General features: G+C 50.3%; 46 protein-coding genes, 2 tRNA genes and 2 pseudogenes (1 of these 50 only partly in view). 23 read left to right on the forward strand and 27 right to left on the reverse strand.

Annotated features, from left to right (window positions below; genetic code table 11):
- The first annotated feature begins 20 nt into the window (after nt 1-20).
- From FW767_RS04920 to murI, 4 genes are all read left to right on the forward strand, one after another.
- The gene (locus tag FW767_RS04920) at nt 21-2651 is read left to right on the forward strand and encodes a BamA/OMP85 family outer membrane protein (RefSeq protein ID WP_121698567.1); all 2631 of its coding nucleotides are present in this window, start codon (nt 21-23) and stop codon (nt 2649-2651) included.
- Between the two features lie 73 nt (nt 2652-2724).
- The gene (locus FW767_RS04925; protein ID WP_121698566.1) at nt 2725-3240 is read left to right on the forward strand and encodes an OmpH family outer membrane protein; all 516 of its coding nucleotides are present in this window, start codon (nt 2725-2727) and stop codon (nt 3238-3240) included.
- Nucleotides 3241-3353: 113 nt separating this feature from the next.
- On the forward strand, nt 3354-3854 hold the full coding sequence (locus tag FW767_RS04930) for an OmpH family outer membrane protein (protein WP_121698565.1): 501 nt from the start codon (nt 3354-3356) through the stop codon (nt 3852-3854).
- A 96-nt stretch (nt 3855-3950) separates the two neighbouring features.
- The gene (gene murI / locus FW767_RS04935; RefSeq protein WP_121698564.1) at nt 3951-4790 is read left to right on the forward strand and encodes a glutamate racemase; all 840 of its coding nucleotides are present in this window, start codon (nt 3951-3953) and stop codon (nt 4788-4790) included.
- Nucleotides 4791-4883: 93 nt separating this feature from the next.
- Here the strand turns inward: murI and FW767_RS04940 are convergent, their stop codons facing one another.
- From FW767_RS04940 to ilvA, 6 genes are all read right to left on the reverse strand, one after another.
- Nucleotides 4884-6245: a TrpB-like pyridoxal phosphate-dependent enzyme gene (locus FW767_RS04940; protein WP_121698563.1), complete on the reverse strand. Its 1362-nt coding sequence runs from the start codon at nt 6243-6245 to the stop codon at nt 4884-4886.
- Between the two features lie 14 nt (nt 6246-6259).
- On the reverse strand, nt 6260-6553 hold the full coding sequence (locus tag FW767_RS04945) for a PG0541 family transporter-associated protein (protein ID WP_121698562.1): 294 nt from the start codon (nt 6551-6553) through the stop codon (nt 6260-6262).
- Between the two features lie 24 nt (nt 6554-6577).
- Nucleotides 6578-9709 carry an efflux RND transporter permease subunit gene (locus tag FW767_RS04950; RefSeq protein WP_121698561.1) on the reverse strand — a complete coding sequence of 1044 codons (3132 nt, stop codon included), beginning with the start codon at nt 9707-9709 and terminating at the stop codon, nt 6578-6580.
- Nucleotides 9710-9740: 31 nt separating this feature from the next.
- Complete coding sequence (locus FW767_RS04955) at nt 9741-10775, reverse strand: efflux RND transporter periplasmic adaptor subunit (protein WP_148464343.1); 1035 nt, start codon at nt 10773-10775, stop codon at nt 9741-9743.
- Between the two features lie 23 nt (nt 10776-10798).
- Entirely contained in the window at nt 10799-12238 is a 1440-nt protein-coding gene (locus tag FW767_RS04960; protein ID WP_205523817.1) for a TolC family protein, read from the reverse strand.
- Nucleotides 12239-12398: 160 nt separating this feature from the next.
- The gene (ilvA, locus tag FW767_RS04965; RefSeq protein WP_121698617.1) at nt 12399-13598 is read right to left on the reverse strand and encodes a threonine ammonia-lyase; all 1200 of its coding nucleotides are present in this window, start codon (nt 13596-13598) and stop codon (nt 12399-12401) included.
- A 148-nt stretch (nt 13599-13746) separates the two neighbouring features.
- Here ilvA and pyrE point away from each other — a divergent pair, with 148 nt between their 5' ends.
- The 5 genes from pyrE (at nt 13747) to FW767_RS04990 (ending at nt 16878) form a co-directional block, all read left to right on the forward strand.
- Nucleotides 13747-14394 carry an orotate phosphoribosyltransferase gene (gene pyrE / locus FW767_RS04970; protein WP_121698616.1) on the forward strand — a complete coding sequence of 216 codons (648 nt, stop codon included), beginning with the start codon at nt 13747-13749 and terminating at the stop codon, nt 14392-14394.
- A gap of 30 nt (nt 14395-14424) precedes the next feature.
- Nucleotides 14425-14850 (forward strand): SRPBCC family protein, encoded by a 426-nt coding sequence (locus tag FW767_RS04975; protein ID WP_121698558.1) that lies wholly within the window; start codon nt 14425-14427, stop codon nt 14848-14850.
- Nucleotides 14851-14863: 13 nt separating this feature from the next.
- Complete coding sequence (gene argH / locus FW767_RS04980; RefSeq protein WP_121698557.1) at nt 14864-16216, forward strand: argininosuccinate lyase; 1353 nt, start codon at nt 14864-14866, stop codon at nt 16214-16216.
- Nucleotides 16200-16691 carry a hypothetical protein gene (locus tag FW767_RS04985; protein ID WP_147438717.1) on the forward strand — a complete coding sequence of 164 codons (492 nt, stop codon included), beginning with the start codon at nt 16200-16202 and terminating at the stop codon, nt 16689-16691. Before argH ends, FW767_RS04985 begins: the two co-directional genes overlap by 17 nt.
- A gap of 102 nt (nt 16692-16793) precedes the next feature.
- A tRNA-Leu gene (locus tag FW767_RS04990) sits at nt 16794-16878 on the forward strand.
- A gap of 115 nt (nt 16879-16993) precedes the next feature.
- Here FW767_RS04990 and gltA read toward each other — a convergent pair.
- The 3 genes from gltA to FW767_RS05005 form a co-directional block, all read right to left on the reverse strand.
- On the reverse strand, nt 16994-18469 hold the full coding sequence (gltA, locus tag FW767_RS04995) for an NADPH-dependent glutamate synthase (protein ID WP_121698555.1): 1476 nt from the start codon (nt 18467-18469) through the stop codon (nt 16994-16996).
- Between the two features lie 22 nt (nt 18470-18491).
- Nucleotides 18492-19274, reverse strand: a complete 783-nt coding sequence (locus FW767_RS05000; protein ID WP_121698554.1) for a sulfide/dihydroorotate dehydrogenase-like FAD/NAD-binding protein — start codon at nt 19272-19274, stop codon at nt 18492-18494.
- A gap of 85 nt (nt 19275-19359) precedes the next feature.
- Nucleotides 19360-20514 (reverse strand): DNA methyltransferase, encoded by a 1155-nt coding sequence (locus FW767_RS05005; RefSeq protein WP_121698553.1) that lies wholly within the window; start codon nt 20512-20514, stop codon nt 19360-19362.
- Between the two features lie 35 nt (nt 20515-20549).
- Between FW767_RS05005 and FW767_RS05010 the strand changes: the two genes are divergently transcribed.
- Nucleotides 20550-21209 (forward strand): MvaI/BcnI family restriction endonuclease, encoded by a 660-nt coding sequence (locus FW767_RS05010; RefSeq protein ID WP_205523818.1) that lies wholly within the window; start codon nt 20550-20552, stop codon nt 21207-21209.
- Between the two features lie 180 nt (nt 21210-21389).
- On the opposite strand, the gene FW767_RS05015 is transcribed toward FW767_RS05010, so the two are convergent.
- The 3 genes from FW767_RS05015 to FW767_RS05025 are packed head-to-tail and all read right to left on the reverse strand — an operon-like array spanning nt 21390 to nt 24543.
- Nucleotides 21390-21914, reverse strand: a complete 525-nt coding sequence (locus tag FW767_RS05015; RefSeq protein WP_121698551.1) for an SPOR domain-containing protein — start codon at nt 21912-21914, stop codon at nt 21390-21392.
- Nucleotides 21898-22425 (reverse strand): metallophosphoesterase family protein, encoded by a 528-nt coding sequence (locus FW767_RS05020; protein WP_121698550.1) that lies wholly within the window; start codon nt 22423-22425, stop codon nt 21898-21900. The genes FW767_RS05015 and FW767_RS05020 overlap by 17 nt, the downstream gene beginning before the upstream one ends.
- Before the next feature lie 12 nt (nt 22426-22437).
- Nucleotides 22438-24543: a glucosidase family protein gene (locus FW767_RS05025; protein WP_150980381.1), complete on the reverse strand. Its 2106-nt coding sequence runs from the start codon at nt 24541-24543 to the stop codon at nt 22438-22440.
- 214 nt (nt 24544-24757) lie between these two features.
- On the opposite strand from FW767_RS05025, the gene FW767_RS05030 reads away from it, so the two are divergent.
- From FW767_RS05030 to FW767_RS05065, 8 genes and pseudogenes are all read left to right on the forward strand, one after another.
- Entirely contained in the window at nt 24758-27376 is a 2619-nt protein-coding gene (locus FW767_RS05030) for a ligand-binding sensor domain-containing protein (RefSeq protein ID WP_262714004.1), read from the forward strand.
- A gap of 190 nt (nt 27377-27566) precedes the next feature.
- A pseudogene (locus tag FW767_RS05035) lies at nt 27567-28541 on the forward strand (glycoside hydrolase family 43 protein); the annotation flags it as partial.
- A 13-nt stretch (nt 28542-28554) separates the two neighbouring features.
- Nucleotides 28555-30264, forward strand: coding sequence for a glycoside hydrolase family 43 protein (locus tag FW767_RS05040; protein ID WP_121698547.1), 1710 nt, complete (start codon nt 28555-28557; stop codon nt 30262-30264).
- A 2-nt stretch (nt 30265-30266) separates the two neighbouring features.
- Nucleotides 30267-32186, forward strand: a complete 1920-nt coding sequence (locus tag FW767_RS05045; protein WP_121698546.1) for an alpha-L-arabinofuranosidase C-terminal domain-containing protein — start codon at nt 30267-30269, stop codon at nt 32184-32186.
- Between the two features lie 143 nt (nt 32187-32329).
- The gene (obgE, locus tag FW767_RS05050) at nt 32330-33517 is read left to right on the forward strand and encodes a GTPase ObgE (RefSeq protein WP_121698545.1); all 1188 of its coding nucleotides are present in this window, start codon (nt 32330-32332) and stop codon (nt 33515-33517) included.
- A complete protein-coding gene (locus FW767_RS05055) occupies nt 33492-34253 on the forward strand; it encodes a polyphenol oxidase family protein (RefSeq protein ID WP_205523819.1) in 762 nt (253 codons plus the stop codon). Before obgE ends, FW767_RS05055 begins: the two co-directional genes overlap by 26 nt.
- Nucleotides 34254-34333: 80 nt before the next feature.
- On the forward strand, nt 34334-34825 hold the full coding sequence (locus tag FW767_RS05060; RefSeq protein ID WP_121698543.1) for an RNA polymerase sigma factor: 492 nt from the start codon (nt 34334-34336) through the stop codon (nt 34823-34825).
- Between the two features lie 4 nt (nt 34826-34829).
- Complete coding sequence (locus FW767_RS05065) at nt 34830-35378, forward strand: hypothetical protein (RefSeq protein WP_121698542.1); 549 nt, start codon at nt 34830-34832, stop codon at nt 35376-35378.
- Here FW767_RS05065 and ispG read toward each other — a convergent pair.
- The 6 genes from ispG to FW767_RS05095 all read right to left on the reverse strand — a co-directional run bounded on the left by ispG (nt 35375) and on the right by FW767_RS05095 (nt 41586).
- The gene (gene ispG, locus FW767_RS05070) at nt 35375-37036 is read right to left on the reverse strand and encodes a (E)-4-hydroxy-3-methylbut-2-enyl-diphosphate synthase (protein WP_121698541.1); all 1662 of its coding nucleotides are present in this window, start codon (nt 37034-37036) and stop codon (nt 35375-35377) included. The genes FW767_RS05065 and ispG overlap by 4 nt on opposite strands.
- Nucleotides 37037-37061: 25 nt before the next feature.
- Nucleotides 37062-37568, reverse strand: a complete 507-nt coding sequence (purE, locus tag FW767_RS05075; protein WP_121698540.1) for a 5-(carboxyamino)imidazole ribonucleotide mutase — start codon at nt 37566-37568, stop codon at nt 37062-37064.
- Between the two features lie 29 nt (nt 37569-37597).
- On the reverse strand, nt 37598-38200 hold the full coding sequence (locus FW767_RS05080; RefSeq protein ID WP_121698539.1) for a hypothetical protein: 603 nt from the start codon (nt 38198-38200) through the stop codon (nt 37598-37600).
- A 30-nt stretch (nt 38201-38230) separates the two neighbouring features.
- Nucleotides 38231-39670 carry an RNA polymerase factor sigma-54 gene (gene rpoN, locus FW767_RS05085; RefSeq protein WP_121698538.1) on the reverse strand — a complete coding sequence of 480 codons (1440 nt, stop codon included), beginning with the start codon at nt 39668-39670 and terminating at the stop codon, nt 38231-38233.
- 97 nt (nt 39671-39767) lie between these two features.
- Nucleotides 39768-40712: a GNAT family N-acetyltransferase gene (locus FW767_RS05090; protein ID WP_121698615.1), complete on the reverse strand. Its 945-nt coding sequence runs from the start codon at nt 40710-40712 to the stop codon at nt 39768-39770.
- A gap of 25 nt (nt 40713-40737) precedes the next feature.
- The gene (locus FW767_RS05095; protein ID WP_121698537.1) at nt 40738-41586 is read right to left on the reverse strand and encodes a 1-acyl-sn-glycerol-3-phosphate acyltransferase; all 849 of its coding nucleotides are present in this window, start codon (nt 41584-41586) and stop codon (nt 40738-40740) included.
- Between the two features lie 202 nt (nt 41587-41788).
- Here FW767_RS05095 and FW767_RS05100 point away from each other — a divergent pair, with 202 nt between their 5' ends.
- Both FW767_RS05100 and FW767_RS05105 read left to right on the forward strand, forming a co-directional pair.
- Nucleotides 41789-43507, forward strand: coding sequence for a SulP family inorganic anion transporter (locus FW767_RS05100; RefSeq protein ID WP_121698536.1), 1719 nt, complete (start codon nt 41789-41791; stop codon nt 43505-43507).
- Nucleotides 43508-43750: 243 nt separating this feature from the next.
- On the forward strand, nt 43751-43993 hold the full coding sequence (locus FW767_RS05105; RefSeq protein WP_205523820.1) for a hypothetical protein: 243 nt from the start codon (nt 43751-43753) through the stop codon (nt 43991-43993).
- Between the two features lie 176 nt (nt 43994-44169).
- Here the strand turns inward: FW767_RS05105 and FW767_RS05110 are convergent, their stop codons facing one another.
- From FW767_RS05110 to FW767_RS05125, 4 genes are all read right to left on the reverse strand, one after another.
- Complete coding sequence (locus tag FW767_RS05110) at nt 44170-46068, reverse strand: RecQ family ATP-dependent DNA helicase (protein ID WP_121698535.1); 1899 nt, start codon at nt 46066-46068, stop codon at nt 44170-44172.
- A gap of 35 nt (nt 46069-46103) precedes the next feature.
- Nucleotides 46104-47831 (reverse strand): single-stranded-DNA-specific exonuclease RecJ, encoded by a 1728-nt coding sequence (gene recJ, locus FW767_RS05115; protein WP_121698534.1) that lies wholly within the window; start codon nt 47829-47831, stop codon nt 46104-46106.
- A gap of 290 nt (nt 47832-48121) precedes the next feature.
- Nucleotides 48122-49267 (reverse strand): mechanosensitive ion channel family protein, encoded by a 1146-nt coding sequence (locus FW767_RS05120; RefSeq protein ID WP_121698533.1) that lies wholly within the window; start codon nt 49265-49267, stop codon nt 48122-48124.
- 28 nt (nt 49268-49295) lie between these two features.
- The gene (locus FW767_RS05125; RefSeq protein WP_121698532.1) at nt 49296-50468 is read right to left on the reverse strand and encodes a clostripain-related cysteine peptidase; all 1173 of its coding nucleotides are present in this window, start codon (nt 50466-50468) and stop codon (nt 49296-49298) included.
- A 134-nt stretch (nt 50469-50602) separates the two neighbouring features.
- Between FW767_RS05125 and FW767_RS05130 the strand changes: the two genes are divergently transcribed.
- The gene (locus FW767_RS05130; RefSeq protein WP_121698531.1) at nt 50603-51424 is read left to right on the forward strand and encodes a tetratricopeptide repeat protein; all 822 of its coding nucleotides are present in this window, start codon (nt 50603-50605) and stop codon (nt 51422-51424) included.
- Between the two features lie 26 nt (nt 51425-51450).
- Here the strand turns inward: FW767_RS05130 and FW767_RS05135 are convergent, their stop codons facing one another.
- From FW767_RS05135 to serC, 5 genes are all read right to left on the reverse strand, one after another.
- Nucleotides 51451-52104: a DUF6291 domain-containing protein gene (locus tag FW767_RS05135; protein ID WP_150980386.1), complete on the reverse strand. Its 654-nt coding sequence runs from the start codon at nt 52102-52104 to the stop codon at nt 51451-51453.
- Nucleotides 52105-52327: 223 nt separating this feature from the next.
- A complete protein-coding gene (locus tag FW767_RS05140; protein ID WP_235898060.1) occupies nt 52328-52546 on the reverse strand; it encodes a hypothetical protein in 219 nt (72 codons plus the stop codon).
- A 383-nt stretch (nt 52547-52929) separates the two neighbouring features.
- A tRNA-Met gene (locus tag FW767_RS05145) sits at nt 52930-53001 on the reverse strand.
- Nucleotides 53002-53294: 293 nt separating this feature from the next.
- Nucleotides 53295-54215 (reverse strand): NAD(P)-dependent oxidoreductase, encoded by a 921-nt coding sequence (locus tag FW767_RS05150; protein WP_121698528.1) that lies wholly within the window; start codon nt 54213-54215, stop codon nt 53295-53297.
- A gap of 13 nt (nt 54216-54228) precedes the next feature.
- Nucleotides 54229-55296 (reverse strand): 3-phosphoserine/phosphohydroxythreonine transaminase, encoded by a 1068-nt coding sequence (gene serC / locus FW767_RS05155; protein WP_121698527.1) that lies wholly within the window; start codon nt 55294-55296, stop codon nt 54229-54231.
- Nucleotides 55297-55590: 294 nt separating this feature from the next.
- Between serC and bioA the strand changes: the two are divergent.
- Together bioA and FW767_RS05165 are read left to right on the forward strand one after the other, a co-directional pair.
- Nucleotides 55591-56844, forward strand: a pseudogene (gene bioA, locus FW767_RS05160) (adenosylmethionine--8-amino-7-oxononanoate transaminase); the annotation flags it as partial.
- A 73-nt stretch (nt 56845-56917) separates the two neighbouring features.
- Nucleotides 56918-57671, forward strand: the 5' end (the start) of a protein-coding gene (locus FW767_RS05165; RefSeq protein WP_121698525.1) for a bifunctional UDP-N-acetylmuramoyl-tripeptide:D-alanyl-D-alanine ligase/alanine racemase. Its footprint extends 1718 nt past the window's final position; only the first 754 of its 2472 coding nucleotides appear in the window; its start codon is at nt 56918-56920; its stop codon lies off the right edge, out of view.

Genomic DNA, 57671 nt, shown 5'->3' on the forward strand with positions numbered 1-57671 from the left:
ATATCACATTACTTCAGATTATGCGTAGTAAGTTGCTAATCATATTGATGACAGTTTTGGGCCTTAACATTTCGGCTCAGGTCAAGCCGGCAGAACCCGTTGATACGGTATATAACCCCAACATTATATATACCGGTATACCCAACAAATACGAGATTGCCGGTATAAAAGTGACAGGAGTACCCAATTACGAAGACTATATCATCATCGGATATTCCGGTATAAACATAGGCGACCGTATCGAGATACCGGGACCCGAACTGACAGCTGCGGCAAAACGATTCGCACGTCAGGGCCTGTTCTCGTCGATACAGATAAAGGTCGAAAAAACGGCCGGTGATCTGGCTTGGCTCGAATTTGCGCTCAAACCGCAACCGCGCATCTCCAAAATCAACTACATCGGTCCGTCCAACGGCGAACGCAAGGATATCGAAGAACGCCTTCAGCTGATGAAAGGCAATCAGATAACGCCCAATATCGTCAACCGGGCCACGGCGATAATAAAGAATTACTACGCACAGAAAGGCTTCGGAAACGCATTGGTGAAAATCGAGCAGGAAGAAGACCTGTCGGCGCCCAACGAAAATATCGTAAACATCAGAATCAACAAAAACAACAAGGTCAAAGTACATAAGATATACATCGACGGCAACGAGGTGATGAGCGACAACGCCATCCAGCGCACGATGAAAAAGACCAACGAAAAAGGCAAACTAATCAATCTTTTCCGTCAGAAAAAGTTTGTAGAGAGTGACTTCAAGGATGACTTGGACCGAATAATCGAAAAATACAACGAGAAAGGTTATCGCGACGCCAAAATACTCAAAGACAGCGTAGTGGCTTACGATGACAAGACTGTAGACGTATACATCGATCTTGAAGAGGGCAAGAAATATTATATCAGCGACATAGACTGGGTGGGCAACACAATATTCCCCACCGAAGTGCTTGATCAGATACTCGACATACGTCCCGGCGACGTCTACAACCAGAAGCTGCTCAACAAACGCGTGCTTGAGGATGACGACGCAGTGGCAAACCTGTATATGAACCGCGGTTATCTGTTCTATCAGCTCGTGCCTATAGAAAAAAACATCGACGGCGACTCCATAGCCCTCGAACTGCGTATGTTCGAAGGACCTCAGGCCACAGTCAACAACGTCATCATCAACGGCAACGACCGCCTTTATGAAAAGGTAATACGCCGCGAACTCCGTGTAAAACCCGGTCAACTTTTCAACAAAGACGACCTGATGCGTTCGGCACGTGAAATAGCACAGACCGGACACTTCGATCCGGAAAACATGGACATACGCCCAGAGCCCAACGAAGACAACGGTACTGTCGACATCGTATTTAACCTCGAGTCAAAAGCCAATGACCAAGTGGAGGTGTCATTCGGCTGGGGTCAGACCGGTCTTATAGGAAAACTCGCGCTCAAGTTCACCAACTTCTCAATAAAAAATCTGTTCCGTCCGGGCACTTACAAAGGTCTCATACCACAGGGTGAAGGACAGACATTCACCATAAGCGCACAGACCAACGCCAAGTACTACCAGAGCTACTCGATATCGTTCCTCGACCCGTGGTTCGGAGGCAAACGCCCCAACTCACTCTCGGTATCGGCCTACTACGCCCGCCAGACAGGTATCAACTCCTCATATTACAACAACAACTGGTACAATCCGTACATGTACGGAGGCTATGGCTACGGTTACGGCTACGGCAGCAATTACAACGACTATTACCAGAATTCATATGAGAACGCCTACGACCCCAACAAGATGCTCCAGATGGTTGGCGTCACAGTGGGCTTCGGAAAGCGTCTCAACTGGCCTGACGACTACTTCACATTCCAAGCCGAGCTGAGCTATCAGTGGTATTACCTGAAGAACTGGGACTACCTGTACTACATGAACAACGGTACTTCCAACTCGATAGTACTCGGACTGACACTCGCCCGCACCTCCATCGACAACCCGCTTTACACCCGTAAAGGCTCGATGTTCTCTGTCAATCTCCAGCTCACACCGCCGGCCTCATGGCTCAACGGCAACAAAAACTGGGAGAAACTGTACAAAGAGAATACCACCGAGTCCAAGAAACAGCTTTACCGCTGGATCGAGTACTGGAAACTCCGTATCAAGTCACGTACTTACACTCCGCTTACCGATCCTGACGGCAAATGGACACTCGTGCTGATGACACGCGCCGACATGGGACTTCTCGGCAGCTACAACAAGTGGCTCAAGTCACCGTTTGAAACATTCTACGTGGGCGGTGACGGCATGTCAGGCTCGTACACCTATGCTACCGAAACAATCGGTCTCCGCGGTTACGAAAACGGACAGTTCACCCCGTGGACAAAAGAAGGCTACGGCTATGCCCGCGTAGGTATGGAACTCCACTTCCCGTTCATGCTGTCGGCATCGACAACAATCTACGGTCTGACATTTGTTGAAGCCGGTAACGCATGGACCGATGTCAAGAGCTTCTCACCATTTGACCTCAAGCGCAGCGCCGGTGCCGGTGTACGTATCTACCTTCCTATGGTGGGTATGATGGGTATCGACTGGGCCTACGGTTTCGACAAGGTGTACGGCAAAAAAGGCGGCAGCCAGTTCCACTTCATTCTCGGCCAAGAATTTTAAAAATGCCTAATATGACTAAACTTAATTATCTGCCAAGCGTCATATTAGCATAACCGTTTAATTGATTTTCAACATGAAGAAACTTACTTTAGCTATCATCGCCATCGTTGCATGCACGTTCGGAGCATACGCACAAAAGTTTGCGCTCATAGATATGGAATACATTCTCAACAATATTCCCGCCTACGAAATAGCCAACGAACAGCTCAACCAGATATCGCAGCGCTGGCAGAAAGAGGTAGAAGCCAAAGCCAGCGAAGCCCAGACCCTCTACAAGAACTTCCAGAACGACATGGTGTTTCTTACCGACGAGCAGAAGTCCAAGAAAGAGGCAGAGATAGTAGCCAAGGAGAAAGAGGCTACCGAACTCCGTTACAAATACTTCGGCCCGGAAGGGGAACTTAACAAAAAACGCCTCGCTCTCATACAGCCCATACAGGACGAAATCTACAACGCCGTCAAGAAAGTAAGCGAGGAGAGAGGCTATCAATGTATATTTGACCGTGCGTCATCGGCCAACATAATATTTGCATCGCCGCGCATTGATGTAAGCAACGAAGTACTTGCCAAACTCGGATATTCGCGCTGACGGCCCGGATATTCAGTTTTTTTGAGAGCTCATTTTAGCATATATGAATAGAGTTTCTTATCTTTGCATAGTTATTAACCTAAACCGACAATTTTAACATTACACTACTTAATATGATTAAGAAATTTTTGCTCGCTATATTTGTAGCGCTTCCCATGCTTGCAGTAGCTCAGGCACCCAAGTTCGGAGTTGTAAACACTCAGGTTATCATCGAGGCCATGCCTGAAGTCAAGGCCGCCCAAGAAAAGATCACCGAGTCTTCAAAGAAGTATGAAGACGAGTTCAAGAAGCTGCAGGAAGAGATGGAGAAAAAATTCGGCGAATACCAAGCTCTCGCCGCTGACACCCCCGAGTCCATAAAGGAGCGTCGCATGCAGGAAATACAGGAACTAGACCAGAAGATGCAGCAATTCCGCGCAACCGTTTCTCAGGACCTCAGCCGTCAGCAGGAAACCCTTATGGCCCCCATTCAGGAAAAAGTACGTCAGGCCATCAACACCGTGGGCAAAGAAAACAGCATGACATTCATCTTTGAAAACATTCTTCCGGTCTACACCGGCACCGATGTTCAGGATGTCACCGCCAAAGTAAAGGCTAAACTCGGCCTCCAATAAGAGACATCAATAATCCATATAACTGAAAAAGGTCGCGTCTTAACAAAGTAGCGACCTTTTGATTTAATAAGGCTCAGATACAAAATACCGTCTGATATGATAACAAAACCGACTGCCAAAGGCCCCATCGGCATTTTCGACTCCGGATACGGAGGTCTCACAATATTGAGCGACATCATGAAAACGCTGCCCGAGTATGACTACATATACCTTGGCGACAATGCACGAGCGCCATATGGAGGCAGGTCATTCGACATAGTATATCGCTTCACACTTCAGGCGGTCCGATACCTTTTCGAACGCGGATGCCATCTCGTGATACTGGCCTGCAACACGGCATCGGCAAAAGCATTGAGGACCATACAGCAAAACGATCTGCCTGCAATAGACCCCTCACGCAGAGTGCTCGGGGTGATACGCCCCACGGTAGAAAAAATCGGCGACATAACCCGCAACGGCAACATAGGCATTGTGGGCACCGCCGGCACCGTACGCAGCCGAAGCTATGACATGGAGATAAACAAACTGTATCCCGGATTCAACATATTCTCCCAAGCATGCCCTATGTGGGCGCCGCTCGTAGAGAACGGAGAAGCCGACAAGCCCGGAGCCGACTACTTTGTCAAGCGCGACATAGATCTGCTAATCCGGCAGGAGCCTTCGATCGACTCCATAATTCTCGGGTGCACACATTACCCTCTTCTCCTTGACAAGATCGAGCGCTATGTACCAGAAGGCACAAAAGTACTGCCACAAGGCAAAATAGTGGCCGACAGCCTTGCCGACTACCTTGTGCGTCATCCGGAGATGGCCGCAAAATGCAGCCGAGGCTCTACATGCACCTATCTGACCACGGAGAATCCGGATAAGTTCTCTGAATCCGCCACGGTGTTCCTCTCCACCCCTGTCACCGCACAGTCGGTCACCCTAAACTGACCGCATTAACGATACTTCCATATAGCATATAATGACAGAGGGCCGCGGTCTTATACTCGCGGCCCTCTGATGTTATGTCAAATAAACGTTCTATCAGATGATTTTATCAAGAGAGGCTATATTGGCCTGCACCATCTCGTCGGTAACCTCATAGTTCTGCAAGTCACCGGCTATGTACGAGTCATAGGAAGCCATGTCGATAAGACCGTGACCAGAGAGATTGAATAATATGACCTTGGAAGTACCCTCTTCTTTGGCCTTCTGTGCCTCGCGTATAGCTGTGGCTATGGCATGGGAGCTTTCCGGAGCCGGTATGATGCCCTCGGAACGGGCAAACAGAGTGGCTGCGGCAAAGGTCTCCAGTTGAGGAATGTCCACCGCCTCGATAAATCCGTCCTCACGCAACTGGCTCACTACAGCACCGGCACCGTGATAGCGCAATCCGCCGGCATGTATGTTGGCCGGAGCAAAGTTATGACCGAGCGTATACATCGGTATCAACGGCGTGTATCCGGCCTCGTCGCCGAAATCGTATTGAAGTACTCCGCGGGTGAGTTTTGGGCATGAAGCCGGCTCGGCGGCAATAAAACGTGTAGAGCGTTCACCGGCAAGATTATGACGCATGAAAGGGAAAGTCACACCCGAGAAGTTGCTGCCGCCGCCGAAACATCCGATAACGACATCAGGATACTCGCCTGCCATCTCCATCTGCTTCTCCGCCTCAAGGCCAATGACAGTCTGATGCAGTGCCACGTGATTGAGAACAGAGCCGAGAGTATACTTGCAGTTGGGAGTCGCCATGGCGAGTTCCACGGCTTCGGATATGGCCGTACCGAGTGAACCCTGATAGTGCGGATTCTCGGTAATAATCTTTCGTCCGGCCTTGGTCGACATACTCGGCGAGGCAATGACTTCGGCTCCATAAGTCTGCATGATGGAACGACGATACGGTTTCTGATGATATGACACCTTGACCATATACACAGCCAGCTCAAGACCGAAATGACGGGCGGCAAGCGACAGAGCGGCACCCCATTGCCCGGCACCGGTCTCGGTAGTTATATTGGTCACACCCTGCTTCTTGCAGTAGTAAGCCTGCGGTATGGCCGAATTGAGTTTATGCGACCCCACCGGGCTCACACTCTCGTTTTTGAAATATATATGGGCCGGAGTATCAAGCGCTTTTTCAAGACCGCGAGCACGCACCAACGGAGTCGGACGCCATATGCGGTACATATCGCGCACCTCATCGGGGATTTCTATCCAGCGGTCGGTATCGTTAAATTCCTGACGCGACACCTCCTCGGAAAAGAGCGGAAACAGGTCTTCGGCCTTCATCGGTTCCTTGGTGACAGGGTTGAGCAGCGGCCGCGGCTTACGCGGCATATCGGCCACCACATTGTACCATGCGGTAGGAATATCTTTTTCCTGCAATAAAAATTTCTTTGATTCCATGTTAAATGATTGTATTAAATATTCTGTTCGATACGCCATGTAAATGCACGCAGGCCGAGACGCGGCGTAGCCACATCCATCTCGTGCAGTTTATCGAGCACGTTTTCCACTCTTTCGTCGGCCACCATAGTTATAATCGCGGAAGCGAGCGATGGCCACGCGTGGGAACCGTAGTGAGGCTCTCCGGTCGAGGAGCCCCGGCCCTGAACCTCGCGCCAAGCGGTAAAACCGCGGCAGTTGTTGCGCTCAAGCATATCGACGATGCGTTCGTAGTAGGCTTGGTCAAATGTTATAAGTATAGCTTGCATATGGTCGATGATTATAGCAAAGGACTATTGTTTCTCTATTTTGTTATCACTAATCACGTTCTTTCGTAACTTCCTACGGTTGCGTCTCACTCCGTTATATGCAAAGATACAATAAAGTACCGGCACAAACAACAGCGTAAGTATGGTCGAGAATGTAAGACCGCCGATAACGGCTGTACCCATAGGTCGCCACATCTCGGCACCCTGACCCGTACCGCAAGCCATAGGCACCATACCGAGTATTGTTGTAAGGGTCGTCATGACCACCGGGCGCAGACGCGACTTGCCGCCGAGTATCACGGCCTTGCTTATAGACATGCCGCGCTCGCGGTTGAGCGATATGTAGTCGATGAGCACGATACCGTTTTTCACCACAATACCGATAAGCATTATGGCTCCGATCATCGACATGATATTGAGAGTATGGCCCGACAGCCACAGTATTATGAACACACCGGAGAAAGCAAACAGCAATGATGTCATGATGATGCCCGGATAGGTATAGCTTTCAAACTGTGCCGCCATGACAATATACACAAGTATGACAATCAGCACTGCGAGCAGCAACAGGTCACGGAATGAATCCTGCTGGTCCTCGTAGCTTCCCGCAAGACCGATGTTTACACCCGAAGGCAAATCCATTTTGTCAATCTCCACCTGCGCCTTTTCTACTATCTCACTCATAGGCGCTCCGGCCACCACGGCACTCACCGTGATTATACGCTGACGGTCTTTGCGCTCAATTGTAGGCGGAGTGAAACGCTCTACCACAGTGCCTACATCCTTTATGCGTACCGCATTGCCGGTGCCGGAGTATATAAGTATATTTTCGATATCCTCAAGCGATGTGCGCTTCTCGGGAGCATACATAACCTTTATGTCGTACTCCTCGCCGTCCTCGCGATAGAGCGATGCTATGGAACCGTTTATGCGGTTGCGCAGATAACCGGCAGCCGTCTGCAGATTAAGTCCGTACAGAGCCAGCTTCTCTCGGTCAAAGTCGACCTGATACTCAGGCTGGTAATCGGCACGCGACACACGTATGTCAGCCGTACCCTTAATGCCTGACAGTATTTTGACAAGCCTCTGCGCCACAGAATCGGTCTCTGTAAAGTCATAGCCGTATATCTCATAATCAAGCTGTGACTGACCGCCCATGCCCATTCCGCCGCCGACAATGACCTGAGCCTTTTTAAACTCCGGATACCGCTTCAAATCGGCACGCATAGCAGCCGCAATCTCGGTTATGCCCCTTTCTCGGTCGCCGGGATCAAGCAGACGCACATTAGCCGATATGATGTGGGTGCCGTTGTCGCTCAACGAGCCAAACACATTGTCGCTCGAAGCCGTACCGGTGGTGTAATTCATAACCCTGATTTCGGGATATTTATCGCGCCACTCGGCATAAAGACGCTCCATAACCTCCTTTGAAATCTCAACACGGGTGCCTATTGGAAGTTCAAGTTTCACCGACAGGCGCGCATCGTCAGCCACGGGGAAAAACTCGGTGCCCACGCTCTTCATAAGCACAAGCGAGCCGAAAAATGTGGCCATACACACCATAACCGTCAGCAGTTTATGGCCCACTACCCAGCCAAGCAGCCAAGCATAGCCGTTGTCAAACGCATCAAGGCCCTTACGTACAGGAGTATACAGCACCTTGTAAATCCGTCCATGCTTGACATCCTTGCGCAGCAACTGCGAGCATAACATCGGAGTAAGCGACAGTGCGCACACCGTCGATATGATCATCATGATAGTCACCATCCATCCGAGCTGGCGGAAAAGGACTCCGGTCATACCGGTGACGAGAGTGAGCGGGAAGAACACCGCTATAAGCGTAAGCGTCGATGCTATAACCGATACGGCCACCTCGTTGGTGCCGTGTACGGCGGCCTGTTTCGGGTCGGAGCCACGCTCAATGTGGGTAGTGACATTTTCAAGTACAACAATAGCGTCATCGACCACCATACCTATCGATATGGATAGAGCCGACAGCGACACGATGTTGAGCGAATTGCCCGTAATGGCAAGATATATGAACGAGGCTATAAGCGATATCGGTATTGTGATCGTGATAATCAATGTGGCGCGCCAGCGTCCCAAGAACGCAAACACCACAATTATCACAAACAGCAGAGCGTAAAGCACAGTCTCGACCAATGAGGCTATTGTATTGCGGATGTTGTCAGACGTATCCACAATCACCCCGAGCTTCACGTCGGAAGGGAGTCGCTTCTGCAGCGAAGGAAGCATCTTCATGACCTCTTCCGATATTTTTACCGAATTGGCTCCCGACTGCTTCTGCACCACAATCATGGCTCCCTGCTCACCGTTGTTGAATGTTTCCTGCGCACGCTCCTCAAGAGTATCTTCAATGCGGGCCACGTCGCGCAGATACACGTTGCGGCCACCCTGCGAGCCCACCACAAGGTCCTTGAGGTGATCGGTAGACGTGAACTCGCCTTGCACACGAAGCGAGTATGTATCACTGCCTATGTCAAATGCTCCGCCGGGTATATTGCGGTTTTCTGCGGCAATCAGGGCCGAAATGGTCTCCACCGACAGATTATAGGCCTCAAGACGCTGCGGGTCGACATAAATATGTATCTCACGCTTGGGAGCGCCGGATATGGATACCGAACCGACTCCGCTGATTCGGGCAAGCGGATTGGCCACATTCTCATCAAGAATCTTGTATAGTCCCGGCATGCTCTCTTTGGCCTGTACCGACAGCAGCACTATCGGTATCATGTCGGAACTGAACTTGAATATTATGGGATTTTCAGCCGCGTCGGGCAGCTGGCTCTTCACCATGTCGAGTTTGTCGCGCACATCATTGGTAAGCACGTCTATATCTTCGCCATACTCAAATTCGAGAGTTATAACCGATATGTTCTCACGCGACTTCGAGGTTATGTGTTTAAGATCGTTTACCGCATTAAGACTGTTTTCAAGCGGACGCGTCACATTCTGCTCGATATCGGGCGCGCTTGCCCCGGAGTAAGTGGTCATGACCATTATGGTATTGGTCTCGACATCGGGGTAAAGGTCGATAGGCAGAGTCGTGAGCGAGAATAGACCGAGTATCATCACGGCCACAAAACAGAGAGTGGTCATGATCGGACGCTTCACCGCACTTGCATATAAGCTCATCCTGTGTACTTTTTATTGTTATGACGTATAACTACTTTTTTATGACATTAACCTCTATGCCGTCGGCAAGGCGGCTCTGTCCGGATATGACTACTTCGTCACCGTTTTCAACTCCCGAGAGCAATTCATAAGCGTCGCCGAGGCGCTGGCCTATCTCGACACGGCTGAAGTCGACTTTACCGTCTTTATAAATGTATACAAACTTCTCGCCCGAACCGGTCTGCTTCACGATGGCCCTGTCAGGCACAACCACACGCTCCTCGGTGCCGAAATTCATCACCACACGCGCAAACATGCCGGGACGCACACGCTCGTCGGCATTGGCTATCACGACCTCGACGGTAAACGTACGTGTGGCAGGATCGATCACCGGATATATCAGGTCGACCTCTCCGACAAACTTCTCGTCGCCATATACATCAAGATACACATCGACTTTCATGCCCTTGCTCACCTTGGTGAATTCATTCTCGCTGACATTAATAAGAACCTTCACCGGCCGTAGCTGCTCGATGGTGAGTATAGGCTGCTGGCCGGTCATGTCGCCGGGATCATAGTTGCGGGCGGTCACCACTCCGTTTATAGGCGACAGGAGTATGGTGTTTTCAACCATATTGTCATATTGGCGCCGTGCGGCGTCAAGTTCAGTCTTCATCTGGTCCACGGCCTGCTTTGTGCCGCCGCCTATGTTAAACAGCTCAAGTGCGCGGTTATATTCACGCTCGGTATTGTCGAGGCGTACCTTCAGCTGATCTATGTTAACATCGTCGAGCACCACGAGTTTCTGACCTTTGGCCACCTTATAGCCTACATCGACAAGTATCGACTTTATACGGTTGGGTGTGGAGGTAGTTATATTGTTGGTCTTGAAAGCCTCTACCGTAGCGGTGTATGACATAAGTTGGTCAACACTCTGACGGTGTACTTTGCGTATCTCCACGTTAGGACGTTCGTCCACTTCCGCTACAATGGCCTTATCGGCTCCGTCGCCTTTGCAGGAATGAAAAGGCACCGCGGCCATCAACGCCAAGCCTAACAATGCGGCGGCGTATCTGTTGCAATTCATTGACATTATACTCGTGATTGTTTTTATTTGTTATCGACCGGTTTATATTTTTCAAGATCTGCATTGCCCAACAGAAGTTCCAGCTCGCTGTTGGCCACCAGATAATTGTATATCGACTGATAATACGACAGGCGGGCCTGCGTAAGCGCAAGTTCTGCATCGCGCAGGTCAAGATAGCTTGCCGCACCTATCTCAAACGACTTCTCCATTATGGCATAGGCCTTGACTGCCTGCGTCACACTCTCGGAACTGCTCGATATCTGCTTCACATTTTTATTGATATTGTCCACTGCAAGGTCAACCTGCATCCTTACCGAGCGCTCAAGATTATCACGCTGCCACTTCATCTCGTCGACCTGTATGCGCGACTGCTTGATGCGGCTGTAGCGCTGACCGCCCTCAAATATCGGTATCGACAATGTAAGCCCCACTACGGAATAAGGGTTCCAACGGAAGTTTTTAAGCGCGTTGCCGTTTGATGACGAAGTCCAGTTGTAGTTGGCCGTAAATGCAAGCGTAGGAAACCATGCTGCTTTCTGCACCTTAAGAGCCTGCTCAAGAGTACGTGTCTGCAACGACAATTTGCGCAGGTCGCTGTTGCCGTCTATCGTCTTGTCGATCGATAAAGCGTTTTCGTACATGTCTTTCTCGTAGTCGGCCAGTTTAACCGTAGGTTTCACCGGATATCCGGTGTCTATGCCCATGAGTATGGCAAGCTGCATACGGGCCTGCTTGATCGCGATTTCGGCCTGAAGCAATTCCGGCTCCACATTCTTTACCTGAACCGATGAGCGCAACACATCATACTCCGACGCCGTACCCACCTGAAACTTTTTCTCAAACACCCCGTGGTTGAACACCGCGTTGTCATAATTCTCCCTTATCACCAAATAACTGTCCTCGGCAAGCAGGAGCGAGTAGTAAGCGCTCTTTATCTGGTTGACAAGCGACAAGCGCGAAGAACGCGCATCCTCGATATTCTGTAATATCTGACTGTCACTCAACTTAAGCGAGGCCCATAACTGGGGGGCTATAAGTGGCAGAGTAGCGTTGAATCCTACCTGATAGCTGTTGTCGAGACCCATTTTTATACCGTCGCGGCCGGCCGATGACTTGGCTCCCGAAAGTCGGTTTTCCGGCTCTTCACCGTCGCCCTGACCGGCATCGCCGCCACCGCCCAGACTGCCGAAATCCATATTCATATAAGCCACCTGCTTGGCTACCATGCGGTTATAGTTGGCTCCGAAGTTTATTGTAGGGAGTAGCTGGCCGAGAGTCTCTTTCTTGGAGTAGTCCATTCGTTCTATCTCCATATCGGCTACTTTTATTGTAGGATTTTCACTTAAAGCTATAGTGATGCATTGGTCAAGCGACAGAGCAAGTGTATCGGCCGGAAGTTGCCGGGCCGGCAAAGACAGAACGAGACCGAAAGCAACCCCTGACACAGCATATCGTAATTTCATACCCATGTGATGATTATTGACATTTGTTATTAAATATCCTCTAATTCAATACAAAGTTAATAGCACGGCTACCGAAATACAAATATCACATATAAAAAATGCCAAAAAAGATAATAATTTATCCTTTTCGGCATTTTTTATATTTTACGACCAAATATAGCTATGAGGCGAGGACCTGATAACCGGCTTCGGCAAGACCTTTCTTTATGATCTCGATATGCTCATGATTTCGGGTTTCCATCACAAGACGGAGCGAGCAGCTTGTTATAGGAGTATCAACACTTATGCGCTCGTGAGTCACTGATATGATGTTGCCTCCGAGACGTCCTATGACCTCGCTGACATCGGCAAGGACACCGGGCTTGTCGAAGAGGTCTATGGTTACGGCATAGTTGCGGCCGCTCTTTATAAGACCTCGGTTTATCACACGGCTGAGTATGGTGACATCTATATTGCCACCCGACACAAGACACACAGTATTGCGGCCCTTGACGGGCACCTTGTTAAACATCGCGGCTGCCACGGCCACGGCACCGGCGCCTTCAGCCACCAGCTTCTCCTGCTCCATCATGGCAAGAATGGCGGCCGATATTTCGTCGTCGCTTACAGTGACTATATCATCGACGTACTCCTTGCACAACGCAAATGTATTATCGCCCGGTTCTTTTACCGATATGCCGTCGGCCACGGTCGACACACTCGGCAGGCACTCTATCTTACCGTGCTTCAGCGACTCTACCATGCTCGGCGCTCCGGCGGCCTGAACACCGTATACTTTCACATCAGGGCGCACCGACTTTATGGCATAGGCCACTCCCGATATGAGACCGCCGCCGCCCACAGGCACTATGACTGCTTCGACTTCAGGCATCTCGTCAAGTATCTCAAGGCCTATAGTACCCTGTCCAGCTATGACAAGAGGGTCATTGAACGGATGCACAAACGTGTAGCCGTGTTCGTCCCGCATTTCGAGAGCACGCTTGTAGGCGTCATCGTACACTCCCGGCACAAGACACACCTCGGCACCGTACTTTTTGGTAGCCTCCACCTTCGATATAGGAGCCCCCTCGGGAAGACATATTATGGCTTTTATGCCGTTGGCTTTAGCTCCCAGAGCCACACCTTGGGCATGATTGCCGGCAGAACAGGCGATTACCCCATGTGACTTTTCCTCGTCGGAGAGTTGCGATATTTTATAGTAGGCGCCGCGCAACTTGAACGAACCCGTGTGCTGCAGACACTCCGGCTTAAGGTATACGTTACTTTCCGGATTTATCTTCGGCGCGGCTATTAGTTCCGTATGCCGCACTACACCTTTAAGCACGTGAGCGGCACGATATATGTCGCTCAACGATAGCATTTCATTTGACATTTTGACACTGTATTTTTTCTATGCCGCAAATGTAGCAATTATTCCTTTTACAAGGATACTTTTTACCGGGTTTTATTTGATTTTAGCCTCCAAATACATTATCTTTGCACCTGACAAAAACCAAATTATATTCAAGATGAAAAAGTTAGAAAGTCTCGTTGCCGAAAAGTTATTGAAAATCAGTGCGATTAAATTGCAACCCGAAATTCCTTTTGTTTGGGCTTCAGGCTGGAACTCACCTATATATACCGACAACCGCAAAACCCTCTCATATCCGGAATTGCGCACCTTTATCAAAACCGAGCTGTGCCGCATCATCATGGAGAACTTCGATCAGCCCGATGCCATAGCCGGTGTCGCCACCGGAGCCATAGCCCAAGGCGCGCTGGTAGCCGATACTCTCGCATTGCCTTACGTATACGTACGGTCGACGCCGAAAGACCACGGACTTGAAAACCTCATCGAGGGCAACCTCAAACCCGGCCAGAAAGTTGTAGTGATCGAGGACCTCATCTCTACGGGCGGCAGCAGCCTGAAAGCCGTCGAAGCCATACGCAATGCAGGTTGTGAGGTGGTAGGCATGGCGGCAATATTCACCTACGGCTTCCCGGTAGCTGTAAAACGCTTCAACGAAGCCGGTGTAAAGCTCATCACGTTGAGCAACTACAACTCCATGCTCGAAGCGGCGCTTGAAACCAACTACATCAAGCAGGAAGACCTTAAAACACTCAAAGAATGGCGCAAGGACCCCGCAAACTGGTCGCCCGCATCAAAAGCAGAATAAAGTTACAACCATCATTTAATCTCCCATAAAGTGACTACTTACTCCAGCAAACCGGCAACTCTCGACATGCCGGTAGAAACCGTATACAAACACATCAGCGACATAGCCGCGTATCAGGAAAAAATCAACGGACTGCCCGACGAAATAAAGCAAAAGATAGGAAACGTAACTTTTGCCGACGACAAAATAACGATCAAGGGCGCCCCGATGGGCGACATAGAACTTGTCGTTTCGGAACGCGTCGAAAACAAGCGCATGGCCCTGAATGCCATGAATTCGCCGGTGCCTATCATAATGTCTATAAATCTTGACGAGCAAGGAACCGGAAAGACGCAGGTGGTCACCTCGATTGACGTCGAGATGCCGGCCATACTCAAACCTATGGTAGGTCCGAAACTTCAGGAAGCAGCCGAAAAATTCGGCGACATGATCAAAAACCTCGCTTTCGTAAAATAAACGCATACACGGCATGGCATCCAAACTTTGGGAGAAATCGGTAACCGTCGACCATGACGTCGAGTCCTACACGGTAGGGCGCGACAGAGAGATGGATTTATATCTGGCCCCGTACGACGTACTCGGCTCCATGGCCCATATAACCATGCTTGAATCGATAGGGCTACTTACCGCCGACGAGTTGCACACGCTTCTCGATGCGCTGCGCGACATATACCGCGGCATAGAACAGGGCGAGTTTATAATCGAGGACGACGTCGAGGATGTACACTCTCAAGTGGAGCTGATGCTCACCCGACGCCTCGGCGACATAGGCAAGAAAATACACTCGGGACGCTCTCGCAACGATCAGGTACTTGTAGACCTGAAACTGTTCATACGCTCACGTATCGAGGATGTCGTGAAGGCGGCGACCCGGCTTTTTGACACACTCATAGCACAAAGCGACCGCTACAAGGATGTGCTGATGCCCGGCTACACTCATCTTCAGGTAGCCATGCCATCGTCGTTCGGCCTGTGGTTTGGAGCCTATGCGGAGTCGCTTGTCGACGACCTTACGGTACTTCGCGGAGCCTATGACGTGACCAACCGCAATCCGCTCGGATCGGCTGCCGGTTACGGCTCGTCGTTCCCGCTCGACCGCATGATGACTACCGACCTGCTCGGTTTTGACTCCATGGACTACAACGTAGTATATGCGCAGATGGGGCGCGGAAAGACCGAACGGATAGTATCGCAGGCTCTTGCCGGAATAGCGTCGACCATAGGAAAACTGGCTTACGACGCCTGTATGTTCAACTCACAGAATTTCGGCTTTATCAAACTGCCCGACGAATACACTACCGGCTCATCGATAATGCCTCATAAGAAAAATCCCGACGTATTCGAACTTACCCGTGCGAAGTGCAACAAACTTCAGGCACTCCCTTATGAGATAACGCTCATCACCAACAATCTGCCGTCGGGTTATTTCCGCGACCTTCAGCTCATAAAGGAGAATTTCCTGCCGGCATTTGACTCGATGATCGCCATAATAGACATGGTGGAGGCAATGGTGTCCAGCATAAAAGTAAATACTGACATACTGTCTGACGAACGCTACCGGCTTATGTTTTCCGTCGAGGAAGTCAACAGACTTGCCCGTGAAGGCATGCCGTTCCGCGACGCATACAAAAAAGTGGGCCTCGATATCGAGAACGGCTGTTTTATAGCACCCGACAAAGTCAGCCATACCCATGCAGGCTCCATAGGCAATCTGTGCAACGACCGCATAAAGGCTCTGTACGGCAAGGTCTTGTCTGAATTTAAATTCGACACCTATCACGAGGCTTTTGCCCGGTTGCTTGGACGTGAAAACGCTGATTGAAATATTGGCGGCCATACTGTCGGCCACAGCAGTGCTATCGTGCTCACACGTCGATGATGACCGCATACCAGCCGTAGGCGTCAACATAGCGCTTGACAACCCCGGATATTGGAACACCTTCGGAGTACACGCCCTCGGACAGTACCGCTACTTCATAAAAAACGAGGGTATACCGTCTGAATTTCACTACACGGCGCTTACATTTACAGGATTCGGCGGCGTGCTGCTTGTAACGGACATATACAATCAACCGCTCGCCTACGATCTTGCATGTCCCGTGGAGATGAAGCCGACTGTCAGAATCAGTTACAATCCCGACAATCTGCGCGCACGATGCAGTTCGTGCGGTTCGGAGTATGATGTAAGCGAATTTAACGGCAGTCCGGTGTCAGGAGCGGCCTACGAAAAAAAATACGGATTGCGGCGTTACCGCGTCATCCCCTCCTCCAGCGGCGGCTACAATATAGTATTCTGACCCCGACGCCCGACTAAAACGAAGTTAAAACAAGTCAACATTTGCACATTACGAAATAACTTGCTAACTTTGCCGAGCATAAGCATTATTACATGCCGGGCTGCCTGAATGGTGGAATGGTAGACACGAGGGACTTAAAATCCCTTGGCCATTATCGGCTGTGTGGGTTCGAGTCCCACTTCAGGTACAATATGACAGACGCCACATCACTTGATGTGGCGTCTGTCATTATTATCGGACCGCTCTTTCTGACGAGTCAAAACCGTTTTTCAGATGGACTAATTGCTCCATATAAAACTCTACTAATCGGCAGGCATCAGTTGTTCGTGCATGGAAGCGGCTGCATGTCGTCCGTCACCCATGGCGAGGATTACAGTAGCTCCACCCCTTACTATGTCGCCACCGGCATATATATCGTCAACCGATGACTTCAATGTAGCATCATCGACTACAATCGTGCCGCGACGCGACACTTCAAGAGCCTTAATCGAATTAGGTATCAGCGGATTAGGCGACACTCCCACACTCACGACCACCAAGTCGACCGAGATATCGACAACATCACCCTCTACCGGCACAGGCGAACGTCGTCCCGAAGCGTCAGCCTCTCCAAGTTGCATACGCTGGACTCTCATGGTCTTCACCCGGCCTTTTTCGTCAGCAAGATACTCCACCGGATTGTGCAGCGTCATAAATTCCACACCCTCCTCCTTGGCATGCTTTACCTCTTCGGCGCGGGCAGGCATCTCGGCCTCACTGCGCCGATATACTATCATGGCACGCTCGGCTCCCATGCGACGCGCAGTGCGCACTGAATCCATAGCCGTATTGCCGCCTCCTATCACCGCTATATTGCGGCCTTTAAGAACAGGAGTGTCATATCCGTCACGCCCGGCTCCCATAAGATTTATACGGGTAAGATATTCATTGCTCGACATGACCCCGACAAAATTTTCACCGGGAATACCCATAAAACGGGGCAAGCCAGCTCCTGAAGCGACAAACACGCCGCGAAAACCCATCTCATGGAGGTCATCGTAACTAATCGTCTTGCCCACCACACAATCCTTTACAAACTTAACGCCAAGTGCGGCAAGAGCGTTTATCTCCACATCTACCACATCATTGGGCAAACGAAACTCCGGTATGCCGTACTTCAGCACGCCTCCTATCTCATGGAGCGCCTCAAACACAGTCACTTCGTAGCCGCGCTTTATCATGTCGCCGGCAAATGATAGCCCGGCCGGACCGGAACCGACAACCGCCACCTTTATGCCGTTGAACTTCAACGGCTCGACATCGGCGGAGGCTGCGCCGTTAATCCGCTCGTAGTCCGCGGCGAAACGTTCAAGATAACCTATCGCCACAGGGTCCTTTTTCATTTTATGATATAGACACCGCGATTCGCACTGTTTCTCCTGCGGGCACACTCTGCCGCACACAGCCGGCAATGCGCTCGTCTCCTTAAGCACCACAGCGGCCTTGCCAAACTCACCGCGCTCTATATTTTTGATAAAGCCGGGAATGTTGATATTGACCGGACATCCGGTAACACACTGCGGGTCGGGACAGTCCATACAGCGACGGGCCTCAAGCACTGCCGCCTCGGCCGAAAGGCCCTGATTGACCTCCTCGTTGCACGTAACACGATAATCGGCCGGAAGCTCCGGCATCTTGACACGGGGTATGGATGTGCGCTCTTTCACAGGCGTGGCTTTACGCAGCTCTTCACGCCATTGTGCATCGCGTGGCGATGATGTATTCTGATTTATAGACATTTGTTTATCGATATTATAAATTTCAATTATATGAACGCAGACGCATCATCATTTCGTCAAAATCCACTTTATGAGCGTCAAACTCCGGTCCGTCAATGCACACAAAACGCATCTTTCCATCGACCGTTATTCGACAGGCACCGCACATGCCTGTGCCGTCGACCATAATGGTATTGAGCGAGCACATAGTAGGCACTTCGTATTTCGCGGTAAGCTGAGCGACAAACTTCATCATTATCGCCGGGCCTATCGTAACAACCTGATCGACCTTCTCCCGTGCTATCACACTTTCTACTCCGGCTGTGACAAGCCCTTTCGTACCGTAACTTCCGTCATCGGTCATTATAATAACCTCATCGGAGTAAGGCCTCACCTGATCCTCAAGTATTATAAGGTCCTTCGTTCGAGCCGCAAGCACGGTAACCACTTTATTGCCGGCCTCTTTCATAGCCTTTATTATCGGAAGCAGCGGAGCCACACCTACGCCCCCACCGCAGCACACTACGGTGCCGACTTTGGCTATATGGGTAGCCTGCCCCAAAGGACCTACCACATCGGCAAGGCATTCTCCCGGCTCGAGAGCGCATATCTTTTCGGTCGATACCCCCACATTCTGTATAACAAGGGTTATCGTACCGCGAGCTGTATCGGCGTCGGCTATCGTGAGCGGAATCCGTTCACCACGCTCACAAGCCCTTACTATAACAAAGTGCCCGGGCTTACGCGATGTCGCTATGGACGGAGCCTCAACCACTAATTTTACAACTTTTTCCGAGAAGTATTCCTTCTCAAGAATTTTATTCATAATGTTTAAGGTTAATATTATAATTCGTAACTATTGTTTCCGGCAAAGTTAACGAAAATAATCTTTCTCCGACACCTTTGCCAAATTAATTTAATTTCCTCATCACGACAATATACTCGTTATTCATAGTATCCACTTTTTTACCCGCTATATTGGTCGGGCTCGTTTTGGACGGCATACGCTTATTGGGAATACTCCGCACCACAGTCGTAACATGCTCGAAACCGCACTGTTCAAACATTTCCGCCGTGAAATAATCAAGCGGTATCTGAACTCCTTTCACGTTGCGGTTGCCAACCACATAGCACACCATGCCGCCTGTACGCACTGTATCGGCGACATTTATTATCGATGCCTTGTAATCGTTTAGAAACGATACAACCTCACAATAACGCCGGCAGTCGATATCTTTTATCTGCTGAAGCTCGGAACTGATAGTCTTGGTATCAAGCTCACTGACGTTTTTCCCTCCGCCCATGAGCAATGTATCCAGATTTCTGGCATGCTCGAAAGAAAACCATTCATTGGACCATCTTGAAAACTGGCCGTAGGCAACCGTAGTGCGGCTATCGCCATAGGGCGGAGATGTAAGCACTATATCCACGCTCTCTTTGGCCACGGCATCATCCGGGATTGGAAGAGTGCTGTCAAAGCCATATATTCTAACATCATCGTTGATTACGGCTTTTTTGTATTCGACAAGACCGATGATATTACGCCTTACTTTCTCCTCAAACATTTTGAATACGTCAGGATTATAAGTCGCAATACGTTTTTTATCCATACGGAAGCGCTTGAACTCGCCGTTGCGTGTATATGACGCCTCTCGCACTACTTCCGATAAAGCCAGATTAAAAAAATCAATATTATCCGTGCTGTTATCACTAATCAACTGCGACAGATATGAAAGCCGCAGCAGCACATCATAGGAATACCAGAACTCTCGATTGGATATCCGGCCAAAATCACGCTCTCTAACCGCTTCATCTGAATAAAACAACAAACCGTTTTGTATATTCCGAAACTCACGCTCTATTGCCATTGCATCATATCTCGTCGTTTTCACCTTTGATATGAATCGGGCAAGCGGATTAAGATCGGTCCCTACTGAACTCATTCCGCATAACGAGGCCTCCACAAGAGAGGTGCCGCTGCCCATATAAGGGTCAAGTAGCATCTCGCATCTGCCTTCTGGTCTGAATTCTCTTAATATCCGGCGCGCCACCTGAGGAATCATCATTGCCGGATAATTATGATAGCAATGAGTATATTCTTTTGTGTCAGCGTCTTGAGGATTACATAGGAGTAGTCGAAAACAATATCGACGAACCGGATTTATTCGGATACGAAATTAAAGCTCACCGCAATTCGGTAGGGTCTTATATAACCCTGTTTACTAAAAGCCCTGACTTTCCGAAAGGAGCCAACAGTATACTTAAGGACCGCTACGGAGTGCCGTATGATGACATTCCGGAATTAAAGAAGCTTCACACATCGATGTTTGCCGACAGGGGCAACACATTCAACAACCGCCTTTCCTTCCGGCTGATAAATGACCGGGAAAACAAAGTCCTGAAGATTGGCATATTTGACCTTGGCACCGGCCGGCTGATTGATAGCTCCACAGGATATACTTACAATTGCCTCAACAAAATATTACATAAAAAACTCATTGATCTTTTTTACGTAAGCGCGGAACGTAAATATGTTGACGATAAAGAGTTTTTTCATTTCAACCAAGCTACCATTTATTCTAAACCGTCGCTTGAACGCTTTCTCTCTCTTGTAGACAAAGGACTCATCATGTATGACATACGCATCGGCAGCTATAAGTCAGGGAAAAGCATGGGAAAAGCCCATGACCATGGTAGCGGGTTCCGTATACTGGAAGGAAACCTTCGGTTGCTGTTTGACGAGAAAGAAAATGTGCAATAAATTGATCAGCACGGAGCGTGTAAACGATTTTCCATATAAAAAGGGTGTTGTCTCACGACGACACCCCCTATAATCTACAATCTATATTTGAATACTTCCTCATGACGGGAGTATTCAAATATAGATAATCATAATCTTATTTAAAAGCAAACATGTTGAAGAACATGCTTTACCCGACGTTCACCTTACAGGAAAACGCGCCGGACGCAGAATCCAAGGATAAGGAGCTTTAACAACCACATTCCTGTCCTTTACAATATCATTATATGCCGCAGCGGCCTCCTCTGCCGTCGTATAGCTACCTGCCACAACATAATACAAGGCATCGGCATTCTCAAGAAGAAACGCTCCCGTATATCCGGCGGCCTTAAGACGTGTCATCTGCGACTTGGCATTAAACACCTGCTTGAAACCGTTGACTACAATATTATATTGCTTAACCTCAGCCGGATCTATGCTTTGAGCCGCCACTTTGACATTTACCGTATTCATTGGCAAGGAGTCTCCGTCAACGATTAGGCGCGTGTCTATCGCCTCCTTTTTCATTTTATCATATACATCGCTTCCTACACCTGAGGCCTCTTCCTTTTTCTGCCGGGCTATCTCATAAGCGGCTTTATAATTTTCTTCACTGGTCTTACATCCCGATATCGCGAACGATGCAATGACCACAAACGCCATAGCGGCTTTAAACATTAGTTTCATTCTGTATTCTATTAGATAGTTTGTTCAGTTCTATTACCTCAAGATCTTTTATAGTCCCCGCATCGACAACAAGTCTTACCAAAGTACGCTGTTGCTGCCAGCCCTGTACTCCGGCCGCTCCCGGATTCACATGAAGCATATCAAGCTCGTTGTCATACATCACTTTAAGTATATGGCTGTGGCCGTCTACCATCAGTTTCACACCGCTGTCGCGCAGAAGCGGCTTAAGGCCTCTCGCATAACGGCCGGGGTAACCGCCTATGTGTGTCAGCCATACTTTCACGCCCTCTACGGTGAACTCCTCGACCTCACGACATACACGGCGCACCTGACCGTGATCTATATTTCCTGCCACGGCACGCACCACAGGCGCCACATCCTGAAGCCGCTGAAGTATAGTTATGTCACCGATATCGCCGGCGTGCCATATCTCGTCACATCCGGCGAAATACCGCGCATAACGGTCATCCCAGTAGCTATGTGTGTCTGACAATATACCTATACGTTTCATTAAAATATCCTGTTATTGTTTTATAAGTCTTACACACTCTATCACGTAACCGTCATAGGCATGTCCGTGTCTTTCCCGAATATGACGTAATGAAAAACGGTTTTTACCGGCTTTTAGTTTTACCCGCAACATATTGCTGTTTACCGACACACCATCTCCGGAGTCGGCACTCAGGGGCATAACCAGCCCACCGGCTTCGGCTCCGTCTATATATATCATATACAGCGCACATCCATGCAGGACCTTTTTTACCCTATATCCGACATCCATGAAGTAGTCACCCGCCTCAGACACTTCCACCTCGAAATCAGGACTCCCGTTCTTTTTCGGCGTCTTCATCTCTACGACAGTCAATGCACCCTCGGGAATATACTCGTATGGTCGCGCGCTGAAGCCGCACCAAGTCTCGGTCATGACAGGCACTACATCGACCACGGCATATCTGTCCTGCGGCACAAACCTCACGTAGCCTGTATTAACCTGATCTATAAAGTCTCCGTTTATAGTTATATTGTATGCTATGCCCTCGGTAAAATTCGTTATTCGTCCTATGTGGTCGCTCCCCCACTCTATTGCCGGGGTCGCCGGCATTCTCGCCGCAGCCTCCTCGGTCACGACACCATAATCACCGGCCTGTTTATCCATGATTATCTCTACATTTACCTTTCCTTTCATGTCTGCGGGTAAAAAATGTCGGTCGCGTACCTCCCCGTTTATTGAGAAACTCTTTATTCGGCTGCCACTGCCCGATACAGTCACCGAGAGTTCCATGCCACGATATTTCATTCCGTACAACCTTTTTCGGCCGCCAAACGCCTCCGGCACCACCGGCGCAAAAACTATACCGTCGGATTCCAACTCCATGCCCATGACAACCTTTAGCACTATTGCGGCTATCCCCGCGCAAGCCCCGCCGCCATCAGATAAGCCTATGACCGTATCACCGGTGGTGTCCATACTTTCGGCTATATCCGACATGGCATAGGCTCTGAACAAAGAGGCCATACCGCGCTCCACCGCCGCCATGTTGCCGGCCTTGGCCGCCGCCATAGTCCAGCAAGCCTGCACCACAGGCCATGCCTCTCCTTCTTTACTGTCACCGTGCATAAAAGGATATACAGCCGGCACTCCATAAGCGCCCCAAGGAGTCTTGGACACAATCGAGCGCGCCATCTCTCTGTTGGCTATGCCGAATATTATGGCAAGAGCCTGACCGAAATTATCAACAGCCTGCGACTGTATCGGATATACTCCTCCGTAAAGATAGCGGCTGTAGAATCCGAGATTAGGTATCCACAGATTATTGTTGACGGCATCGGCTATCTCCTTGTCAAGACCGACCCACATAGGCATGACGTTATAGTCAGGAAGTCGTGTTATCATCGAGTCTCGCACTTTAAACGCCTCGGCAAACATGACATTTGTACCCAGACACATTGACTCATAACGGTCCTTGGCATCCATCCATTCGGGATAGTCGGCCACAGCATAACCTGAGTGAAGTTGCTCGCCGTGCATAAGTTTATAGGTATCGTCCCACATTACGAGCTTGTTCTCATTAAGGCTGTTCTCTATGGCATGCACCGCCTCGGGCAGCGCCGAAGCATCGCCCGTGACCTTGTACAGCTCCCACATAGCCGCGGCCCATGACATACGGTCGTCCGACACGGGCCAGTCCGCACAATGCCTTATATAAGCATCGCCATGCTCTCTTATAATCTTCGACATCAGAGTTCGCGACGAACGTTCGGGCACTAACAACGCCTCCGACATATATATAGCGTAATCATCAGCCGCAGCAGTATCGTTCAGTATCTCAGCCGCGGCTTTGTTATACAGAAAATCCACAAGGCACTGCTCCGACTCATACCGAGGCATACCGGCCGGCACCGAGTCAATGTCAACCGACAGAGTATCGGATGCCATATGCGGACCCGTAGCAATCATCCGCACAGGACTCACAGCTTTTACACATACCGCACCCTGCACTATACTGTCAGCATACACCGTAAACTCATCCGAGCCATATAGTCGGTCGGCCGCCTCTTCAGGGCCGCCACACGAAACGGCCATCCCCGATACGACAAACAATCCGGTCAAGATGACAAATCTTATCATAAACCACAGCCTCCTGTTATCCATAATCACGGCTAAGGTATGCAATTTCCCGCAAAAAGCCTCATTACTTAAATATTATTTTACATTTTCCCGACACAAAAACTTCGCAGTTACGATATAATACCGCCCAAATTTCTGTAAATTTGTCTCTAAAATGGACAGACGGTTGCCAATATATATAGTAATACTCATTATTCTGACGCGCGGCACAAGCATGTCGGCAAAAGATTTATCTTTCCGACACTACGATGTAACGGACGGATTATCGGAGAATACGGTCAATTGTATTTCACAAGATCACAGAGGGTTCATGTGGTTTGGCACAAACAATGGTCTTAATAGATTCGACGGGACCTCTTTTAAAGTATACAATTTCCTTTCAGACAACGTTATAAAATCATTATATCCCGACAAAGAAAGATTATGGATAGGTACCGGAAAGGCATTGTATTTTCTTGACTTCAATACTGACAGCATTATTTCGCCCAAAATACTTCCTTTTAACGACCTATGTTATAATGACACTGGAGCAATTATAGATATTGTAAAATGCGGTGACCGCATTTTTTTACTTGACGCCGCGGGAAGGATATTGTCACCTGACACATGCATCATGAAGCATCCGTCAATACTCTCATCACAACATTGGCACACCATTGCGTCACTTAATGACCGATATATACTCGGCATAAGTACAGAGGGAATGAGTGTCATCAATCCGACAGAGGCGACAATAGTCAGCCATATGTCGAAAACACACACAGACATACCGATGGATCTGTTTTATGCCGACAGTATGGCAGTCGTCACCTACGGCAATGACAAACGCACCGAATGTTTTATGATTACATCTGATTACCGCATAAAACCGACTTACGAAATGCTATATCCGGCTGCCGATATAGCGGGAAGTCATAATAACAGCATACTGCTCGGTACAAATGGCCAAGGCATTTACTCAACGTACGGCACCAAATGTTTCAACACTGCAAACAGTAATTTAAGCGGCAATGTCGTGACTTCCATATTTACTGACAGGGACGGCAACCTATGGGTAGGTACATACCGAGATGGCATCAATTTCCATTCACCTGTCTTCCGGTGGTTTGACAGATACACTATCGACAATGGAGTTCTTTCTCACAAACTCGCCACAGCTATCATGAAAGATGGACCAATTCTATATATAGGTACTGACGGAGGCGGCTTGGACATATATAATATTGAAAAGCGACGTCTTACCAATTTAAACACCGGAAACAGTGACATCATCGGTGATGATATACTATCAATGATACAAGACGGGGGCGATATTCTGATGATTTCATATACAAAAGGGATATCACGCTTCTCGCCCCTAACAGGTAAGTTTGTCAATTACCCTCTAAAGAATGCCCTATTATGGTGCCTGTCAAAAGACCCTGACGGGAAAATATGGGCATTGGGAAAAGACATATCCGTTTTCGACCAAGCGACCGGAGCCATAAAAGCGCTCGAGCATGATGTCACGGCTTCATGTATCGGATTTTCAAAGCAAGAAGCATGGGTAGCGACATCAGGGCACGGAATATACGTGTATCACCGACGCTCATTCAAACAACTGCGGCATATACTTCAAGGACAGGATATACGAACTTTTTTTATTGATTCGCACGGAAATAAATGGATCGGGATTAAAAACAGAGGTTTGTCTATATTGAGTGACTTGGACAGCATTATGACATTTGGCCCCGATAACGGTTTTACGGCATCCAATGTAGTCTCCATCCAAGAAGACACAAGGTGTTTTCTTTGGATAGCGACCGACAACGGCCTGTTCAGATACAACCCCACAAATCGGCACTTCCGGCGTTTTGGTGAATATGACGGCCTTCCGGCTACATTTTTAAGCAATTCAAGCCATAAAACCGACAGTATACTATACTTCGGGAGCAATCAGGGTGTTGTCAAAGTAAATTCTTCTTATATCAACTTCAACAACATATCGACACCGGTCGTCATAGACAAAATATCCTTTTCCGGCAGCGACACAACAATTGTCCTGCCTGACAGCAATATGTCGGTAGAGCTGCCGTCCAATCTCAATTCTCCGATATTACATTTCTCACATCCCGCATTCATATCACCTGAAAACATAAGATACGATTACACTCTTGAAGGCTACGGCAACCAATGGCACAAAATCGGACCGGACCATAAAATCAGTCTGCCAAACTTGCCGTATGGGAACTATACACTCCGGATACGGTTCCGCGATTCAAACGGCAACTATAATAAAAACATATCCTCGGTAAGTATATACATAGTCCCCCCGTGGTGGCGCAGCCGATGGGGTGTGACTATGTGTGCAATACTTCTTTCGCTTGCCATCTATTTACTTTACCGTACATCATTACATTTCAAAAACATCAAGAAAAAAGCACGTGAAGAAGAGCGCAAAAACGCATTTGAACATGCGATTGAGATAAAAACGCCGATAACCGATATCGTGTCTACCGATAAAAAATTGATGGACCGCGTGCTTGATGCCATAGATCGTAACCTCTCAAATGCCGGTTATTCGGTAGATGAACTAAGTATGGAAGCTGGCATAAGCCGTACCAATCTCTTTAAAAAGATACAATCACTGACGGGTATGACACCCGCTGCATTAATTCGTTCGATAAGACTGAAAAAAGCATCCCGCCTACTGATTGAATCCAAACTCAATATATCGGAAATATCTGATGCCGTAGGCTTCGGCAATATCAAATATTTCAACAAATACTTCAAAGAAGAGTATGGAATGACTCCGTCGAGATACAGGGCCGAGCATTGTCAAGATATACCCTAACAAGCTGTATAATAGTATTTCTGTACGAATCATACTATTAATCTGTACATTCTATCCCATACCGGAACCAACGCTTTCACTAATTTTGCGGTGAAATATAAATGTCAACCTTAATTGAATAATAATGAAACCTTTCATCACTTTTTTTATCATGCTTGCGGGTATTGTAGTTGTAGCATTAGCACAAAAGTTACCGGCAGAGAACGAGATGAGCGCTTATCTTATGGTATTTCACAAAGATGACACCCACAGCCTGCATATGGCATTGAGCCGTGACGGTTATACGTTCACCGCCCTTAACGACGGCAAGCCCGTGATAGCTGGCGATACCATAGCCAAGCAGAAAGGCATACGCGATCCGCACATATTCCGCGGTCCTGACGGAGCATTTTATCTTGCGATGACCGACCTGCACATTTTCGCTCAGCGCGATGGACTTCGCGATACAGAATGGGAACGCGATGGAAGCCTTTACGGATGGGGCAATAACCGCTGTCTGGTACTTATGAAGTCATATGACCTGATAAACTGGAAACGCACCAATCTGCACATGGACAATCTTTCGGACAAATATAAAGAAATAGGATGTGCGTGGGCTCCCGAGACAATATATGACGAGAGCAAAAACAAGTTGATTATATACTACACCATGCGTTTTGGCAATGGACAAAACCGGCTCTATTATTTTTACGTAAACGACGATTACGACACAGCGGAAACTACGCCGGAGCTATTGTTTGAATACCCTAAAAAGGGGGTTGCGGCTATTGACGGCGACATCACTAAAATAGGCGACAAGTACCATATGTTTTACGTGTCGCACGACGGACAGGCTGGCATAAAGCATGCCATGTCAGACAAAATCAACAGCGATTACACCTATCTTCCGGAATGGGTCGATCCTGAGCCGAAAGCATGTGAGGCTCCCAACGTATGGAAGCGCATAGGCGAAAACAAATGGGTGCTTATGTATGACTGTTACGGAATAGCAAGACACAACTTCGGCTTTGTGGAAACCTCCGATTTCGTCAACTTCACTCCTTTGGGACACTTCAACGAAGGCCCGATGAAATCCACCAATTTCACGTCACCCAAACATGGGGCTGTAGTACACCTAACAGCAGAGGAAGCCGACCGTCTTGAAAAACATTGGAATAACCAATAAACCTGCAATTATAATGACACGTAAACAATTATTAGTCATCATATCACTTATGACAGTGATGCCGTTTGCTTTATCGGCCAAGAAAAAAGCGCCCAAACCCGATGCGAACCCTATATTCACCAATGTCGAGTACTATGGACAGGACAGCATCTACATCAACAATCCTCTCGGTGAGGATGAGTTCTACAACCCTATTCTTCAGGGCTGCTACCCTGATCCGGCCATATGCAAGAAGGGCGATGACTACTACCTTGTGTGTTCGTCGTTCGTGATGATGCCGGGGTGTCCTATATTCCATTCCAAAGATCTGGTCAACTGGCGGCAGATAGGCCATGTGCTTGACCGCCCCTCGCATCTGCCGGTGACAAACAGCGGCACAAGTCAAGGAATGATGGCTCCCGGCATAACCTATAATCCCCACAACGACACATTCTACATGATAACCACCGTAGGTGGTAACTTTGTCGTGAAAGCAAAAGACCCTGCAGGACCGTGGAGCGACCCTATACGCCTCGGCTTCGGCGGTATCGACCCATCGCTCTTTTTCGATGACAACGGCAAGGCATACATTGTCCACAACGATGCTCCGAAACAAGCCCTTTGGGACGGACACCGCACAATCAGAATCTGGGAATACGACGTTGAAAACGACCGTCTTATACCTGACTCCGACCATGTGATTGTCAACGGCGGCACGAAGTTTCACAAAAAGCCATTCTGGATTGAAGCTCCTCATATCTATAAAAAAGATGGTAAATATTATCTGATGTGTGCCGAAGGCGGCACCGGCGACACCCACAGCGAAGTCGTATTCATGAGCGACAACGCCACCGGCCCATACATCGAGGCTCCTTCCAATCCGGTACTTACACAGCGCCATCTCGACCCGCAACGCAAGGAAAAGGTTGACTGGGCCGGACACTCCGATGTCATAAAGGGCCCCGACGGTAAATGGTTCGGCGTATTCCTCGCCATTCGCCCCAATGTCAATGACCGTACCGTAACCGGACGCGAAACCTTCATGCTCCCAGTCGACTGGAGCGGAAAGTGGCCCATGTTTGAGAACGGGCTGATACCCATCGAGCCAAAACTCAAACTTCCCCGTGGCGTAAAAAACATGACCGGCACAAACGGGTTCATGCCACAAGGCAACTTCGGCTTCAGAGATGACCTGACTGCCGACACTCTCGACTACCGTTGGGTAGGACTGCGCACGATGATCGACAGCGTGGCACGCCACACCCCCTTCGGGCTGCAACTTCTCCCCAACAACCATAACATAACGGAAAATCGCCCCTTGTCAGCGGCGTGGACACGTCAGATACATAATGACTTCTCCTTCTCGACCCACCTCCTCTACCGCCCACGCAACGAGAAAGACCTCGCCGGCATAGCCTGCATACAAAGCAACAAGTTCAACTATGTATTCGGAATTACCCGTAAAGGCAAAACCGACTACATCGTGCTACAACGCACGGCCAAAGGCGAAAGTACTGTCATCGCATCGACTCCTGTTGAGAATTTCAAAGGCAAAATCGAGTTGCGGGTAAGCGCTGTAAATGATGAATACCGCTTTGCATACAGCCTTGACAGCGGCAACACCTATACGGAATTGGGCGATCCGCAGTCAGGCGACATTCTGTCAACCGACATAGCCGGCGGCTTCGTAGGCAATCTCCTCGGCCTCTACTCAACTTCCGACAACACAGCAATACCCCAATAACAATGAATTTCAGATTACTAATTTCATCGCTTGCATTAGCTTCAGTTTCCACTACATTCGCCGGAACACGCGACATAAGTCCAAACCTGTTTGGAGTATTCTTTGAAGACCTCAATTATGCAGCAGATGGCGGCTTATATCCCGAACTCGTGCAGAACCGTTCTTTTGAGTACAGTCCATCAGACGTGAACTGGGGAAATAACCCTCACAACAACTGGTATTACTTCACATCTTGGGCAATGGAGCGCAAAGACGGCATATGCACCATATCTTTGGAATCAGCATCGCCACTCCACAAAAACAATCCCCACTATCTGCGCTTCAAAGGACTTACAGCAGGCCCGGAAGGCGTCGGGATTCGTAATGACGGCTTCGACGGCATACCGGTGAACAAAGGTGAAAAATATGATTTCAGCGTCTGGACCCGTCTCGTCAAGTCACCATCTTTGCCGATGCGCGTCACTCTTAGCGAAAAGGGCAACATCATATCGGACACAACGGTGACCATATCCAATAAAGACTGGTGCAAGCACTCTTTCGTCATAATACCTAAGGCCGATGCCGATAGTGCGTCTCTGATGATACGCTTCATGAAGCCGGCCACAGTCGATGTCGACATGGTGTCGCTCTTCCCGCAGAATACTTTCAAAGGGCGCAAAAACGGGCTACGTAAAGACCTCGCCGAGATTATCGCCGCACTGAAGCCGAAGTTTGTACGATTTCCCGGCGGATGCCTAACTCACGGTGACGGTCTGGATAACATCTACGACTGGAAGCGCACAATAGGTCCTGTAGAGCAACGCAGAGGCGACAAAAACATCTGGAACTATGCCCAGACCTTCGGCCTCGGCTACTTCGAGTATCTCCAGTTCTGCGAGGACATAGACGCCAAAGCCATACCGGTAGTAGCCGCCGGTGTCAGTTGCCAGAACTCAGCCCGTAAAAGAGGAACCGGACAAGAGGCCATACCTATGGAAGAAATGGACAAATATATTCAGGACATACTCGACCTCATCGAATACTGCAACGGCCCGGCCACTTCCGAATGGGGAAGCAAGCGTGCGGAAGCCGGACACCCGGCATCATTCAACCTCGAATACATCGGTATCGGTAACGAGGACCACATAACTCCGGCCTTTGAAGAGCGATACCGTATGATTACCGATGCCGTACATGCCAAGTACCCCGACATAAAAATCATCGGTACCTCGGGACCGCTTGACTCCGGCGAGGATTTCGACGCAGGATGGCAGATAGCACGCACAAGCAATACCGACATTGTGGACGAACACTTCTATAAGGGCGAGGAGTGGTTCCGCAACAACCTCAACCGCTACGACAAATATGACCGCAAAGGACCGAAAGTGTATCTCGGCGAGTACGCTTCTTGGGGCTCAAAATTGAGTAACGCACTTGCCGAAGCCGCATTCATGACAGGGCTGGAGCGCAACGGCGACGTCGTAGAGTTCGCGTCATACGCGCCTCTTCTCGGACGAATCGGCCACTGCCAGTGGAATCCCGACCTGATATACTTCGACGGCCGCAATGTATATCCGACCGTAAACTACTATGTCCAGCAGTTGTTCGGAACCAATTCGGGCGACAAGATTATCGACGGAGTTTTCGCAAATGATGTCAACTATGCGTCATGCGTGAAAGACAGTAATACCGATGACATAATACTCAAAATGGTCAACCTGACCAACGAGCCGAAACCGATAGCCGCCAGACTGCCTTCGCTCAAAGGCTACGATACGCAGGCTGCCTTGACTGTTCTCAAGGGCGAGTCACTCGATGATACAAACGGTCAGGGGACACCGGGGAAAATCAGTCCGGAGAACTCCGGATTAAAGGTATCACGCAATTTTGTTTACCCGATGCCTCCTCGCTCCCTATCAGTCGTACGCATCAAAAAACAATAATTGTCAATACAAAATTCTCGGTGAGTCGGAAGCCGATTTTGCACGGTAGTGATTTTTTGGTTAAATTTGTAGGTTGTCAGCGGTTTCGGGCATGAACACGCAGAGCCACAAGCATGTTCTGACAATATAAATATGTAATAATTATGGCAGAATCCAATTTTATCGACTACGTGAAGATATTGTGCCGCTCCGGTAAGGGCGGCGCCGGCTCCCGACACTTTTACCGTGCGAAGTACATACCCAAAGGAGGTCCTGACGGAGGCGACGGTGGTCGCGGCGGCCACATAATACTCCGCGGCAATAAAAACATGTGGACTCTTCTGCCACTGAAATATCAGCGTCATGTTTTTGCCGGCAACGGACAAAGCGGATCTGGCAACCGCAGTTTCGGCAAAGACGGTGAGGACAAAATCATAGAAGTACCCTGCGGCACGGTAGTATTCGACGCCGAGACCGGCGACTTTCTCTGTGAAGTGACCCAAGACGGCGAAGAGATAAAACTCCTCCGCGGTGGTCGTGGCGGTCTCGGAAACTGGCACTTCAAAAGCGCTACCAATCAGACCCCCCGGTATGCACAGCCGGGTGAGCCGGCCATAGAAAAATCCGTCATACTTGAATTGAAGTTGCTCGCCGACGTAGGTCTGGTAGGCTTCCCGAATGCAGGAAAATCGACCCTTTTATCCTCAATATCTGCGGCACGTCCGAAAATCGCCGACTACCCGTTTACCACGATGGAGCCACAGCTCGGCATAGTCAGCTATCGCGACAACCGGTCGTTTGTCATGGCCGACATACCGGGCATAATCGAAGGCGCAAGCGAGGGCAAGGGGCTCGGGCTAAGATTTCTACGCCATATAGAGCGCAATGCGGTACTGCTGTTCATGATACCCGCCGACGCCAATGACATACGCAAAGAGTACGATATCCTGCTCAACGAACTGACCCGTTTCAATCCTGAACTGGCCGACAAGCACCGCGTACTCGCGATAAGCAAGTGCGACATGCTCGACGACGAGCTCATGGCAGAAATAGAGAATGACCTCCCGGAGGACCTGCCCCATGTATTCATTTCGGCCGTGTCGGGACTTGGCATACAGCAACTAAAAGACATGCTTTGGGAGGCCATCACCGACGAGGCCAACCGCATAGAACCGGCCACTATAACCCATCGCCGGCTTGACGGCCACCATCGTGTGAGAGAAGAGGACGAATTCTTATTTGAAAACACCCCGAAGGAAGCTGACGACGACATGCTGGCCGATGAAGAGTGGGACGACGAAGAGTGGGATGACAGCTGGGAAGACTATGACGGCTCCGACGATGCCCGATGACGGCTTCATACACATGATTGATATAGCACCGGGCGTGCACGCCGGCTTTACCTCACGAGGCAATACAACATCGTCGCCCTACTCCGGCATAAATATGTGTCACTACACGGGCGACGGACAGGCTCATGTTGCAGATTGCCGCGACCGGTTTTCAGGCATTACCGGCATTCCGTGTGAGCGCATAATAATACCGCGTCAGACCCATTCGTCCGATTGTGCGGTAATCGACCGCATACCTGTCGAAGAGGAGGTCATAAACGGAGTCGACGCACTCGTCACCACTCTTACAGGAGTCATAATCGGCGTATCCACCGCCGACTGCGTGCCTGTCATACTGGCCGACGCCGACAACGGAGTCATAGGAGCGGCCCATGCAGGATGGCGCGGAGCATTGGCCGGAGTTACCGACAACGCCGTCGAAGCCATGCTGCGGTGCGGAGCACGCATCGACAACATCAAGGCCGCCATGGGGCCATGCATATGCCCCGCCTGCTTTGAGGTAGGAGAAGAGGTGGCTGAAAATTTCCCCGACCGATTCATAGCACACGGCTTCACGAAACCGCATGTCGACCTGCCGCTTTACGTAAAGTCACGTCTTGAAGCCCGCGGCATAGCCCCGTCAATGATCCAGATGCCGCCGGCATGCACCCGCTGCGCCCCCGGCATATACTTCTCGGCCCGGGCCCTCGGCATCAACTCAGGACGCATCTACACTTTTATATCCCTCGACACTTAAATTTTTATCATAGATTTTCGTACACCGGTGAAACTATACGGAAAAGCCAGCGTCTAACTCGGCAAAACAGATCATCACCGATGCCATCAATTGAAAATAAAGACAGCGCGTTTGACTCGCTTATATCCATGCACGGCAGCACAATATCAAAAGTGTGCTACTTCTACGCCATCGACACGGATGACTTCAACGACCTGAGGCAGGAAGCACTCATAAATCTGTGGCGCGGACTTGACCGGTTTCGCGGAGAGGCCGAAATGTCGACATGGGTCTACCGTATATGCCTCAACACATGTGTGTCATACTTCCGGAGCAACAAGAAGCGCAGACTGTCGGTACCTGTAGACGAATGCCCGCAACTGATTGCCGACGACACCGACAAGAGCTCCATGCTCAAGGAAATGTACAATCTTATCAACCGGCTCGGACCCACCGACAAGGCGCTTATACTCATGTGGCTCGACAACTATGACTACGAAACAATAGCCGAAGTCATGGGCATACCGCGCAACACGGTAGCGTCACGGCTCCGGCGCATTAAAGAACGACTTGTAAAATACTCTAACCAATAGCCCTATGGACCCCGAAGAAATGAAAGTGAAATGGAATGAAATCAACTCACGCCTCGAAAACATCGAAGCGGTAAACTCACGTATACTCGAGCACATAAAACTCGACAAGGTAAAATCGGCACAAGAACGGCTGGCCCTGCAGTACAAACGCTTCTGCACAATACTGCCGATACTCGGCATATGCGCCGCATTCAATGCCATGCGGTTCTTTTCTACGGGCATACTCTTGGCTTTTATCGCGTTTTTCTGCATAGCCGCTGTCACCGACTTCTACCTGTGGCAGGGCATAAAGAGCATCGACACAGCCACTATGGGAGTGGCCGAAGTAGTCGCTAAAGCGCGTCTGTACCGCCGCCGCCACCATCAGGCGCAGATACTTCTCGCAGCGATAGTCATACCGCTGTTGACAGCTCTGTTCATTTACGCCAACGACTACTCACGCATAGGCATAATAATCGGCGGCGTTATCGGAATAGCCTTGGGACTCGTCGCGTACTTCAGCATGATGCGCAACTACAAGACCATGATTTCAGCCGAGGCCGACGATATCTAAGCGTCTTTCCAGTCGCCGCACGATTTTATCAGCTCCACGAGCCGCGGTATGGCCTCCTCCTGAGGTATATTCTTCTCGACACAGGTCTTGCCCTTGTACAGGCTGACGTGGCCCGACGCCGCACCCACATACCCGTAGTCGGCATCGGCCATTTCACCCGGCCCGTTGACTATACACCCCATAACGCCGATTTTCAGACCTTTCAGATGCGACGTGGCCTCCTTGACCGCCTTTAGTGTCGACTGCAGGTCAAAGAGTGTCCTGCCACAACCCGGACAGGCTATATACTCCGTACGGCTTATACGCAGGCGGGTAGCCTGAAGTATGCCGAGCGACACCCTCATCAACTCCTCGTCGCTAAGACGCGAACTCTTTATCCACAAGCCGTCGCGCAACCCGTTGAGTATCATGCAGCCGAAATCGGCCGACGCCATAAGGGCCACTTCGTCAAACTCCGCATCGCCGTAATCTATCATCGGTATCACAGGATGCGTCATGCCCGCGGCGGCCATGATATGCGCGGCGGCAAGTATAGAACCCGGGCGGTTGACATGTGACGTAGTTATGACCACCGGCTTGCCGGGATTATTTTTCAGTTCAGGCAGCCAGCTTGCAGCGGGGGTTGCCGCGTCGACCGGCACATAGTCGTCGAGCACGGCCTCCAGCCTGTTGACAACGACAGCAGGGCTGTCACCGCCCACTCCGCCGCAATTGTCGGAGGGACGGCGCTCCGGCATGTACGTACATGACGCATCGGTGACGCCGCACTCAATAGGAGCTGCGTCACTTCGACGGCTTATGTAATCGACAAGTGCCGCGGCCACAGGTATTTCGTTTTCAGGCGCTTCGCTGAGCGACACCCTTATCGTGTCGCCTATGCCCTCGGCAAGCAGTGTGCCTATGCCTACCGCGCTCTTTATACGGCCGTCCTCGCCGTCACCCGCCTCGGTCACGCCGAGATGCAGCGGAAAGTCCATACCCTCGTTATCCATAGCGTCGACAAGGCGTCGCACAGTCTCCACCATCACCGTCACGTTGCTGGCCTTTATGGATATGACTATGTCGTAGAAATCATGACGCACGGCAACGCGCAGAAATTCCATGGCGCTCTCCACCATGCCGGCCGGAGTATCGCCGTAACGACTCATGATGCGGTCGCTCAATGACCCGTGATTGACTCCGATACGTATGGCCGTACCATGACGGCGGCATGTGTCGAGAAACGGCACAAAGGCATCCTCTATGCGCTTCAGTTCGGCGGCATACTCCTCGTCGGTGTACTCTAACTTCTTGAACGTACGTCCGGGGTCCACAAAATTTCCGGGATTTATCCTCACCTTGTCAGTCACCACGGCGGCGGCAAACGCAGCCTTGGGATTGAAGTGTATATCCGCCACCAGCGGCACATCTGTGCCGGCGTCGCGCAACAGGCGTCTGACAACACCGATGTTTTCGGCTTCCCTTACTCCTTGGGCCGTAAGCCTTACATAGTCGGCTCCCGCTTCGGCTATACGGCGGCATTGGGCCACCGATCCCTCGGTGTCCATGGTCGAAGTATTGGTCATGGACTGTATTCTTACAGGATTATCGCCGCCCAATGGTATTCCGCCGATGTTCACCTCACGCGATCGGCGGCGCACGTAGTCATAGCTACCCATCTTATATATAATGAATATATTGCTATCAGTTTGTCTTAAAACGATACTTCACCTCGGCAAGCTCGGCATTGGCCTTCACTATTTTACCTGCAAGCGACTTTTTGAACTCGACAAGACGCGCGGCTGTAGCCTCATCGCCAAGCGCAAGCATCTCCACCGCAAGAAGCGCGGCATTATAGCCTCCGTTTATGCCTACGGTGGCCACAGGTATGCCCGGAGGCATCTGTACTATCGACAGCAACGCATCCATGCCTTCGAGTGTTGACGCGATAGGCACTCCTATCACAGGAAGAGTGGTATTGGCGGCGATTACTCCGGGGAGAGCGGCGGCCATACCGGCGGCGGCTATTATGACTTTTATACCGCGGTCGGCGGCGCCGGTGGCGAACTCCTCGACCTGAGCGGGAGTACGGTGAGCCGACAGAGCGTTCATCTCAAACGGTATCTCGAACTCATCAAGAAGCTGGGCCGCTTTTCCCATTACGGGCATATCTGATGTGCTGCCCATGATTATGCTAACGATCGGTTTCATATAATGTATATATTATTTGTTTTTCAGACTCATGTCAATATAAACACCCATAAAAAGCCGTTGGCCACACCGGCCACCACCTGCATGAGGGTGTGACAATGCAGAAGTATGCGCGAAGTGCCGAGTATACCGGTCAATATGATGGCAAGTGATATGACAGGCCACATGTCGACCACTGCTATGCCGTAAAACGCTATGCGCGACAATAGCGCGAGAAGACCGCCCATGGCCGCTCCGTGGGCGCTGATTTTCCACCACACGTTGACCACACACGACAGCGCGGCGGCCACAGCCCCGCCTATCATGAACATCCACATCCAGTGAGGGGCGTGTATGCCGTGAAGATACCATGACGCGCCTATATAGCAGGCTGTAGTCATGACGTAAGGTATATAACGCTCCTTACGGTTGTTGAGTCCGGGGTGGCTTATGACCTTTAGCTTATATAGAATGTAGATGGCAAGGACCGGCAATACGCAGGTTATAAGCCACACCATAACCACTACATTCCACCGCAGGGCCGCGGGAAGCATTGACAGCGTTGTCACCCACAGCGCGATAAACACAGCATAAGCAGGTATGAGCACCGGGCTTAGAACCCATGAAAATATGTGTGCGATTTTATTTATCATGTCTTTATAACGATTGATCTTTAACTATGTTTATATCTCGCGACGCAAACGCGCCACGGGTATGCCTAACTTCTCGCGATACTTGGCTACGGTGCGGCGCGCTATGTCATAGCCACGCGATACCATCTCGGCCGTTATGACCTCGTCGCTTAGAGGATGGCGTTTGTCCTCGGCGTCGATCACCGACTTGAGCGTGGCTATAAGTTCATGCGTCGACGCGTCGACGTCATCCTTGGGCCGCTCGTTGAAAAAGAATTTCAAAGGATACACACCGTGGGCCGTGGCCACGTACTTTCCGGCCGCGGCACGCGATATCACCGACAGGTCGTAGCCGGTCAGTTTTGACACATCCTTGAGTATCATGGGCTTGATGAGGCTTTCGTCATCGCCGTTGATGAAGAAGTCTTTCTGCAACCTCACTATGGCGCTCATAACACGGAAAAGTGTCTCCTGCCTCATGCGCAGTATCTTTATAAATTCTGTCGCCTCGTCGCGTTTCTGCCTGATAAACAGAGCCGTCTCGCCCGACGCTCTCGAACTTTGAGGCAATAAATGCTTGCCGTCTTCATCATCGCGAAAAGTAGCCTCGATGCGTAGCTCCGGCACGTTGTTAAGAAGCGTAAGCTCTATGTCGTTGCCCTCAACTTCAAGAGCGAAGTCGGGTATTATATGACGGGTACGTTCCTCGGCGGGGTCATCGCCTATGTCGCTCGCAGGCTTTGGATTGAGCGACCGTATGACTTTTATAGCCTCGCGCAGTTTTTCGGGCGATACGCCGACCGCCGACGCAAGCCTGTCATAGTGCTTGCGCGAGAACAGGTCAAAATAGTGGGTCACAATCTCCGTGGCTGTCTTCACGCTGTCGCTGAGTTCACGGCGTTTCAGCTGCAGAAGCAGACACTCGCGAAGGTCCACGGCTCCTATTCCGGCCGGTTCGAGAGTGCGCACAAGGTCAAGCATGGACCTGACCTCGGCTGTCGACGCCACCTGCCCGGTCTGCTCCTCAATATCGTAAACCATCGAATTGACATCGCGCGTCAAGTATCCGTTGTCGTCAAGATTGCCGGCTATGTATAAGGCCACGGTACGCTGCCGGTCAGTCAGATCATGCTCGGCGAGCTGCTCCGAAAGCATATCGAGAAGCGACATAGCCCCGTCGGCCGCCACCGGCTCGGCATAAGTATCGTTTACACTGTGATTGCGCGCTTCAAGCCGATAAAAAGGTATCTCCTCCTCCGAAGCATAATCGGCTCGCCTTATATCTTCGGCCGTTTCGTTAAACCGCTCGTTATCCTCGGCGGCATCATCGGCCTCGACCTTCTCAAGAGCGGGATTATCGTCAAGAGCCCGCCGCACTTCATCTTCCACCTCAGGACCGTTCATCTCAAGCATTTTCACAAACTTTACCTGAAGCGGAGAGAGCCGCTGTTGCAGCCGTTGTTGCAGTGATAGGCTTAATGACTCTTCCATAATCGCAATATATAATGTATACAAAAGTAACAATTCGGCGCCGATTTCGCCTAATAATGTCACTTATTTTTTCGGACCACACCCCATAAGGGCATTTTCACGACACCGTGTCGCCGGCATGATATGTGCCTATGTGCCGTCCTTTTTTCTCTTCAAATATTTCCGATACGGCAAAAAATATACCGCTTTCCTCCACATCGCCAAACTCGTCGTTGATCGCCGTGCCGAACATCCTCATCGAAGGCGACAGGCTCATGTAGGCGTTGACAAGCGGAGGTATGTTGTAGCCATACTCCCTGATGGCTTTGTTGAGTATCTTGTAGTCTTCCTTGAATGACGTACCGGTAAACATCCGCTCCATCGCCTCGATATCGGTGTGGGTCTTCAGTGGCGTTATGGGCACAACGAGATGGTCCGGGTCAGGAAAGTGTTTGGTAAGGAAGTAAAGTATCATGTTGCGGCACTCCGCATTGTAGCTCGGATACATGGTCACCTTTCCGAAAAGGTATTTAACCGACGGATACACTACGGTAAGAGCACCCAGACCGTCCCACAGGTTATCGAGCGCATAAAGCGCCTTGGGACCGGCCTTTGACGTCTGGTACTCGGGCCTCACCCATGACCGCCCAAGCTCCACGATGTGAGGCAGATACTCCTTTATGAACCGCGGAGAGAAGTCAAACATATGACTCGTGGCTATGCGTGGCTTGCCGTCGGGAGTAAATCTGATATTGTCACCGGTAATAAACCGATAGCCCCCTATGATCTCGCGCTCATCGGGATTCCATACTATCAGCTGACGGCACGGAGGATCCATAAGGTCAAACTCGTCTATGTCGCACACCTTGCCCGTACCGCCTCCGTCATTGCGGAAAGCTATCTCGCGCAGACGCCCTATCTCTTTCATCACATTGGGTGAATTGTGGGCATCTATGATATAGATATGATTGCCCCCCTTGTTGGTGTTTCGCAGAAACTTATCGGGAGTCAACTCTTTTTCAAGCAACTCAACAGGTATCGGATCAATAATCTGCATGCTCATTTTATTCACAGCTTGGTGTTGATGTCTATTTCGTTTTTAAATTATATACTATGCGCTTCACTCTGCGGGCTTCCTCCGACGCCTGTCTTCCTCCTCGGAATATCGTGTGCGACAGCGGATTGCCCACTTTCAGCGTAAAGTGTGCATTACGGCTTTTAAATATTTCCCGCGGGAGGTAGATCATCTCGATGTTGAATTTCAATCCCAGACGGGTACGTAACTTTGCAAAATTATAAAAAAACGATGAATTTCTACCATCAAAATACACCGGAATTATATCACGGCCGTACTGGACGGCTTTGTTTATAAACATTTTCTGCCATTTCAGGTCACGCACTCCCTTTTTACCTTTACGCGACACAAGGCCGGCCGGAAAAATTATGATCGGATCATTGCCGGCAAAATATTCGTCTACGTCGGTCGTGGCCTCGCGGCTCTGACGGCCGTGTTTGTTGACAGGAAGAAAGACCTCCTTCAAAGGCTTTACAGCCATAAGCAGGTCGTTGACCACAAACTTCACCTCGCCTCCGTACACTCGGTGTATCCAATCGATCATCACTATACCGTCAAGAGCCCCGAGAGGATGATTGCTGACTATTATTATCCTGCGGTCGTTGGGCATAAGTTCCTCGCCCTTAACTTCATATGTGACTTTGAGGTCTTTAAGCACGGCACGGCAGAATCCGGCACCGTGTTTGCCCCGCGTACGTTCCAGTATGCCGTTTAGCTCATCCTGCCTCACGGTACGCTCAAGCCATCTGACCAGCACACCGGGTATGTAGCGCGAATATTTAGGCAGACGCTCCTTCAATGTCGCGCCCACCGCCACATGCAGGGCCTCGTCCTTGTTATGTCTTGCATTGTGATGAAACATACCGCAAAATTAGTCAAAATACTCGTAAACGCCCTAAAAACCGCTATCACCTGTCCTGTAGGACTAATCAACCCAATTAGCCCTATATAATACTCCTTCCCCTAAATTCATGCCTGAAAGCAATGTTTTTCACTATTTTTTAGTAAATTTGCGCCATAATTCTACAGTCTATTAATTTTTGTTAAACTTATCATCTTGCAAGATGAAGCTTTCAGGTACAATCGATTTTCAGCCGAAACTCCTATCGGCCTTACGTCATTATTCATTAAACCGTTTTAAAGATGACCTAATTGCGGGCATCGTGGTGGGCATAGTGGCTCTGCCGCTGGCCATAGCTTTCGGTATAGCTTCCGGAGTAAGCCCCACCATAGGCCTCATAACCGCTATAATCGGCGGCTTCCTCGTATCGGCTTTCGGCGGCAACTCCGTCCAGATAGGCGGTCCGACAGGCGCATTCATCGTTATCGTCTACAGTATAATACAGAACTTCGGGCTGCAGGGCCTCGCCATAGCTACACTCATGGCAGGACTCATACTTATTCTGCTCGGTCTCTTTCATCTGGGCACTGTCATCAAGTTCATCCCCTATCCCATAGTCGTAGGCTTCACCAGCGGTATAGCGCTGACCATCTTCTCCACGCAGATCAACGACTTCCTCGGACTTGGCCTTAAGGACGTTCCGAGCGAGTTCCTGTCGAAATGGGGTGTGTTCATATCCAACTTCGACAAAATAAGCTGGCCCACACTTGCCGTAGGCGCCATATCTCTTCTCATTATTATATTGACTCCAAAAATTTCCAAGAAACTGCCCGGCTCACTCATAGCCATAATAATAGTGACAGCCGCAGTATACCTGCTGAAAGGGGCCTTTCCCGAATTTGCCGTCGAAACCATCGGCGACCGTTTCGGTTCGTTACCTACCGACATACCCCAGCCCCGCGGCTTCGAACTGTCGATGGGCACCATCAACCAATTGCTCCCGTCGGCATTCACGATAGCTGTTCTATGTGCCATTGAGTCGCTGCTGTCGGCTACAGTAGCCGATGGTGTCACCGGCTCACGCACCAACAGCAATACCGAGCTTATAGGTCAGGGCATAGCCAACATAGTAGTGCCCTTCTTCGGTGGCATACCCGTCACCGGAGCCATAGCACGCACTATGACCAATATAACCAACGGAGGCCGCACTCCCGTAGCCGGCATCATACATACCGTCGTATTGCTGCTCATATTCCTATTCCTCATGCCGCTCATCAACCTCGTGCCTATGAGCTGTCTGGCGGCCGTACTCATCATCGTGTCATACAACATGAGCGGCTGGCGTACTGTGGTAGGCATATTCAAGGCTCCCAAAAGCGACGTGTCCGTACTCATCGTCACATTCCTTCTTACGGTCATCTTTGACCTCACGATAGCTATCGAGATCGGACTGCTGCTTGCCATTATCCTCTTCCTCCGCCGTGTGACTGAAAACACCCAGATAAAGGTGTACTCCGAACAGCTTGACGTGGCAGAAGGCACAGACGCCACCCACCATGAAGTGCTCGACGTAGAAAAAGGAGTTAGCGTATACGAAATCGACGGTCCGTTCTTCTTCGGCGTGGCTACTAAGTTTGACGAAATGATGCGGTCCACCCTCGGTGATAAGCCGGTAGTACGCATACTGCGCATGCGTAAGGTGCCGTTCATAGACGCCACCGCTGTACACAACCTTGAGATACTTATAAAATCGTCGCAGAACGAAGGCATACATATAGTGCTCTCCGGCGTGAACCCGCAGGTGCGTCAGGTACTCCTTAAATCCGGCATTGACAGTCTTGTAGGAGAAGATCACATATGCGACCACATAACCAAAGCGGTGAAAATGGCAAACCGTATCGCAGGCAGCTATAATGCGCTGCATCACCATTCGGCCCATTGACAGGCTTAGGGACCAGTGTTGTTGGAGATGCAAAAGATTGCCCGGCCGGCAACGGCATGTTTTCAACAGTCAGAGCGGAGTTTGCTCTTGCCGCGGACTTATTGCCATTGCCGCTTTAAGTGTTAAAAATCAGGCACTTCAAATACAAAATTTTGTATTTTTTATAGAAAAAGCATTTTACCGTAAAAAATATTGTAAATTTTTGTTGTTGTGTTCCGATTTTATATTAACTTTGCATCGTTTTTGAAGCTAAAAATTGTTTTATTATTAATTTACAAAGAAATGAAAAAGTTAGTTTTATTACTTGCTGTTGTATTCAGCGTATCAATGTTCTCTTGCAAGTCTTCTGACGCTGCTGCTGAAGCTAATGACTCTGTAGCTGTTGTAGAAGAGGCTGTTGAAGTTGTAGAAGTTGTTGCTGATTCTGCTGCTGCCGCTGCTGACTCTGTAGCTGCTCCCGCTGACTCTGCAGTTGTTGCTGAATAATTAATTCAACTACAGCATGAAATAAGCTGACCACATAGTGATCAGCTTTTTTTGTATACCTGCCTCTCATCAATCACATCAAGACACGGCTTCAAAATACGGTTAATATATTTTTGAGGCAGGTTGGACATTTTTGACACATTGGCCCCATTCGGCATGCCGGCATCACCTCTAACTCAGCACCTGCTGATCGTATCGTCGGCCCCGATACACAATTTGCCCCTTTTCACCAGTCGACGTACGCACTCGATCACATCGTCGCGGCGCCAAGACGACTCCCGCACAAGATATTCCACCGTACGCGGCTCCTGCGACACCATATACATAACCGATGACTCAAGCTCCTCTCGGCTAAGACTGTTAATCCTGACATGCTTCCGTTCGCGGCACACGTCACACTTGCCGCAAGGCGACACCGACTTCTCTCCGAAATACCTAAGCATCAGGCTTACACGGCACTCATCGACTGCAAACGCGAATTTCTTCATGGCCTCGATGCGCTTTTCAAGCCGGCGTCGCTGATCTTCATAGACCGCCGTAGGCATAACAACATACTTAGGCAACTCGCGGGAGGTCGTATAGTATAAGTATGGAGTAGTCTTGCGAGGTATATACTGAAGTATCTTCATCCGCGACAGAGCCAGAAAAGTCTCGTAGACCTTCTGCTCGTCAACATCGGCACGCCGCGCTATCAAAGACTCATTGACGTACACAAAATCGGCAAACAGCCCGGTGTAGCTACGTAGCAATATGTTGAAGATACGGTCACCCTCATCATCAAGCCTTACATCATAAAGCTCATCCTTGTAAGCGATTATCATGACACGCGACTGCATTGTCACCTCTTCGATAAACTCGAAATAACCCGCCTGCGTAAGCAGATGCATGGCACTCCGCGCAGGCAACGGCGGCAAGTCATAAGTCTTGACAAACAGGTCGAAATTAAATTCAAACACCTTGTCATAACCCGACCCCACGGCCACGTTGACAAAGTTGCCCGCCATTTCGTAAACCCTTCGGATAAGCTCTTTGTCAGGAAATGCATCGGTCACCATGCGTGTAAGCCGCGCCTTGTCGGTCTTTGCAGTCAGCAGCACGGCAAAAGCCGGTTTTCCGTCGCGGCCAGCCCGGCCAGCCTCCTGATAATACTCTTCAAGTGACCCGGGCAAATCAAAGTGAACCACCACCCTGACATCGGGCTTGTCGATGCCCATGCCGAAAGCATTGGTAGCCACCATGACGCGCACCTCGTCGCCCTTCCACCGGGCCTGCTTCTCGTTTTTATCCTCGGGAGCAAGACCGGCATGATAATAGTCGGCGCTTATGCCCGATGACACAAGCATGTCAGCAATCTCGCGGGTGCGCCGACGCGAACGCACATACACCACCGCGCTGCCTACGGTATTTCCCAATACACGAAGCAACTGGCGCTCCTTGTCAAAGTCGTTTCGCACAATGTATGACAGATTGTCGCGCGCAAAACTTTTCGCATACACGTTGCGCTCTCTGAACAGCAGCTTGTCCATTATGTCATCGACCACTTCGGGAGTGGCCGAAGCAGTCAAAGCGAGTACAGGCACCTCGGGAAAATGGCTGCGCAGCTCACCGATTTTCAGATACGACGGACGGAAATCATAGCCCCACTGCGATATACAGTGAGCCTCGTCGACCACGATAAGACTTACATTCATCTGCCTGAGCTGGGCCGTAAATGGCTCCGAACGCAATTTTTCAGGCGACACATAAAGTATTTTTATCTTACCGAGGCGGCAGCGGTCCATGCCGAGTTTCTGCTCGGCCCGAGTGAGACCGGCGTGAAAATAAGTAGCCTTTATACCACGGTCACGCAGATTGTCGACCTGATCTTTCATCAATGATATAAGCGGAGTCACCACAAGGGTAAGCCCCGGAAGCAGCATGGACGGCACTTGAAACGTGAGCGACTTACCGCCGCCTGTAGGCAACAGACCGAGTGTGTCGCGTCCGGCGAGCACCGACGTGATTATATCCTCCTGAAGCGGCCTGAAATCTTCATAGCCCCAGTACTTGCGCAATATGTAATGAGGCTCAGCCACCTGACATCCTATACTTGACGCTTGGTACTATATATTCAGCTGCTGACTCTTATCTCTTTGACCTGCAACTGAATGTGTCCGGCGGAACTCTGATGCTTGTTCTCCTCTATGGTATAACAGATGTCAAACGGTTTACGTGCATGTATATGCTCGAAAAACTCGCCCATATTGAACGCTATGCCGTTGAATACCTTTCCGGAAGTATTGTCGACGAGCTCCAGCTTTATGTGCTCCAGATGCTTGCCAACGAGCTTGCTCGTGCCGAAATCCATAACACCGCGGCTGCAGAACACAGGCTTCTGATTGCCGGGGCCGAACGGGTTGAACCGGCGCAGCAAAGACAGAAACTCCGGTGTAATTTCGGAAAACGTCAAAAACGCATCGATGTCAAGTTGAGGCGTCAGCTGCGACGGCAGTATATTTTCAGCGACATACTCCTCGAAGCGACGGGTAAATTCCGGTATGTTCTCCTCCTTCAGCGACAACCCCACAGCATATGTGTGGCCGCCGAAGTTCTCAAGCAGGTCGCGCGAGGCATCTATGGCGCTGTACACGTCAAAGCCCTGTACCGAACGCGACGAGCCGGTGGCAAGTCCGTTGGACAGAGTAAGCACCACGGCCGGCTTGTAGTACAGTTCGGTCAGTCGCGACGCCACTATGCCTATTATGCCTTTGTGCCAGTCCTTATTGTATATGACTATCGACTTTTTGTCATTAAGACGTTCGTTATGGCGCTCCAGTATGGCATTGGCCTCTTCGGTTATGCGCTTGTCGAGCTCCTTGCGGTCCTTGTTGTACTGATCTATGTTCTTGGCTCGCTGATATGCGTCGGAAAAGTCGCGCGACACGAGCAGCTCAACAGCCTCGCGCCCGCTCTGCATGCGTCCCGACGCATTGATACGCGGACCTATCTTGAATATGACGTCGCTTATCGTGATTTCTCGATTGCCGAGCTGACATATCTTGATGATAGCCCGCAGGCCCACATTAGGATTGGTATTAAGACGCTTCAGACCCCAGAAGGCCATGATGCGGTTCTCACCTACCATAGGCACAATATCGGCAGCGATACTTACCGCCACAAGATCGAGCATGTTGTCAAGCTCATTGCCCGTGATGCCGTTGCTCTTGGCAAACGCCTGCATGAACTTGAACCCCACTCCGCAGCCCGACAGATGGGGACACGGATAAGTGCTCCCTTCAAGCTTCGGATTAAGTATAGCCGCGGCCGGAGGCAACTCGTCGTCAGGTACGTGATGATCGCAGATGATAAAGTCTATGCCGAGCGTGGCGGCATACTTTATCTCCTCGATCGCCTTTATACCGCAGTCGAGAATGATTATAAGCTTCACTCCCGAGGCATGAGCTTCGTCTATCGCCCGGAGTGATATACCGTACCCTTCGTCATAGCGGGTAGGTATGTAGTACTCTATGTTGGAGTAAAAATTCTGCAGGTATTTGTATACGAGCGCCACCGATGTGGTGCCGTCCACATCATAGTCGCCAAATACGAGAATCTTCTCCTTTGACCCCAAGGCTTTGTTAAGCCTGTTCACAGCTTTATCCATGTCCGGCATCAGAAACGGATCATGCATGTCCTTCAGCGACGGATGGAAGAATCGCTCCGCCTCGTCAACTGAGGATATGCCGCGCTGCACCAGCAACTCGCTAACAGGTGGGCAATTGGCGTATTTCGACGCCAACTCCGTCTCTAATTTTTGCTCTTCTGTTGTAAGGGGTAAGTAATTCCATTTACTTATCATTTATGTTATTTTTTATTTTTGCATAGCAAAACACCTGTGACCGCAGTCACAAGCCTGAAGAGAGAAGAAGTCTGCGTCTTGACGTCAGGGCCGTTCATCGTGCGTAGGAAGAGAGCCACGAAAGCCACACTATCGCCAATATGCAAAAATAACAAATTTAAACCGATAAACCGCCATACCCCACCCACATTTATATTATATTAACCCTAACGCGGTTTTATGTGAGCCAGTCCGACTGGCGACATCACACCCGGTCGGCGAGTCCTTGTATACCCGCTTACAGGCTCAGGTTATTTTGCCGTAGGGTCCATGTGCACATCCAGCTGCGGGAAGGGGAAATGCAGCCCGTGTGCCGGAAGTTCGCGGTAGAAGCGCTCGTTCATGGTGTAGAAGACGTCCCAATAGTTTTCGGCACGGGTCCAAGCCCTTACGGTAAGGTCTATGCTGCTGGAGTTCAGATTGCCAAGCCTGACAAACGGTTCACGATTGACCTTTGGCATCTTGGCCAATATCTCGGCATGGTGCGCCTCGATTTTCTGGCCGAGTGTCACGGCCCGCTTGCGGTTCATAAACATACGGCGCCACCACGGTATTTTGCGCATGGCTTCAGGCGATACGTCGACAGCAACCGCCTCATCCTTAGGAGCAGTTGCGGCTTTCGCCTTTTTGCGGTCATCCTCTATATACTTCACCACGACACGCTTGTCGCTCAACAGAATATCCTTTATGGCACCAATAGCCACATCCACATCATCGCCGTAAGCTACCGACACCGTCCAGTCAACACGGCGGTAGTCCTCCTTGGAATAATTGTTGATCGAACTTGTCGACAACGGACCGTTGGGTATGATGATCTGCTTGTTATCGGGAGTATTGATTATCGTGCTGAATATCTGTATCTCCTTTACCGAGCCGGCATAGCCCTGCGCCTCGATGTAGTCGCCTATCTTGTAGGGTTTGAGGAGAAGTATGAGTACTCCGCCGGCAAAATTCTGAAGGGTGCCGCTCAAAGCCAGACCGATAGCCACACCGGCCGAGGCAAAGATGGCGAGGAACGAGCTCGTATTAATGCCCAATATGCCAATAACCGTTATTATCAGGATGAAGTACAGCAATATCCTGATAAGGCTCAGGATAAATGTCGCCAACGAGCGGTCAAGATTACGGCGCAGAAATATAGCATCGACAACTTTGTAGATCTTGGTGATGATAAACTTGCCTACATAAAACACCAATATGGCTATGGCAAGGTGGATGGCAAACTCCACCAGCCCGTTCACCATACGCGACATAAGATCGTCCAGCGACATGGACTCAAGAGCTTTCAGACCGCCTGTCTTAACGGCTGCAATAGAATCGGACACCGCCGTGTTATCAGGTGCGGCAAACTGCGAGGCGGCTCCGCCTACAAGCTGATCAAACTGGGTATTAAACATAGACGATTACAGACAATACAATAGGGTTTTAATTCCCGAAAGCGGGCGACACCACGTCATTCCACCACCTCAAATCATAATAACCTTTAGTTGAAGCGACATAGTCATCCGTTCCGGTGATTATATAACTTGAAACACCGTTGCAGTGTATTAAGTTTATTTCGCCGCCCCACATTGAAGGGGTATTGTCGGTGTACAGCACAAAATCAGACATGGCCCGGTCAAAGGAGCCGAGCAACGACGAGTCATCGGTAAGTGACTTCACATAGTGTGCGAAGTCATAAAAGCGGTTGCCATAAGTGCGCCCGTAGCCATACTGCTGCTGAGAATAACCGTCAGCCGGCACTTTATTGACAGCCAGCACGTTCTTGTATGCGGCTGCCACGGCGTCGATTTTCGACATATCATATAGTGAAATCGCTATGCTGCGGTCACTCCCCGACTTGGCGTCGTAATAGTCAAATGTATTTTTTGCCACCTGACGCAGGTCAGGCACCTTGGAGAAAAAGCACGGTACATTCTCTTCGTAAGGCATACCGGCCAAAGGGGTCTCGGTAGGTGAAGCCACGACGTAGCGCGCCGCGTCCTTCACTTCATACAATGACTCGATGTTGCCCATGAAGCAGCAGTCAAAGTATATGAACAACAGATGCTGGTCGTCAAGCGCACGAGCAAGGTCGGGAATGGCCATCTCTTTGGCTTTCGACCCCTTGCCCTCCGACTCGTCTACACCCCATGACCTTCCTTCGGGGCTCTTGCCGTTGTCAATCATCCATCCGCTGGCATGGCTCCACAGCACCAGACCGTACTCATCGGCCGAAGCCACCGTGCGCATGTCGTCAAGCACACCGCGCATCACAGCCACCGATACCGGACTGCCCTCACCCTCGTAGCGGCGCAGGGTCACGACCCCGTCGCGCGTTATCTCCTTCAACTCGGGCACCATGCCGCTGCCGGCATGATATACCAGCAGACGGCCCCCTTCATCAAGAGCGCCGGCCTGCACTGCCGATGTCATTTCACGAATGTCTTCGATGTCCCAGCGGCGCGAGGAATAGGAGCCGTCGCCGAGACTGTTGGCGGCAGCCATATATACAAGTACCGTACGCGAAACTCCTGCTGGTTGCTCCGGACCGTCATGGCCACCGCACCCTACAAGCACAAGAGTTATGAGTGATGTGATAATGTATCGTAGTTTCATAATGTACAAAATTACAAAATCTTTTCCGTAGATTGCCAAAATAAGCTAATTATAACATTTTAAAACCTATAAAGAGAGGCTAATCGACAAATTAAAATGTAACTTTGCAACCGTCAAAAACATATTAACCAATCATGACTTCACGAATCAGAATGTCCATAATACTGCTGCTGATACCAGTAATGCTTTCGGCACAGAGCTATCTCGAACTTGTCGAACTCGCCGATAAATCCATAGCCGAGGGCGACTGGAGCGGCGCGGAAACCAACCTGCTCGAAGCGATAAGTCTGCGGCCCGAGGACCCTACCAACATCCTTCTGCTATCCAATCTCGGCATAGTACAGTATAACCTCGGCAAGGACAGTCTGGCTCTGGCGTCGCTTGACCAAGCCCACCGGCGTGCGCCCAAGTCCGTGACAGTACTGCTCAACCGCGCCGAAGTGCTCACGGCGATAGGACGCGATGACGAAGCCTACCGCGACTACACTACTGTCATAAGCCTTGACTCCACCCTTACCGAACCACGCTACATGCATGCCATCATGTCGCTCCGACGCGGTGACTTCAACACATCGCTGGCCGACTGCAAGGCTCTCGAGCAAATGTCGCCGGCAAGCGAAGAGGCCAACACGGCCTTCGGCTCATACTACTCGGCCACAGAACAATGGGACAAGGCCCTGCCCTACTATACCGCCTTGCTCGAAAAACAGCCCACAACCCACATTTACGGTGCACGCGCCGTATGCTATCTTATGCTGCAAAGGCTCAACGAAGCATCGGCCGACATCAATTCGGGGCTTGCTCTTGACCCTAAAGACGGCGAATTATACATGTACCGGGCATACCTCAACAAAATGCGCTTCGAAATCGATGCAGCCCGTGAAGACCTGCGCAAAGCCATCGAACTCGGCATTGACCGACGCCGGGCCATGGAGGTACTCCCGGCCACCGACTGACATATGTCGCGAAATCAACACAAACATCAGTACTCCATGCGTTGGAAGCGTCGGCTCCTGCGCCCCATCATCAGCATCGACGACATCATGTAGCGCTCAAACTCGAGACGGTAGTCTTCGAGGCAGTCGACGGCAACGCGCCTGTTGTTGAGCAGGTACGTGTCGTAAGTGGGGATGTGGCCGGTGATGAAGTCGACACCCACATGGTGGTAATCGGCCAGACCCTGAAGGAAAGAGGTGTCGCGGAGCATGAGCGGACGCCAAGCCTCGATCATGTCCCAGTCGTTGCACACCTCCTGACCCGGATAGCTGAGCGAGTGGCTGCGGCGGTAACCCGGCAAGGCCTTGTAGTAGTCGGCGGTGACGGGAGACGAGGGTGTAGGAGTAGCGGGCTTGGTGGATTCTGTGGGTTTTATAGGACTAATTGGTCTAATTGGACTAATAGAGCCTCTTGAGGTCGAGAGGGCTTTCTGACGGCGGCGTTCGCGGGCCCGGGCGTTGACACGCTTGCGGCGGTCGATGACGGCCTTGGCGAAGAGAAAGCCCATCATAGAGGCGGGGTCGAGGCCGACGGGCATGGTGTCGGTATTCTGATAGTGGCGGATGGCCTCGGTGAGACGGGCCTGACTGCGGGCGTCGAGGTGTGAGATGGCCTCGCTCCATTCTTGGTCAAATTTCATAGCACGGCGGGGTTTATGGGTGTGTTTTCAACCACAAAGATAATACACGCGAGGACCCGATTTATGCACAATCGGGCGTAAAGGGCATTTTTAACAATTACAGGGGGATTCTATAGGGCTAATTGGTCTAATTAGGCCAATAGAGGACGTCATGACCGGTGTTTCGAACCCGTCCGCGGCCGACATAATGAATCGATATCACTAATCGGCATATCCGCCATGATTAATTTTTAAATCGTTTCATATATGCTTTAATCCTTCGGATACCCTCTGCACCAAGTATAGTAATACCTCCATACTGCGCCGTTTTTGCCATTCCGAAAAACAAGGCCCAAAGCACCCCTTTTGCAGTAGCGCTTATAGGGAGTGCCATCTGCGCAAAAGACAAGATATAGAAGGGGATACATGCCAGTAATACGATGACTCCCGTCTTGAATGACATCTTTTTCAGATGATTATTCAACCAATATCTGATTTTGTGAAATATTTTTCGACCCATCAATTGTATATGAAGTGAGCTAAGCTCATTTATAGTTCTAAAAGACTAATGGCGGACTACATGGCCCGTATTTTGGGATCAACGTAAAAATGCGGTTGTCAACCAACGACTATATATGTGGTAAGGACGCCAGTACCACGGCGTCAGGCTGCGACCCGCACGGTCTCTTGTACGGCCTCCGGCTTCGCGGGCGCCGTACTACTGGCGCCCCTACATATCTGTTGCATTTAACACTTCAACCGGGTTTTGAATCTGACCCGCCCGAACTGCAAGCGGGAACAGGAAAGAGGCAAATAGAAAAGGCTTGCGATTGCAAGCCTTCTTAGTGGCGGGGACAGGACTCGAACCTGTGACCTTTGGGTTATGAGCCCAACGAGCTACCACTGCTCCACCCCGCGATGTTGTTTTGTGAGTGCAAAGGTAGAAAGTTTTTCTGAATTATCCAAACTGCAGATACAGAACACTCCGTTTTTAACCTCTTTTAATATAAATCACAGATATAACCGACATGAATACATGAAATAGGCAGGTCATCAGTATCGGTGTCGTATGTACGATAGACATGGCTGTCGCCGCCGGCAAAGGGTATGCGGGCTATGGGCGGCTTATGCCCAAAAGCAAATAACGAGGAAATAAAAAGGCGTCAGGGATGTGTGACACCCTGACGCCTTGGTATGAGCAGTAAACAAGACTATTTGTTTACTTGGTATTTGTTGATGCCGTCGCGAAGATAATCTACCACCTGACGGGCGGCGGCAATACCGGCGTTGATGTTAGCTTCGGCTGTCTGTGCGCCCATCTTCTTCGGCGTGAAGAAGACACGGTCGCCAAACCGGGCTTTGAGCTCTTCGGCGCTGTCAGGCTTGACGTCGGCCACATACTTGAGGTCGGCACGCGCTTCAAGGGCTTTATCAAGACCTTCTTCGTCAATCACCTCCTTGCGGGCCGTATTGATGAGCACCCCACCCTTGGGCATCTTCGTTATAAGGTCGAAACCGATGCTCTTTTTGGTTTCGGGAGTAGCGGGAATGTGTATCGACACGAAGTCATTGCCGGCATAAAGCTCCTCAACGGAGTGGACAGGCTTAATGCCGTCGGCAACCATAACATCATCAGGACAATAAGGATCGTAAGCCGAAACCTCCATACCTACTCCTTTGGCGATACGGGCAACGTTGCGCCCCACCTGACCGTAAGCCTGAAGACCGAGGCGTTTGCCTTTCATCTCCGTGCCGGAAGTGCCGTTATACATATTGCGCACGGCCATGACAGCCATACCGAATACCAGTTCGGCAACGGCATTGGAGTTCTGGCCCGGAGTATTTTCAACCACAACGCCGTGGGCTGTGGCAGCAGCGAGGTCCACATTGTCATATCCGGCGCCTGCGCGCACTACAATCCTGAGCCTCTTTGCCGCGTCGAGCACTTCGGCATCAATGACATCGCTACGTATGATGACCGCATCGGCATCGGCAACGGCGCCAAGCAGGTCAGCCTTTGAAGAGTATTTCTCAAGCAGTTGAAGTTCATAGCCTGACTCTGCGATAACCTTACGTATACCGTCGACCGCAACAGCGGCAAACGGTTTTTCAGTAGCTACAAGTACTTTCATAGTCAATGGAGGATTAATGATTTTTCTCAAATTCCTTCATGGCATCGACAAGCACCTTAACACTCTCCAAGGGAAGAGCGTTATAGAGCGATGCACGGAAACCGCCTACCGAACGGTGACCCTTTATGCCGACAATGCCTTTTGTGGAAGCGAAGTCGATGAACTCCTTGTCAAGGCCGTCATACTCGGGCTTCATGACAAAGCATACATTCATGATAGAACGGTCCTCGGGAGCGACAGTACCGACAAACATGCGGCTTGAGTCGATAGCCTCATAAAGCATCTCGGCCTTTGCAAGGTCGCGTCGCTGCATCTCCTCAACGCCACCCAACTCTTTATAATGTCTAAGAGTCTGGAGCGCGGAGTATATAGGCAGCACGGGAGGAGTATTGAACATAGATCCTTTCTTTACATGGGTGCGGTAGTCAAGCATCGTGGGTATAGCCCGGTCTACGTTGCCGAGCGCATCTTCCTTTACAATAACTATTGTGACACCTGCGGGAGCAAGATTTTTCTGTGCGCCGGCATAAATGACATCATACTTTGACACATCCACGGGACGAGAGAAAATGTCGCTCGACATGTCGGCCACGAGAGGCACTTTCACATCGGGATCATGACGCAACTCGGTGCCGTAAATAGTATTATTGGTAGTATAGTGGAAGTAATCGGCATCTTCGGGTACGGTAAAGCCCTTAGGTATGAAAGTGTAGTTCTTGTCTTTGCTTGAAGCCACGACATCGACCTCGCCAAACAGACGAGCCTCCTTTATGGCATTGGACGCCCAAGTACCGGTATCGAGATAGGCGGCTTTTTTCTTCAACAGGTTGTAAGGCACCATGCAGAACTGCATCGACGCTCCTCCCCCGAGAAAAAGCACTTGATAGCCGGCAGGCACATCAAGAAGTTCTTTCACGAGTTGCTGCGCCTCATCCATGACAGCGACAAACTCCTTACTGCGGTGAGAGACTTCAAGGATTGACAATCCGGTACCCGCGAAGTCCTTGATGGCTTCAGCTGTATTCTTTATAGTGTACTCACTAAGAATTGATGGCCCGGCATAAAAATTATGCTTTTTCATAAATTTTATAGTTAATGATTATCGTTAGGCTTGCAAATTTAATGAATTTCCCCTATTCGTGTCAACAAAAAACGTCAAAAACCGGCATTTTCTTTCATTTTTCATCATAATCAGTCTATTTGGCGGCATTTTTACACTTCAAAAGACACATTGCCATACATAATAACAGATATACCGTCAGTTCAGCGGCAAAAGTGAATATGCGATTTAGTCATTGCATAATATTACCGCATATATTAACTTTGCGTACCGTAAAACAGAATTATGACCGATCATTCCACACTCCACGACCCTTGGGACCATGACCATCTGTGGCATCCCTATACCTCGACCATAGACCCGCTGCCCACCTACAAAGTCGACTCGGCAAGCGGCTCCACGATAACCCTTGCCGACGGCACACGCCTTATAGACGGCATGTCGTCATGGTGGTGCACAATACACGGCTACAACCATCCGAGCATCAACGCGGCCGCAACCCGACAGATAGAAAAAATGTCGCATGTGATGTTTGGCGGCTTCACCCATGAACCGGCCATCGAACTTGGCAAAAAGCTGCTTGCCATGGCACCTCCGTCGATGAACAACATATTTTATGCCGACTCGGGCTCGGTGGCCGTAGAAGTAGCCATGAAAATGGCAATACAGGCGGCCATATCGCGAAGCGGCAGCCATGACAAGAGCAACTTCGTGACGATACGGTCGGGGTATCACGGCGACACATGGAACGCCATGAGCGTATGCGATCCGGTGACAGGCATGCACGGCGCGTTCGGACCGGCACTGCCTATAAGATATTTCGTCGAGGCCCCATCGACAGGATTTTACGAAGAATGGCGTCCTGAGTCGACAGCCCAACTCGAAACCGTGCTGCGGGAACACCACGACGACATAGCCGCACTCATACTCGAGCCTATAGTGCAGGGAGCGGGCGGCATGCGGTTTTACCATCCGCAGTACCTTCGCGAAGCCCGCAAACTATGTGACCGCTACGGGGTATACCTGATATTTGACGAGATAGCCACAGGCTTCTGGAGGACAGGCCGGCGCTTTGCATGGGAATGGGCCGGGACCGAACCCGACATAATGTGCATAGGCAAAGGGCTTACGGCGGGCTACCTGACCATGAGCGCCGTACTTACGACGAAGGATGTGGCCGACACCATATCGCGCGGCGAAGCCGGAGTCATGATGCACGGCCCCACGTTCATGGCCAATCCTCTCGCCTGTGCCATAGCGTGTGAGTCATTACGTCTGCTGGAGTCGCAGGACATGCCGGCATGCATAGCCCGCATAGAGGAGATAATGAAGCGCGAACTCGCCCCCGCCCGTAATATCGATCGGGTGAAAGAGGTCAGAGTGCTCGGCACGATCGGCGTCGTCGAAATGAAAGAGCCGGTGGATGTGGGCGCATTTCAGAAGCGATGTGTGGAGCGGGGCATATGGGTGCGTCCGTTTGGCCGCAACGTATACATCATGCCTCCCTATGTGATAACCGACGAGGAGCTGACCGGCCTGTGCCGCACGATGCTCGACATACTTCCCTGACACAAAGCCAACAAAACGGCGCGTTCAAGTGTTAAAAAATCATCTCATCATGTTAAAAAACGACATTTCTACAATGAAGTATACGATCAGCCAGATATCGGAGATACTTGAGTTAAAAGCTCCTGCATTTCTACTGCACACAATATCGGTGCTGCTTACCGACTCGCGCTCAGTCACCTACCCGAGCGAGTCGCTGTTTTTCGCATTGCGCACGCGCAACAACGACGGCCACCGCTATATAAAGGAACTTATAGAAAAAGGAGTGCGCAACTTCATTGTCGACAATGTGCCGGTCAACGTGGTGGGCACGCCCAATGTAAACTTTCTCGTGGTGAAGGATGTGAAAAAGGCCCTTCACACGATAGCCCGGCACCACCGCATGCAGTACGGCATACCGGTCATAGGCATAACAGGCAGCCGCGGCAAGACCACCTTGAAAGAATGGCTCTACCAGCTGCTGCAGCCCGACTACCGCATAGTCAGAAGTCCGCGAAGCTTCAACAGCCAGATAGGGGTGCCCCTTTCGCTGTGGGAGATGAACCGCGACAGCGAGATAGGCATATTTGAGGCGGGAATATCGCTGAGCGGCGAGATGAAAGAGCTCCAAGCCATGATACAGCCCACTCTCGGCATACTCACCAACATAGGAGGAGAACATGCCGAGGGGTTTCCGTCGAAGCGCGATAAATGCCGCGAGAAGATAAGGTTGTTCAAGGAGTGCGAGTGCGTCATATACTGCAGCGACGACCCGCTCATAAGAGAGGTCATGGAGGAGGAAGAGATAGCGGCGCGGCATCTCGACTGGTCAGTGACCGACCCTGACGCCA

Origin of the sequence: Heminiphilus faecis, from assembly GCF_008728965.1 — a bacterium.
Classification (GTDB): Bacteria; Bacteroidota; Bacteroidia; order Bacteroidales; family Muribaculaceae; genus Muribaculum; species Muribaculum faecis.

What these genes read in the sequence shown, in the direction of transcription:
- FW767_RS04940 (WP_121698563.1), bottom strand. Translation starts at nt 6,245, where the DNA reads ATGGAATCAAAGAAATTTTTATTGCAGGAAAAAGATATTCCTACCGCA.
- FW767_RS05100 (WP_121698536.1), top strand. Translation starts at nt 41,789, where the DNA reads ATGAAGCTTTCAGGTACAATCGATTTTCAGCCGAAACTCCTATCGGCC.
- FW767_RS05020 (WP_121698550.1), bottom strand. Translation starts at nt 22,425, where the DNA reads ATGAAACGTATAGGTATATTGTCAGACACACATAGCTACTGGGATGAC.
- FW767_RS04950 (WP_121698561.1), bottom strand. Translation starts at nt 9,709, where the DNA reads ATGAGCTTATATGCAAGTGCGGTGAAGCGTCCGATCATGACCACTCTC.
- FW767_RS04955 (WP_148464343.1), bottom strand. Translation starts at nt 10,775, where the DNA reads ATGAATTGCAACAGATACGCCGCCGCATTGTTAGGCTTGGCGTTGATG.
- FW767_RS05130 (WP_121698531.1), top strand. Translation starts at nt 50,603, where the DNA reads ATGACTTCACGAATCAGAATGTCCATAATACTGCTGCTGATACCAGTA.
- FW767_RS05005 (WP_121698553.1), bottom strand. Translation starts at nt 20,514, where the DNA reads ATGATGATTCCTCAGGTGGCGCGCCGGATATTAAGAGAATTCAGACCA.
- rpoN (WP_121698538.1), bottom strand. Translation starts at nt 39,670, where the DNA reads ATGGAAGAGTCATTAAGCCTATCACTGCAACAACGGCTGCAACAGCGG.
- FW767_RS04920 (WP_121698567.1), top strand. Translation starts at nt 21, where the DNA reads ATGCGTAGTAAGTTGCTAATCATATTGATGACAGTTTTGGGCCTTAAC.
- FW767_RS05045 (WP_121698546.1), top strand. Translation starts at nt 30,267, where the DNA reads ATGAATTTCAGATTACTAATTTCATCGCTTGCATTAGCTTCAGTTTCC.
- FW767_RS05055 (WP_205523819.1), top strand. Translation starts at nt 33,492, where the DNA reads ATGACGGCTCCGACGATGCCCGATGACGGCTTCATACACATGATTGAT.
- ilvA (WP_121698617.1), bottom strand. Translation starts at nt 13,598, where the DNA reads ATGCTATCGTTGAGCGACATATATCGTGCCGCTCACGTGCTTAAAGGT.
- pyrE (WP_121698616.1), top strand. Translation starts at nt 13,747, where the DNA reads ATGAAAAAGTTAGAAAGTCTCGTTGCCGAAAAGTTATTGAAAATCAGT.
- FW767_RS05065 (WP_121698542.1), top strand. Translation starts at nt 34,830, where the DNA reads ATGGACCCCGAAGAAATGAAAGTGAAATGGAATGAAATCAACTCACGC.
- FW767_RS05080 (WP_121698539.1), bottom strand. Translation starts at nt 38,200, where the DNA reads ATGATAAATAAAATCGCACACATATTTTCATGGGTTCTAAGCCCGGTG.
- ispG (WP_121698541.1), bottom strand. Translation starts at nt 37,036, where the DNA reads ATGGGTAGCTATGACTACGTGCGCCGCCGATCGCGTGAGGTGAACATC.
- FW767_RS05025 (WP_150980381.1), bottom strand. Translation starts at nt 24,543, where the DNA reads ATGATAAGATTTGTCATCTTGACCGGATTGTTTGTCGTATCGGGGATG.
- serC (WP_121698527.1), bottom strand. Translation starts at nt 55,296, where the DNA reads ATGAAAAAGCATAATTTTTATGCCGGGCCATCAATTCTTAGTGAGTAC.
- FW767_RS05120 (WP_121698533.1), bottom strand. Translation starts at nt 49,267, where the DNA reads ATGTTTAATACCCAGTTTGATCAGCTTGTAGGCGGAGCCGCCTCGCAG.
- FW767_RS05040 (WP_121698547.1), top strand. Translation starts at nt 28,555, where the DNA reads ATGACACGTAAACAATTATTAGTCATCATATCACTTATGACAGTGATG.
- gltA (WP_121698555.1), bottom strand. Translation starts at nt 18,469, where the DNA reads ATGTCTATAAATCAGAATACATCATCGCCACGCGATGCACAATGGCGT.
- purE (WP_121698540.1), bottom strand. Translation starts at nt 37,568, where the DNA reads ATGAAACCGATCGTTAGCATAATCATGGGCAGCACATCAGATATGCCC.
- FW767_RS04945 (WP_121698562.1), bottom strand. Translation starts at nt 6,553, where the DNA reads ATGCAAGCTATACTTATAACATTTGACCAAGCCTACTACGAACGCATC.
- FW767_RS04960 (WP_205523817.1), bottom strand. Translation starts at nt 12,238, where the DNA reads ATGAAATTACGATATGCTGTGTCAGGGGTTGCTTTCGGTCTCGTTCTG.
- recJ (WP_121698534.1), bottom strand. Translation starts at nt 47,831, where the DNA reads ATGATAAGTAAATGGAATTACTTACCCCTTACAACAGAAGAGCAAAAA.
- FW767_RS04925 (WP_121698566.1), top strand. Translation starts at nt 2,725, where the DNA reads ATGAAGAAACTTACTTTAGCTATCATCGCCATCGTTGCATGCACGTTC.
- FW767_RS05000 (WP_121698554.1), bottom strand. Translation starts at nt 19,274, where the DNA reads ATGAATAAAATTCTTGAGAAGGAATACTTCTCGGAAAAAGTTGTAAAA.
- murI (WP_121698564.1), top strand. Translation starts at nt 3,951, where the DNA reads ATGATAACAAAACCGACTGCCAAAGGCCCCATCGGCATTTTCGACTCC.
- FW767_RS05150 (WP_121698528.1), bottom strand. Translation starts at nt 54,215, where the DNA reads ATGAAAGTACTTGTAGCTACTGAAAAACCGTTTGCCGCTGTTGCGGTC.
- FW767_RS05015 (WP_121698551.1), bottom strand. Translation starts at nt 21,914, where the DNA reads ATGAAACTAATGTTTAAAGCCGCTATGGCGTTTGTGGTCATTGCATCG.
- FW767_RS05095 (WP_121698537.1), bottom strand. Translation starts at nt 41,586, where the DNA reads ATGTTTCATCACAATGCAAGACATAACAAGGACGAGGCCCTGCATGTG.
- FW767_RS05030 (WP_262714004.1), top strand. Translation starts at nt 24,758, where the DNA reads ATGTCGGCAAAAGATTTATCTTTCCGACACTACGATGTAACGGACGGA.
- FW767_RS05125 (WP_121698532.1), bottom strand. Translation starts at nt 50,468, where the DNA reads ATGAAACTACGATACATTATCACATCACTCATAACTCTTGTGCTTGTA.
- argH (WP_121698557.1), top strand. Translation starts at nt 14,864, where the DNA reads ATGGCATCCAAACTTTGGGAGAAATCGGTAACCGTCGACCATGACGTC.
- FW767_RS05140 (WP_235898060.1), bottom strand. Translation starts at nt 52,546, where the DNA reads ATGTCATTCAAGACGGGAGTCATCGTATTACTGGCATGTATCCCCTTC.
- FW767_RS04930 (WP_121698565.1), top strand. Translation starts at nt 3,354, where the DNA reads ATGATTAAGAAATTTTTGCTCGCTATATTTGTAGCGCTTCCCATGCTT.
- obgE (WP_121698545.1), top strand. Translation starts at nt 32,330, where the DNA reads ATGGCAGAATCCAATTTTATCGACTACGTGAAGATATTGTGCCGCTCC.
- FW767_RS05135 (WP_150980386.1), bottom strand. Translation starts at nt 52,104, where the DNA reads ATGAAATTTGACCAAGAATGGAGCGAGGCCATCTCACACCTCGACGCC.
- FW767_RS05060 (WP_121698543.1), top strand. Translation starts at nt 34,334, where the DNA reads ATGCCATCAATTGAAAATAAAGACAGCGCGTTTGACTCGCTTATATCC.
- FW767_RS05090 (WP_121698615.1), bottom strand. Translation starts at nt 40,712, where the DNA reads ATGAGCATGCAGATTATTGATCCGATACCTGTTGAGTTGCTTGAAAAA.